This window comes from Burkholderia sp. AW49-1 (genome assembly GCF_053427845.1).
On record NZ_JBSAXF010000013.1, the window covers coordinates 112,292 to 168,363 of the forward strand.

Consider the following 56,072-nt stretch of genomic DNA (forward strand, 5'->3'; position numbering starts at 1 on the left):
CTCCGTTGCGGCCGCCCTGCTGGCGAGTCGCCTCGACAGCCTGCTGACCGGCCCCGTGACGGCACCCGCCGGCGGCGCGACTGCGCAGGTCGGCACGCCGGGCGCCGGCGCGCCGTCGCCGTCTTCGGCCGGGGCCCCGCCGGCGCCGCCGCCGGCATCCGCGCAGACGGCGTTGTCCGATGTCGCGCTCGTGCTCGACGCGATCTCGCGCTCGGGCGGCGTCGCGACGCCCGTGGTCGCCGGGCGCACGCCGCTGCTGGCCGATCCTGCCGTGTTGCTGAGCACGGCGGCGGCCGTGCCGCCGGACGAGCAGGAGGCCGCCGGTCCGGCGGCGTCCGCCGCCGCGTTTTCCACCGCAACGCCGGCCTCCGACGTCGTGGCTGTGCGCGATGCGGCGGCCGCGCCGCCCGTCGCGGCGCTGCGTGCGGCGCTCGCGCAGGCCGTGAGCGAAAGCGGCCTCTTTTACGAATCCCATCTCGCGCAGTGGCTGGCCGGCCAGCGCCCGCTCGCCGCGCTGATGCGCGAACCGCAGGCGCGCCTCACGGCCGCGCCGGTGCAGCCCGCCCCGGATGCCGCGCAGCGCGATGCGCCCGACGTGCTCGACGAACTGCTCGCACAGCGCCTGCCGCTGCCGACGGCGGCGCGAACGGCCACGCAGCCGGGCGCGCCCGCGTCGGGCGGTGCAATGCCGCGCGAGCTTGCCCAGAACGCGGCTGCCGCCGCTCGGCAAGGTGCGGCGTCGGCGACGGCCGCGACGACCAACTCGCTCGGCGACCGCCCCGACACACGCTGGACGCCCGCGCGCGCCGACCTGGCCGCCGCGTCCGCCGATCCGCAGGCGCAGGCACCGGCCCCCGTGCATCCGGCCGCCGTGCCGATCGTGCGGCAGCAACTCGATGCGCTCGCGACCGATCAGTTCCGCTGGGCGGGCGAGGCATGGCCCGGCGCGCGGCTCGACTGGACGATCGAGCCCGACGATCCGGGCGGCCACGCGTCGCGCGGCGGCGACGACGCAGGCGACGGGATCGCATGGCGCACGCGGCTGACGCTCACGTTGCCGTCGCTCGGCACGGTCGACGCGGAGCTGGTGCTGAACGGCGCGCAGCTCGTCGCGCGACTGCGCGCGAATTCGGCCGGCGCCGACCGGCTCACGCGGAACGAGGCCGCCCTGCGGCAGCGGTTCGAGGGATCGGGGCTGCAGCTCGGCGGACTGTCGATCCGTGCGGTCGGTGATGAACCGGACGGCTTCGACCCGCTCGTCGTGCAGGCGGCCGCCGCCGCGTATGCGCGCAGCGCGGCCGGCGGCACACCGGGCGCCGACGACGAGGTGCCGCGATGAGCATGACCTCCCGCAAGCGCGCGGCGGCGCTCGTCTACGATCCGAAGGGGGGCGATGCCGCGCCGCGCGTGGTCGCGAAGGGGTACGGCCTGCTCGCCGAAATGATCGTCGCTCGTGCGCGGGATGCCGGGCTGTACGTGCATACCGCGCCGGAGATGGTGTCGCTTCTGATGCAGGTCGATCTCGACGACCGGATTCCGCCGCAGCTTTACCAGGCCGTCGCGGATCTGCTGGCGTGGCTGTACGCGCTCGATCGGACCGAGCCCGGGCCGGGCGACGCCGCGCCGCATTTTCCGCTACCGCCGCTGCGCCGCTGAGCGTTCGCCGCGCCGTTTTTCTTGCGAAATCCTGTCCCGGACTTTCGCGATCATTTCACCGGCATTTCTCTTTTATTGACCCAGATCGGCGTGCAATATGCGAGCTTCGTCGGTTATCGCCGGATTGTCTCGTCGGCCCGACGTGCGCCGGCGGATTGAGCGGCCGCGTCATTTGTGTAATGATATCCATTCTCATTTTCATGTTATCCGGGCGGCGCACGTTTTCCGTGCGCCGCCCGTTGCTTTGAACGAATGGACACTCTCGCGTGAACGCGCCCGAAACGATCGCCCCGCCGCAGGCGGGCAGGCCCACCGCGGGCGTCACGGTGCTGCACCCGGCGGCGCGGCCCCTGAGCGACGCCGAACTGGCGGCGCGCCGCCAGCGCTCGCGGCGCGCGACCTTCATCAAATGGCTGCGCAAGGTGCATGGCTGGGTCGGGCTCTGGGGCGCGGTGCTCGGGCTGCTGTTCGGCGTGACGGGCGTGCTGCTCAACCACCGTGCGCCGCCGCTGAAGATCCCGACCGGCGAACCGCAGGTCGAGCAGATGCAGATTGCGTTGCCGGACCCGGCGCCGAAGTCGCCGGCCGCGATGACGAAGTGGCTGCAGCACGAACTGCACTTCGACGGCCGGCCGGGCCGCGTGCGCAAGGAGCCTGCGCAGCCGGTCGCCTGGGGCGACAAGCGCGTGATGCAGCCGGAGCACTGGCAGATGGGCCTGTTCGGTCCGCACCAGAACCTGCAGGCCGAATACTGGGTCGGCAACGGCTACATATCGGTGAAGCGCACCGGCAATACGTTTCTGACGACGCTGAACAATCTGCATCGCGGCGTCGGCATGAATCTCGGCTGGGTGCTGCTGATGGACACGATCGCGGGTTCGCTGATCCTGTTGTCGCTGACGGGCGTGCTGCTGTGGACGGAGCTGAACAAGCGCCGCACCGTCGGCGTCGTGCTGGTGGCCGGCTCCGTCGCCGCGGCGCTCGCCGCGGGTCTCGCCTGACGTCACCCTCGACGCGCACCGGTTTCCCGCCGGCGCACGACGGCGCCGGCGGCGCGCCCCTGCGCCCCCGGGGCGACCGGCCTCAGAGGCCGCAGCTCGCGCCGCTGTTTGCCGCGATCTCGCGTGCGGCCTTCGCGCCCTCGACTTGCAGGATCGTCGGCAGCGATACGTTGTTCTTCGCGGCCGTGATCTCGGCGAGGATCGAGATCGCGATTTCCGGCGGCGTGCGGCTGCCGATGTAGATGCCGGCCGGTCCGTGCAGCCGAGCCAGTTCCGCCTCGCTCAGGTCGAATTCGAGCAGCCGCTCGCGCCGGGCGGCGTTGTTGCGTCGCGAGCCGAGCGCGCCCACGTAGAACGCGGGCGTCTTCAGCGCCTCCATCAGTGCGAGATCGTCGAGCTTCGGGTCGTGCGTGAGCGCGATCACGGCCGAACGCGCATCGAGTTTCATGTCGAGCACCGTGTCGTCGGGCATCGTGTGCACGACGCGCGTGCCCGTCACGTCCCACGCATTCGTGTACTCCTCGCGCGGATCGCAGACCGTCACCTGATAATCGAGTCCGACCGCGATCTGGCACAAATAGCGCGACAACTGCCCCGCGCCGATCACGAGCATCCGGTAGCGCGGCCCGTGGATCGTCACGAGCCGCTCGCCGTCGAACGCGAGCCCGTCGGTTGCTTGCGCGGGCGACAGCGACGCGCGGCCGGTCGCGAGCGTCATCGTGCGTGTGACGAGGCGGCCGGCCTCGACTTCCGCGCACAGCGCGGCGATCCCGCTGTCGCGCGTGAGCGGCTCCAGCACGAGCTGGATCGTGCCGCCGCAGGGCAGCCCGAATCGGTGCGCTTCCTCGGCCGTCACGCCGTACTTGACGGCTTCCGGGCGTGCATCGGCCGCGATCCCGCTTGCGTGCACGCGGGCGATCAGGTCGTCCTCGATGCAGCCGCCGGACACGGAGCCGACCACGAGGCCGTCCTCGCGCACCGCGAGCATCGCGCCTTCGGGGCGGGGCGACGAGCCCCACGTCTTCACGACCGTCACGAGCAGCACGCGGCGCCCTTCGTCGAGCCAGCGCGCGCTGGATTTCAGTACATCGAGATCGACGCTTTCCATCATCCTGTTCCTGTTGCCGGACGGCCCGCCGGGCCGGGCCGTCGTTCGATGGCCGGATTATGAACCGCCCGGCGCGCGCGTGCTGGCAGCGTGCAAATCGTGCGGGCAAATCCGGACGATCGGGCAAGAAATCGAGACGATCGGGCAGCGATCGCGCGCGTGCGGGGCGCGGCGGCGCGCGTCGTGCGTCGTGCGCCGCGCGCCGCGCGGGGGGCGCCGATGGCCGGACGGTTCGGGCGGGGAGGGGGCGCGCACGGGGCCGGTGATGGCCCGGCGTGGCGTCGTGCCGCTGCGCGCGGCGTGCGCGCGCAGCGACGGCGGTCAATGCGTGTCGTGCTGACCGTGCGCGAGCTTCGAGTGATGCCGCGAGTACAGGAAGTAGATCACGAGGCCGATCACGAGCCAGATGCCGAACGCGGCCCACGTGACGGGCTGCAGGTTCAGCATCAGGAACAGGCACGCGCCGACCGCGAGGATCGGCACTACCGGCACGCCCGGACAGCGGAACGCGCGCGGCAGTTCCGGGTGCGTGCGGCGCAGCACCAGCACCGCGATCGACACCATCGAGAACGCGGCGAGCGTGCCGATGTTGATCAGCTCGGCGAGCACGTTGAGCGGCACGAGCGCGGCGATCAGCCCGAAGAACAGGCCGACGAGCCAGGTCGTCAGGAACGGCGTCGCGTAGCGCGGATGCACGCGCGACAGCGCCGCCGGCAGCAGCCCGTCGCGCGACATCGCGAAGATGATCCGCGTCTGGCCGTAGCTCATCACGAGGATCACGGTCAGCATGCCGAGCACCGCGCCGAGATCGATGAAGCCCGCGACCCACTTCTCGCCGGCGATCTGCAGCGCATACGAGATCGGGTGCGACACGTTCGCATACTGCGCCGAAGGCACGATGCCGGTCGCGACCGCCGCGACCGTCACGTACAGCACCGCGCACACCGCGAGCGACGCGATGATGCCGATCGGCAGGTCGCGTTTCGGATTCTTCACTTCCTCGGCCGCCGACGACACCGCGTCGAAGCCGATGAACGCGAAGAACATCACGGCCGCAGCGCCGAACACGCCATTCCAGCCGTGCGGCATGAACGGCTTCCAGTTCGCGGGCGTGACGTGGAAGATGCCGACCGCGATCACGAGCAGCACGACCGACACCTTGATGAACACCATGATGTTGTTGATGCGGGTCGACTCGCGGATGCCGATCGACAGCAGCGTCGTGATCACCAGCATCACGAGGAATGCCGGCAGGTTGAACCACGTGACGACGCCCGGAATCGCGCCGGGCGCGGCCGTCAGCACGGTCGGCAGCGTGAGCCCGAAGCCCTGCAGCAGCGACTGCAGGTAGCCGGACCAGCCGACCGACACGGCCGACGCCGCGAGGCCGTATTCGAGCATCAGATCCCAGCCGATGATCCAGGCGACCAGCTCGCCGAGCGTCGCGTACGAGTATGTGTAGATCGATCCCGCGACCGGAATCGTCGACGCGAATTCGGCGTACGACAGCGCAGCGAGACCGCACGCGATCGCGGCGATCACGAACGACAGCATCAGCGCGGGGCCGGCCTGCACGGCGCCCGTGCCGGTCAGCACGAAGATGCCGGTGCCGATGATCGCGCCGATGCCGAGGAAGGTGAGGTCGATTGCGCCGAGCGCTTTCTTGAGCCCGGCGCCGTGCGCGCCGGCGATCATGCGATCGACGTTTTTCTTGCGGAAGAGGGACATTGCGGATGGTCTCCAGCGCGCGCGAGCGCGGCGGCGCCGAGTGAGTGAAAACCCGCAATTTTAGCCGATTTGGCGTGGAAGACCCGCTGCGACGCAGCAGTGCGCTCGAGAATCGTCCGATAAAACAAGTGCTTGTGTGCGGCGTTCGGCGCGCCGGGGCCGGCGCGGACGATGAGTCAGGCGCCTGACGCGGGCGCCATGTCGACGAGCCGGTTGCTCATCACGTAGAACGTCAGTTCCGCATTGTTCGACAGCCGCATCTTTTCGAGCAGCCGCGACCGGTACACGCTGACCGTCTTCACCGACAGCGACAGCGTGTTCGCGATGTCGGTGAGGCGCTTGCCCGACGCGAGCATGCAGAGCGTCTGGTATTCGCGGTCGGACAGCTTCTCGTGCGGCAGCGGTTCGTTCTCGAACGACACGTATTCGGCAAGCGCCTCGGCCATCGCCGGGCTCACGTACTTGCGGCCGGCCGCGACCTGCTGGATCGCGCCGATCATCTGCGCGGCGTTCACCGTCTTCGACAGGTAACCGGCCGCGCCGGCCTTCAGCGCGCGCACCGCGTACTGGTCCTCGCGGTACATCGAGAACATCAGCACCGGCGCGCTCGGCAGCTTGCGCTTGATGCGCTTGAGCACCTCGATGCCGTTCGTGTCCGGCAACGAGATGTCGAGCAGGATCACGTCGAAGGCCTGGCGGTCGACGGCGGCCACCGCATCGCTGCCGGTCTCGGCTTCGATCACGTTACGTGCGATGCCGCGGTCGATCAGCAGGTGGCGGATCCCTTGACGGACGATCGCGTGATCGTCCACGAGCAGGATGTTCAGGCTCATGACGGCCTCATGAAAGCGACGCGCGGCGCGCGGCGGCCGGCACCGCGAACAGCGAGTCCCACGCGAAGCGCGCGGTCACGCGCGTGCCGCGGCCCGCTTCCGGTGCGCTCGCGTCGAAGCTGCCGCCGAACGCCTCGCAGCGTGCGCGCATCCCGGCGAGGCCGTAGCCGGCGCGCCGGCCATGAGCAAAACCGGTCCCATCGTCGGTGACGATCAGGGACATATGTGAGTCGTCGGTGTGGATCTGCACGTCGACGGACGTCGCGCGCGCATGCTTCGCGACGTTCGACAGCGCTTCCTGCGCGACGCGGAAGATCGCGAGCGCGCCGGGGCCGCCGAGTTGCGTGAGCCGTGCGTCGGCCGCGCAGACGAAGCTCGTGCGCAGGCCGGTGCGGGCCGTGTGGCTGTCGACCCACGACGACAGGGCACCGACGACGCCGCCGTCGAGTGCCGGCGTGTCGCGCTCGTCGATCAGCCGGCGGTTGGCGTCGGTGGCGGAATCGAGCGCCTGCTGCGCCAGCTCGAGCGCGCGCAGGCAGCCGTCCGGTGCGTTGGCCGGCAGCCACGTTTGAACGTTTGCGAGCGCGAAACGTGCGGCGGTGAGTTCGGCGCCGAGTCCGTCATGCAGCTCGCCGGCGAGATGGCGGCGGGCCGCCTCGTCGGCAACCATCAGCTGGAGGGACAGCGCCGCGATCCGGGCGGCGGACGTGTCGCGTTGGGGCAGGGCTTCGGCCGCGGGCGCGGCCGCGTCGCAGCCGTGCACGAGCGGTTGCGACGGGAACGGGGCGTGAGCGCCCGTGGGCGCGTTGAGCGACGTATCCATGACTCTCCCTGCTGTCAGAAAGCGGTTCAGACACCGGCTGGCTGCGTGGATCGGCTGCCGTTTCGATGACGGCACCCGCCAGAGAATCGCCCCGTGCCGAGGTAACAAAAGTTACATCTTGTAACGTTTGAGTCCGACCCTCAAATGGTCGCCCGATCGGCGACCACGCGGGGCGAATAATATCTCAAAAATTTGGAAAACGTCATGCTGGGCGGACATTTAAGGGTAAATGTGAATAATCCGAGTGAAGCTGTTGTAGGAAAAACACTGACGCGAAAGCACTCGGATCGCCCGTATCCAAATGTAACGATTTGACATGAAATGATCGTGGCTTGTTACGAATTCGCCAAGTAGGGACGAAAAAAAACCGGAGCTTTTGCTCCGGTTCTTGACGTGGCACAAATTCGGGGTTCGATCAGTCCACGAATGCGCGTTCGATCACGTAGTGACCCGGCGCGCTGTTCTTGCCTTCGACCAGGCCGGCTTGCTTCAGCAGGTCCGTCGTGTCCTTCAGCATCGCGGTGCTGCCGCACAGCATCACGCGGTCGTTTTCCGGCGAGAACGCCGGCACGCCGAGGTCCGTGAACAGCTTGCCCGTCGCGATCAGGTCGGTGATCCGGCCCTCGTTGTCGAACGCCTCGCGCGTGACCGTCGGGTAGTAGACGAGCTTTTCCTTGATGATGTCGCCGAGGTACTCGTGGCCCGGCAGGTCGTGCTTGATGTAGTCCATGTACGCCAGCTCGCCCTTCAGGCGGCAGGTGTGCGTCAGGATGACCTTGTCGAAGCGTTCGTAGATGTCCGGGTCGCGGATGATCGACATGAACGGTGCGAGGCCCGTGCCGGTCGACAGCATCCACAGCGTCTTGCCGGGCAGCAGGTTGTCGGCGACGAGCGTGCCGGTCGGCTTCTTGCCGATCAGCACCGAGTCGCCCACCTTCAGGTGCTGCAGGCGCGACGTCAGCGGGCCGTTCTGGACCTTGATGCTGAAGAATTCGAGGTGCTCTTCGTAGTTCGGGCTGACGATCGAGTAGGCGCGCGCGAGCGGCTTGCCGTCGACCTCGAGGCCGACCATCGTGAATTCGCCGTTGTTGAAGCGCAGGCTCGGCTCACGGGTGCAGGTGAAGCTGAAAAGCGTGTCGGTCCAGTGATGGACGGATTGGACGGTGGCGGTGTCGTATTTGCTCATGGCTTTGAAAACGGACGCGCGTAGCGGACGCGTGTAACGGGCCCAAAAACGGGCAAAAAAACCGAGTGCGTCGGCCCGATCGCGGATCGGCCGGCCGGCGCGTCGGACACGCGCCTTCTCGATGACAGACGTTTGAGGAACTCGTTATTTTACCCTGCTTGGGGCAGATGCGGGCTTGACCCGCGCGGCTGCGCGGATTTGGCGCAACGAAATATTTCAACGAGCTTTCATCGATCGGCCGCGAGCTTCGCGCCCAGGCCGACGAGCGCGGCGCCGCACAGCGCGTCGAGCGGACGCCGCACGCGGCGATAGCCGCGCTGCGCGCGCGGGCTCGCGAACAGGAACGCAACACACGTATACCAGCCGGCCGACAGCACGCCGATCGTCATCAGCACCGCGCCGTTGAACCACAGCGGCACGTGCGCGGGCAGCATCGCCGCGAACACGCTGGTCCAGAACGCGCAGGATTTCGGGTTGGTCAGGCATGTCAACAGCCCGCCGCGATACGCACGCAGGTAGTCGCGCGCATGCGGCGCGGCCAGCGGCGTGTGCGCGTCCGGCACGTCGGCCGGTGCCGGGTCGCGGCGCACGCCGGCGCGCAGCAGCTTGATGCCGAAGTAGACGAGATAGACGGCGCCGCCGATCCGGATCGTCTCGTACAGCCATTCGACCTGATGCAGCACGGCCGCGAGACCGAGCATCGCGAGCGTCGCCCACGCGACCGATGCGGTGCCGACGCCGAGCGCCGACGCGGCGCCGAGGCTGCGCCGACCCGCGAGCGACAGCTGCGAAATCATGAAGAAGTTCGGGCCGGGCGTGATCGCCGCGACGAGGTAGACGACGGCGATTTGCAGCAGGATCGGAAGGTAACTCATGGCGGGCGCGGCGGCGGAGCGGGCAAAACGTTACTGTAGCGCAGCGCGCTACCGCATCACTGCGGATCGAGGCGCAGCCGTGCGATATACGGCAGGTGATCCGACAGCCACGCGGTTTCGCCGGACGGCGCCTGCCATTCGAGCGGCGTCAGCCCGCGCACGAACATCTTGTCGAGCGCGAGCGCCGGGGAGAACGCGGGGAACGTGCGGCCCGACTGGCCGAGCAGCGTCGCGACCTCGGACAGCCCGATCTCGCCGAACAGCGCGACCGAATCGTTGCGCCAGTCGTTGAAGTCGCCGGCGAGCACGAGCGGGTCGTCGCCGGCGTTGCGCACGATCCAGTGCGCGATCCAGTGCATCTGGCGCAGCCGCGCCGCGCGTGTGAGCGCGAGGTGCGCGCACAGCAGCGTGACGGGCCGTGCGCCCGCGAGCGTCGCACGCGCGACCAGCAGCCCTCGCCGCTCGAAGCGGTGCGCGGAGATGTCCCAGCGGCCGCCGAGGTCGAGCGGATGCGGCGACAGGATCGCGTTGCCGTGCCGCCACGACGGCTTGAACACGTTCGGTCCGAGCGCGATCTGCCAGTCGAGCGCCTGCGCGATCTCGGTGGCCTGGCAATGCCACACGTCGTCGACCGCGTCGTCCATCGGCGCGCCGAAGCCGGGGGCGAGCATCGGGCGCGGCATGCGGCGCGCCATCGCTTCCTGCAGGAAATACACGTCGGCGTGCGTCGACTGCATCCAGTTGCGCATCGCGTTCCATGCGGTGAAGCCGAGCGGCGAGCGGCCCTTGTGCAGGTTCCAGCTGACCGCGGTGATTTCGTCGGGCGCGGCGTGCGGCTCGGCGAACGGCAAGGACAGGGCGTCGGCGGACATGGCGTTCAGTCCTTCGCGACGTGCGCGCGCACGCGGTAGACGAGATGCGGGCGCTGCTCGACGAGCGTCCAGTCGGTCCATGCGTCGCCGCCGACCGACAGGCCCGGATGGCTCGCGACGATCTGCCGCGGCGACGCGGGCAGGCACGGATCGCTGCGCGTCGCGTTTTCGTCGTCGAGGGTTTCCTGCACGTCGAGTGCGAGCGACACCGTGCGCGCGGCGTCGTCGACGGTGAGCGGCGCGACCGTCACCGAGCGCGAGCGCTCGGTCGGCACGACGCGCGCGGCATTGCCGCAGCCGACCGGCACGGCGGACGGATAACGATGGGTGTCGGTACGGGTTTGGCCTACGGTGGTGCGTTGCTGGAACGTGTCGATCGTCTGACCGTCGCGCACCACCTGGATCTCCCACGCGACGACGGCCGGTGCGGGGCTCTGCGCATGGGCCGCGAGCGCGGCGCTCGCGAGCAGGACGGCCAGGCCGTGTTTCAGCATGAAACTTCTCCGGAAACGCGGGGTAGCGAGGAACGGACGGACATCTTACGCCCGATCGATCTGGACGGTGGTGTGACAGGACGCATCGCCGCAGGTTCGCCGCACGATCCGGTCCTGATCGAAAGGTAGGGCCGCGACACGGGTTTTCAAGCGAAAAAGCGCGCGAACTCCGCGACGCTCGCGCGCTCGGTGACGAGGCGGTTCTCGATCGCGTCCGGGTCCGCATGGCCGAGCGACATCCCGCAGACGAGCTGCTCGTTGGCCGGCATGCCGAGATGCTCGGCGACGATCCGGTGGAACGGCACGAACGCGGCCTGCGGGCAGGTGTCGAGGCCGCGTGCGCGCGCGGCCGTCATCACGCCCTGCAGGAACATGCCGCAGTCGAGCCACGCACCGTGCGTCATCACGCGGTCGAGCGTGAAGAACAGCGCGACCGGTGCATCGAAGAAGCGGAAGTTGCGCGCATGCTGCGCGTGCATGCGGGCTTTTTCGTCGTGGCCGATGTTCAACAGACCATACAGGTCCCAGCCGACCTTGCGGCGCCGGTCGATATACGGCGACACCCATTCGCGCGGATAGTAGTCGTACTCGGCGACGTATTTTTCGTCGCGGGCCGGGTCGTCGTACGCGGCGGTGAGCGCCGCGGCGAGCGCGTCGCGGGTCGCGCCGGTCGCGACGTACACGCGCCACGGCTGGATGTTGGTGCCCGACGGAGCGCGGCTCGCGGCTTCGAGGATTGCCTCGAGCGTGTCGCGCGGCACGGGCGTCGGCAGGAACGCGCGAATCGCGCGGCGCGACTTGAGCGCGGCGTCGACGGCGCGGATCGCGTCGGTGTCGACGCGCGGGACGGCAGCGGGGACGGACATCGGCATACCTTCGAAACGAAGCGCACGGTGCCGTGCGGGCATCGTGGCGAGGCCGGCGCGGCGGCCGGTGAACCATCGATCATACGCCGCGCGGCGCGGCGCTGCAGTGCGCGCGCGGTGTTAGCAGCAGACCGGGGCGGCTGCTTGCTTGCACGCCGATGCGGGATCGCTACACTGAAATCGTAAGGGTCCGATGATCGTGTGACGGTAGCGGTGGCGAGGTTGGTATGACGACGGCGATGGTGAAACAGGAACTGGCGGTGGCGTCCTTCAGCACGGTGTACGACCTCGAGCAGGTCGAGACGGCGTTGAACGACCTGAACGAGAGCGCGAGCGACGCACTGCGCGCCACCTACGAGCGCATGCTCAAGACCGGCAATCTGCGCTTTTGCGTGAAGCCGAACCGGATGCCGTCGTTCGATGAACTCGGCGACGCGTTGCCCAATTTCACCGAGCCGCTCGACGACGTGCGCAAGCAGGTCGCGCTGTGCCTCGAGACGGACGACCGGCTCGAACTGATGCCGATCCTGCTGCTCGGGCCGCCCGGCATCGGCAAGACGCATTTCGCGAAGGCGCTCGCGCAACTGCTCGGCACCGCATATCACTACGTGCCGATGAGTTCCCTGACGGCCGGCTGGATCCTGTCGGGCGCGTCGTCGCAATGGAAGAATGCGAAGCCCGGCAAGGTGTTCGATGCGCTCGTCAACGGCAGCTATGCGAACCCGGTGATCGCGGTCGACGAGATCGACAAGGCCGGCAGCGACGCGCAATACGATCCGCTCGGCGCGCTGTACGCATTGCTCGAGCACGACACCGCGCGCGCGTTCGTCGACGAATTCGCCGAAGTGCCGATCGATGCGGGCAACGTGATCTGGGTCGCGACCGCCAACGATGCGCAAGCGATTCCGGAGCCGTTGCTGAACCGCATGAACGTGTACGAGATCGCGCCGCCGGATGCGGCCGGCGCGCGGCGGATCGCGCAGACGATCTACGGCGAGATCCGCACGTCGCACGCGTGGGGGCGGCGTTTTCCCGATACGCTCGACGGCGACGCGCTCGACGTGCTGGCCGCGACGCCGCCGCGCACGATGCGCCGTGCGCTGCTGCATGCATTCGGCGCCGCGCGGCTCGACGGCCGCGACGTGATCGCACCGGCCGACATCCGCGCCGACGAGGGGGCGGCGAAGCGCCGGCCGATCGGATTCTGAGGCGGCGGCGCGCGCGTCGCCGCGACCTGGACGCATCGCGCCGTGCGTCGCTGCGCGGCGCGTGCGGGCCGATACGGATGCGTTCGGCAAGCGAATGAACCGGGACGTACAATTCTCTTCTCTCCCCTCGATGCGTAAGCGACGCGAAACGCCATGGAGCAGATGGACTGTGTGGTGATCGGCGCGGGTGTCGTCGGTCTTGCGATTGCGCGGGAACTGGCCGCGCGCGGGCGCGAAACCATCGTGCTCGAGGCGGCCGACGCGATCGGCACGGGCACGAGCTCGCGCAACAGCGAGGTGATTCATGCGGGGCTCTACTACCCGCGCGGTTCGCTGAAGGCGATGTCGTGCGTGCACGGGCGCGACCTGTTGTACGAGTTCTGCGAGACCCGTCACGTGCCGCACCGGCGCGTGGGCAAGCTGCTCGTCGCGACGAGCGCCGCGCAGGTGAAGCAGTTGAAGGCGATCGGCGCGCGCGCGGCGGAAAACGGCGTGCTCGACCTGATGCCGCTCACGCGTGCCGAGGCGCAGACGCTCGAGCCCGCGCTCGAATGCGCGGAGGCACTGTTCTCGCCGAGCACAGGTATCGTCGACAGTCACCAGTTGATGCTCGCGCTGCTCGGCGACGCCGAGCGCGACGGCGCGATGTGCGCGCTGAAATCCCCGGTGGAGTCGATCGACGTGCTGCGCGGCGGCCGCTTCGTGGTGCGCACCGGCGGCGACGCGCCGACCGAAATCGAGGCCGCGTGCGTGATCAACAGCGCGGGCCTCGGCGCGCAGGCGCTCGCGCGCCGCACGCGCGGGCTCGACCCGCGCTGGGTACCGCCGCTCTATCTCGCGCGCGGCAACTACTTCGGCCTGTCCGGGCGCGCGCCGTTCTCGCACCTCGTCTATCCGATGCCCGACCGCGCGGGGCTCGGCGTGCATCTGACACTGGATCTGGCAGGGCAGGCGCGCTTCGGCCCGGACGTCGAGTGGGTCGATGCGTTGCGCTACGAAGTCGATCCGGCGCGCGCACCGGCGTTCTACGCGTCGATCCGCACATACTGGCCGGGGCTACCCGACGACGCACTGCAGCCGGCCTACGCGGGGATCCGGCCGAAGCTCGCGGGGCCCGGCGAGCCGCCGGCAGACTTCATCGTGCAGGGCGCGGCGCAGCACGGCGTGCGCGGGCTCGTGAACCTGTTCGGCATCGAATCGCCGGGGCTGACCGCGTCGCTCGCGCTCGCGCAGCGCGTCGGCGACATGACGTCACATGCGTGACGCACGCGGCCCGCATTCGTGCGGGCCGGCCGTGTGAAATCCCTTATTTCCGGCATTTCGGCGCGCACATTCATTCGCTTGAGCGTTATTCTGTCGAACGGCCGTCGCCAGAACGGCTTTCAAACCGATAACGTTGGAGCGAGTCCCCCATGAAAACATCCCGTCGGAGTTTCCTGATTACGAGCATTGGTGCCGTGTCCGCGCTGGCGCTGTCGCGCGAAGCGCTGGCCGACGCGCCGATGCTGTCGGAAACGGATCCGGCCGCGGTGGCGCTCGGCTACAAGGCCGATGCCACGAAGGTCGACAAGACGAAGTATCCGAAATACGCAGCTGGCCAGGATTGCGCGGCCTGCATGCTGTATCAGGGCAAGAAGGGCTCGGCTTCGGGCCCGTGCGGCGCATTCCCCGGCAAGCAGGTATCGGCGAAGGGCTGGTGCAGCGCATTCACGAAGATGGGCTGACGTCCGCGGCGGCATCGTGCGATGCCGCAATGTGGCGAAAACCGCAAAACGCCCGCCATCGGACGATGGCGGGCGTTTTTTATGCTTGAAAACGGTTCCGTCGCTTTCTACACTCGCTGCAAACCAGCGCGCCGCGGCCCCCCGTGCGCCGCGCCACCCGATGGCGAATTCACGAGGACGAGGCTCGCATGGCGACGATTGCGAATTCAACGAAAACGGTCCGGCCCGAGCGTGCGCTGAACCGGCGGGCCGTTGCGGCGGCCGTGATCGGCAACGCGCTCGAGTGGTACGACTTCACGGTGTTCGGCTTCATGACCGTCGTGATCGCCGAACTGTTCTTTCCGACGACCAGCGAATACTCGTCGCTGCTGCTGACCACCGCGACGTTCGGCGTCGCGTTCTTCATGCGTCCGATCGGCGGCATCGTGTTCGGCCTGTACGCCGACCGCGCGGGCCGCAAGGCCGCGTTGTCGCTCGTGATCCTGCTGATGACGGCCGGCATCTTCCTGCTCGCGATCGCACCGCCCTATGCGGCGATCGGCATCGGCGGTCCGATCCTGATCGTGCTCGGCCGCCTGCTGCAGGGCTTCTCGGCGGGCGGCGAATTCGGCAGCGCGACCGCGCTCTTGATCGAAGCCGCGCCGTTCTCGAAACGCGGTTTCTACGGCAGCTGGCAGATGGCGAGCCAGGCGGCCGCGCTGCTGATCGGCGCGCTCGTCGGCGCGGCCGTCACGCGCGGGCTGTCGCACGACGCGCTGCGCAGCTGGGGCTGGCGCGTGCCTTTCATCCTCGGGCTCATGATCGGCCCGATCGGCTTCTACATCCGCCGTCATCTCGCGGATTCCGAAGCATTCCTGCACGCGCAGCAAAGCGCCCGCCGCGCGACGCTCGGCGAAGTGTTCACGCGCCATCCGCGCGAGGTGCTGTGCGGGCTCGGCTCGGTGATCGCGCTGACGGTGACGATCTACGTGCTGATCAGCTATCTGCCGACCTTCGCGGTGAAGCAGCTGAAGCTGCCGTATGCGGAATCGTTCTATGCGGTGATCGTCGGCAACCTGTTGCTGATGGTGCTGTCGCCGGTCGCGGGCGCGTGGTCGGACCGCATCGGCCGCAAGGGGCTGTCGCTGTGGTCCCTCGTGCTGACGCTCGCGTTGATGTATCCGTTGTTCGCGTGGCTCGACGCGGCGCCGAGCATCGGGCGGCTGATCGCGGTGCAGGCCGTGCTGTCGGTGACGCTCGCCGGCTACTACGGGCCGTTCGGCGCGATGATCGCCGAACTGTTCCCGGCCAACGTGCGCTCGACGGGGCTGTCGATCGCGTACAACGTCGCGGTGATGCTGTTCGGCGGTTTCGGGCAGTTCATCGTCACGTGGCTGATCAAGGTGACGGGCACGCCGCTCGCACCGACCTATTACGTGATGGCGGGGCTCGCGCTGTCGATCGTCGCGGTCGCGTTCGTGCCCGCGCGCAGCGCGGATCTCGACGCGCCGGCCTGACGGCCGCATTGCAGCGCGACCGTCATTTCGAAATCCGCAACGATGCGGGCCTTGGCCCCGAAATCGGCGCGGCGATCGTTCGCGCGCGCGTACGAATTGTTTAGTTGTCGAAGGAAACACGCGCGGGATGAACGAATTCGCCGCTCGCGCGCGCAGACGCACTTTTTGCATGCGCGAGACATCCGCAAAAACCCGCGCAAATGCGTCTAGAAGAGTTTTTTCTCCAGCTTGTTGCAAAATCGCTAGCTCAAGTAATATCCGCGTACCCGGCCCCAGGGGGGACCGGTTCCGATCTGGAGACCTGGAGGAAACATGGAATACAACCGTCTGTTGCACACCCTGCGTGTTACCGCCATTGCAGGCGTGGCAGCGGCATCGCTCGGCGTCGCGGGTTCTGCATTCGCACAGATCCCGAACAAAACGCTCGTCTACTGCTCAGAAGGCAGCCCGGCGGGTTTCGATTCCGCGCAATTCACGACCGGCGTCGATTTCACCGCCGCCACGTTCACCGTCTACAACCGCCTCGTCGAATTCGAGCGCGGCGGCACCAAGGTCGAGCCGGGCCTCGCCGAGAAGTGGGACGTCTCGTCCGACGGCAAGGTGTACACGTTCCACCTGCGCCATGGCGTGAAGTTCCACACGACCGACTTCTTCAAGCCGACGCGTGAGTTCAACGCGGACGACGTCGTGTTCTCGTTCGAGCGCATGCTCGATCCGAACCAGGCGTTCCGCAAGGCCTACCCGGTGTCGTTCCCGTACTTCACCGACATGGGCCTCGACAAGCTGATCACGAAGGTCGAGAAGGTCGATCCGTACACCGTAAAGTTCACCTTGGCCGAGCCGAACGCGCCGTTCATCCAGAACATGGCGATGGAATTCGCGTCGATCCTGTCGGCCGAATACGGCGATCAGCTGATGAAGGCAGGCAAGGCCGCCGACATCAACCAGAAGCCGGTCGGCACGGGCCCGTTCATCTTCCGCAGCTACACGAAGGACGCGACGATCCGTTTCGACGGGAATCCTGATTACTGGAAGAAGGGCGCTGTGAAGCTGTCGAAGCTGATCTTCTCGATCACGCCCGACCCGGGCGTGCGCGTGCAGAAGATCAAGCGCAACGAATGCCAGGTGATGAGCTATCCGCGTCCGGCCGACATCGCGACGCTGAAGGCCGACTCGGGCATCGACATGCCGTCGCAGCCGGGCTTCAACCTCGGCTACCTCGCGTACAACGTCGAGCACAAGCCGGTCGACAAGCTCGAAGTGCGTCAGGCGCTCGACATGGCGATCAACAAGAAGGCGATCCTCGAATCCGTCTATCAGGGCGCGGGCCAGGCCGCCAGCGCACCGATGCCGCCGACCCAATGGTCGTACGACAAGAACCTGAAGATGGCGCCGAACGACACCGCGAAGGCGAAGGCGCTGCTCGCGAAGGCCGGCTATCCGAACGGTTTCGACATCACGCTGTGGGCGATGCCGGTGCAGCGCGCGTACAACCCGAACGCCCGCCTGATGGCCGAGATGATCCAGGCCGACTGGGCAAAGATCGGCGTGAAGGCGAAGATCGTCACGTACGAGTGGGGCGAGTACATCAAGCGCGCACACACGGGCGAGCAGGACACCATGCTGATCGGCTGGACGGGCGACAACGGCGACCCCGACAACTGGCTCGGCACGCTGCTCGGCTGCGAGGCGATCAAGGGCAACAACTTCTCGCACTGGTGCTACAAGCCGTTCGACGAGCTGATCCAGAAGGGTCGCACGACGACCGGCCAGGACGCGCGCACGAAGATCTACATGCAGGCCCAGCAGATCTTCGCGCAGCAGCTGCCGTTCTCGCCGATCGCGAACTCGACGGTCTACCAGCCGGTGCGCAAGAACGTGGTCGACATGCGCATCGAGCCGCTCGGCTATGCGCGTTTCGACGGTGTCAGCGTGAAGTAACCGGGCTGGCCTAAGCTGTCGTCATCAAGAAGACCGGCTTGAAATCATCCGGCGGCGAGGGGCCAAAAGCCCCTCGTCGCCGGTCGCACATTTCCCACAAGAAAATACGAGACGCATCATGTTCACATTCGTGTTGCGCCGCGTGGGGATGGTGATCCCGACCTTCATCGGCATCACCATCCTGGCGTTTGCGCTGATTCACCTGATACCGGGCGACCCCATCGAAGTGATGATGGGCGAGCGCGGCGTCGATCCCGCGATGCATGCGGAGGCGATGAAACGCCTCGGGCTCGACCAGCCGCTGCCCCTGCAGTACGTCCACTACATCGGCCGGGCGCTGCATGGCGACCTCGGCACGTCGATCATCACCAACACCAGCGTCGCGGGCGAATTCTTCGCGCGCTTCCCGGCGACCGTCGAGCTGTCGCTGTGCGCGCTCGTGTTCGCACTCGCCGTCGGGCTGCCGGCCGGCGTGATCGCCGCGCTGCGGCGCGGCTCGGTCGTCGATCACGGCGTGATGGGCACCGCGCTCACCGGCTATTCGATGCCGATCTTCTGGTGGGGGCTGATCCTCATCATGGTGTTTTCGTCATACCTCGGCTGGACGCCCGTATCCGGGCGCATCGCGGTCGAATACGACTTCCCGCATCCGACCGGCTTCATGCTGATCGACGCGCTGCTCGCGCCGGACGAAGGTTCGTTCAAGTCGGCGGTCAGCCACCTGATCCTGCCCGCGATCGTGCTCGGCACGATCCCGCTCGCGGTGATCGCGCGGATGACGCGCTCGTCGATGCTCGAAGTGCTGCGCGAGGACTACATCCGCACCGCCCGTGCGAAGGGGCTGTCGCCCGCGCGCGTGGTCGTCGTGCATGCGCTGCGCAATGCGCTGATTCCCGTCGTCACCGTGATCGGCCTGCAGATCGGCACGCTGCTTGCCGGCGCCGTGCTGACCGAGACGCTCTTTTCGTGGCCCGGTGTCGGCAAATGGCTGATCGATGCGATCGGCCGTCGCGACTATCCGGTCGTCCAGGGCGGCATCCTGCTGATCGCGACGCTCGTGATCGTCGTGAACCTGGTCGTCGACCTGCTGTACGGCGTGCTGAATCCGCGCATCCGCCACACGAGGTAATTCCATGAGCAATCTGCAAAATACCCTGCCGAGCGAATCCGCGCCGGCCGGCGGCCGTGCGCTCGCGCTGCGCGAGTTCTGGGCCAACTTCTCGCGCAATCGTGGCGCCGTCGGCGCCGGCATCGTCGTGCTGGTGCTGATCCTGGTCGCGCTCCTCGCGCCGCTGATCGCGCCGCACAGCCCGGTCGAGCAATACCGCGACTACGTGAAGATCCCGCCCGCATGGCTCGCGGGCGGCAACTGGCAGTTCATCCTCGGCACCGACGAAGCGGGCCGCGACATCCTTTCGCGCCTGATGTTCGGCGCGCGCATGTCGTTCTGGATCGGCTTCGTGTCGGTCGTGCTCGCGCTGATCCCGGGCATCGTGCTCGGGCTGGTCGCCGCGTTCTTCCAGAAATGGGCCGACACGCCGGTGATGCGCATCATGGACGTGCTGCTCGCGCTGCCGTCGCTGCTGCTCGCGGTCGCGGTCGTCGCGATCATCGGCCCGGGCCTCACCAACACGATGTTCGCGATCGCGATCGTCGCGCTGCCGGCCTACGTGCGTCTCACGCGTGCGTCGGCGCTCGGCGAACTGCAGAAGGAGTACGTGACGGCGTCGCGCGTGGCCGGTGCCGGCACGCTGCGCCTGATGTTCTCCCAGGTGCTGCCGAACTGCACGGCGCCGCTGATCGTGCAGGCGACGCTCGGCTTCTCGTCGGCCATTCTCGACGCGGCGGCGCTCGGCTTCCTCGGCCTCGGCGTGCAGCCGCCGACCGCGGAATGGGGCGCGATGCTCGCGTCCGCGCGCGACTACATCGACAACGCATGGTGGATCGTGACGATGCCCGGCCTGTCGATCCTGATTTCGGTGCTCGCGATCAACCTGCTCGGCGACGGGCTGCGCGACGCGCTCGATCCCAAACTGAAGCGGATGGCCTGACATGACCCAGAATCTTCTGACCATCCGCAATCTCGCGGTGAACTTCAACGGCCTGCCCGCTGTCGACCGGATCAACCTGTCGATCGCGCCGGGCGAGGTGGTGGGCGTCGTCGGCGAATCGGGCTCGGGCAAGAGCGTGACGATGATGGCGCTGATGGGCCTGATCGACGCGCCCGGCAAGGTGACGGCCGACGAGGTCACGTTCAACGGCGTGGATCTGCTGAAGGCGTCGCCGAAGGCGCGCCGCAAGATCGTCGGCAAGGACATCGCGATGGTGTTCCAGGACGCGCTGACGAGCCTGAATCCGAGCTACACGGTCGGCTACCAGATCAAGGAGGTGCTGAAGCTGCACGAAGGCCTGCGCGGCGACGCGCTGCACCGGCGCGCGCTCGAACTGCTCGACCAGGTCGGCATTCCCGACGCGAAGAACCGCATCACGGCGTTCCCGCACCAGATGTCGGGCGGGATGAACCAGCGCGTGATGATCGCGATGGCGGTCGCGTGCAACCCGAAGCTGCTGATCGCCGACGAGCCGACCACCGCGCTCGACGTGACGATCCAGGCGCAGATCATGGATCTGCTCGTGAAGCTGCAGAAGGAGCGCGGGATGGCGCTCGTGCTGATCTCGCACGACCTGGCCGTGGTGTCGGAGGTCGCGCAGCGCGTCGCGGTGATGTATGCGGGCGAGGTCATCGAGACCAATCGCGTGCCGGATATCTTCCGCGCGCCGCATCATCCGTACACCGAAGCGCTGCTCGCGGCGATTCCCGAGCACAATCAGGGGGCGCGTCGCCTTGCCGCATTGCCGGGCATGGTGCCCGGCCGCGATGATCGCCCGTCCGGGTGCCTGTTCGCGCCGCGCTGCAAGTACGTCGTCGACGATTGCCGCAAGGCGCGCCCGGCGCTCGATACGCTGGTGCCGGCCAACGATGCGATGCGCGCGCGTTGTATCAAGCCGCTCAATGTTTCCAACCTCGACCTGACGGGAGGCGCACGATGAATGCTGTCCAAGAAACGCCTCGCGTGCCGCACGACGAGGAAGCGGTGCTGGTCGCCGACCAGCTCGCGAAGCACTACACGGTCAAGCGCGGGATGTTCGGGCAGGGCACGGTGAAGGCGCTGAACGGCGTGTCGTTCACGCTGAAGCGCGGCAAGACGCTCGCCGTCGTCGGCGAATCGGGCTGCGGGAAATCGACGCTCGCGCGCCAGCTCACGATGATCGAGACGCCCACCTCGGGCCACCTGACGATCGACGGCAAGGACGTGGCCGGCGCGAGCCGCGAGACGGTCGCCGACCTGCGCCGCCGCGTGCAGATGGTGTTCCAGAATCCGTTCGCGTCGCTGAACCCGCGCAAGACGGTCGAGCAGACGCTCTCGGAACCGCTCGAGATCAATGCGAACCTGACGGCCGCCGAGCGCGCGGCGCGCATCGCGCAGATCATGCGCACGGTCGGCCTGCGGCCCGAGCATGCGAAGCGCTATCCGCACATGTTCTCGGGCGGCCAGCGCCAGCGGGTCGCGATCGCGCGCGCGATGATCCTCGATCCGCGGATCGTCGTCGCCGACGAGCCGGTGTCCGCGCTCGACGTGTCGATCCAGGCGCAGATCCTGAACCTGTTCATGGATCTGCAGGAGCAGTTCAAGACGAGCTACGTGTTCATCTCGCACAACCTGTCGGTGGTCGAGCACGTCGCCGACGACGTGATGGTGATGTACTTCGGCAGCGTCGCCGAGCTCGGCGACAAGGCGACGATCTACGCGCGGCCGCGCCATCCGTACACGCGCGCGCTGATGTCGGCGACGCCGGCGATCTTCGAGGAAGACCGCCGCGTGCAGATCAAGCTGCAGGGCGAGCTGCCGTCGCCGCTCAATCCGCCGTCGGGCTGCGCGTTTCACCAGCGCTGCCCGTACGCGGTCGAGCGTTGCCGTGTCGAGGAACCGCAGCTGCGCGACGTCGACGGACGCCGCGTGGCCTGCCATCGCGCCGAGGAGGTGGGGGAGGCGAATGCCTGATGGTTTGGCGGCGCGCGCGTCCGGCGTGCGCCGTTGGGGGGCCGGCAGCGCGCGCGTGATGCGCGCGTGCCGCAACGCACGGCGCTGGAGCGTGCGCACGGTCACGGGCGCGGCGCTGGCCGGCGCGTGCGTGGCGGCCGGCCTCGTCGTTCCCGTCGAGTCGGTGCGCGCCGAAGGGCGCGTGCCGGCGAGTTCGCCGATCCGTCCGTCGCAGGTTCCGCCGCCCGGCATGAGCCTGCCGGGCTTCCATGCGCCGTCCGTGTCGAACGGCACGGTCGCGCGCGGCACGGTGCGCGTGCAGCCCGCACGCATGCCGTTTTATGTCGCCACCCGGGGCAAGGTCACGCTGTACGTGCTCGGCACGCTGCATACGGGCGACCCGTCCGACTATCCGCCCGCTCAGCCGTTCCGGCCGCGCATTCTCGGCGCGCTCGCGGCGTCGCCGACGCTCGCGCTCGAGCTGTCGCCGGACGATCTGCTCGAATCGCAGGACGACGTGTCGAAGTACGGCGTGTGCCGCTACCCGTGCCTGCAGCGCCTGTTGCCGGAGCCGCTGTGGCAGCGCCTCGCGGGGCGCCTGCGCGGCAATCCGGCTGCGCTCGCGGAGATCCGCCGGATGCGGCCGTGGCTCGCGGCGCTGGTCGTCGAAACCTACGACTCGCTGTCGGCTGGCCTGCAGACGGAATACGGCACCGAGGCGCAACTTCAGAACGTATTCCTGAAGAAGAAGGGTGGCCGCGTGATCGGGCTCGAGACACTCGCCGAGCAGATGCGCGCGTTCACCGGGCTGACGCTCGCCGAGCAGCGCGAGATGCTCGCGCAGGACATGGTGCAGACGCCGGCGCAGAACGCCGACGACATCAAGGCGCTGCACCGGCTGTGGCAAATTGGCGACGCCGATGCGATCGCGGCGTGGGCGGTCGCGAAGAGCGAGCGGCTGGCCCGTTCGAAGGCGCTGTCGGCGTCGATCGACAACAAGATCCTGTACGAACGCAACCGGCGCTTCGTTGCACGGATGACGGCAATCGCTGCGCCGAACCGGCCGGTATTCGTCGCCATCGGCGCGCTGCATCTGGGCGGCCCGCGCGGCGTGCTCGAATTGTTGCGCCAGCAAGGGTATCAGGTCGACGCGAACTGATCGCGCCGGGCGCCGCGCACCGATCCTCCCCTGTTTGATCGGCGATACGCACGCGCTGCGAGGCGCCTGTGCGGCCGCGCGATTCGATAAGGAAAACCCTTGAATCCTCAGGAAATAGCGTTTAAAACGATTGACATCCGGTTCTGCCGATCTCTATTCTTCATCCCACAAGTTGAAAAATTGAAAAGAATAGAAAAAGTTCTACGGGGTAGCAGAAAACAAAGCGCGGGGTTAGCGTAGCCGGCACGTGATGATCGTGCCGGCCGCGGAGTGTCTGCATGCACGGCGGGGCCAAACATCGTCGGGACAACAAATGCATGCGACAGACTTGCGGATAAGCGACGTTCCGTCGTCCGACCGGGGGAAGCAGCAATCGGGCGGCGGCGGACGTTTTTTAATCCGGAGCATTATTCCGGTCACCGTCGACAGACGGTTTCGGGGGGCGAATCGACAGACGGCGAAGTCCGCGGCGATTGCGCCAACAGAAAAGCGCCACGAGGGCGCTTTTTTTCTTTGGTGCGGCGGTTTTCGTCGGGCGGCGGCGCGGCTTGCGCGCCGGTCAGGCGCCTTCGTCGGCTTCCAGCGCGCCCGGGGCGACGACGTCGATGCCGGCCGCTTCGAGCGCCGCGCGGATCCGCTTCGCGAACGCGAGCGCATGCGGGCCGTCGCCGTGCAGGCAGACGGTCTGCGCATTGAGCGGCACCCACTCGCCGCTCACCGACTGCACCTGCCGATCGCGCACCATGTCGAGCGTGCGCGCGAGCACCGCTTCCTCGTCATCGATCAGCGCGCCGGGCTGACTGCGCGGCACGAGCGAGCCGTCCGCGCGATAGCCGCGATCGGCGAACACTTCCTCCACCGCGGCGAGCCCCGCGTGGCGCGCGGCCGCGACGAACACGCTGTTCGCGAGCCCGAACACGGCAAGCGACGGATCGAAGTCGTGGATCGCGGACACCACCGCGTCGGCGATCATCGGATCGCGCGCGGCCTGGTTGTACAGCGCGCCGTGCGGCTTCACGTGCGCGATGCGGCCGCCCTCGGCCTGCGCGATCGCCGATAGCGCACCGAGCTGGTACAGCACGCCGGCATAGATGTCGCCGGCCGGCAGCTGCATTTCCTTGCGGCCGAAATTCTCCGGGTCGTGAAAGCTCGGGTGCGCGCCGATCGACACGCCTTTCTGCACGGCCCAGCGCACGCAGTCGCGCATCGCATTGGCGCCGCCTGCATGCCAGCCGCACGCGATGTTCGCCGACGTGACGAGGTCGAGCAGCGCCTCGTCCGATCCGCATCCTTCGCCGAGATCGGCATTCAGATCGATTTCCATGATGTTCCTCGTCCACTGATGGCGTGGCGCGTCCTTCGTCCTGCTTCCGCCATTGTCACGCCGCGCGCGATTGCGCGCGGCGGCGGGTCTCCTCGCGCATCTCGATCGCGACGTCGATCTGACGCAGATAGGCACGTTCTGCGGTCAGCGCGGCGCGCGCGGCGTCGGGTGTCGTGCGCACGAAGCGGATCGGCAGGTTGAGCCGCGCCTGTGCAAGTTTCCAGAGATCCGCGCGGATCACCGTGCCGATCTTCGGATAGCCGCCGGTGGTCTGCGCGTCGTGCATCAGCACGATCGGCTGGCCGTTCGGCGGCACCTGGATCGTGCCGGGCAGCACCGCGTGCGACAGCAGCTCGACCGGCCGCTCGCGCACCAGCTCGGCGCCGGCGAGACGATAGCCCATCCGGTTGCTGTTCGCGGTGACGAGCCATTCCTCGTCCCAGAACGCCTGCTGCGAATCGGCCGCGAACGACGCGTAGTCGGGGCCCGGCAGCACGCGCACGGGCATCGCCCACGGCGCATGCGCGGGCCGGTGGCGGCGCGGCGGTTCGTCGACGCGCACGAACGCGCACCACGCGGGCGCTTTCACGCCGAATTCGGGCGCATCGGCCGCGAGGCAGCCGGCGCCGGCCGGCGGCACACCGACCGGAAGCCGATCGCCGTCGCGCAGCGCGCGGCCGCCGAGGCCGCCGAAGCGCGATGCGAGATCGGTGCTGCGCGAGCCGAGCATCGGCAGCACGTCGATGCCGCCGGCGATGCACAGATAGCCGCGCATCCCGCGTTTCGCGGCCGGCAGCACGAGCGTCTGCCCTGCATCGACCGGCAGGCTCCACCAGGAATACACGGGCTTGCCGTCGAGCGTCGCGCCGAATTCGGTGCCGGTGATCGCGATGCGCGTCGCGCGCGTGAAGCGGAACGCGGCCGGGCCGATCGTGATTTCGACGGCTGCCGCGTCGGGGCGATTGCCGACCAGCCGGTTGCCGACTTCGAGCGCGAGGCCGTCGAGCGCGCCGCCCTGCGCGACGCCGAGATGGCGCATGCCGCGGCGGCCGAGATCCTGCACGGTCGACAACGGGCCGGCGCGGACCACCTCGATCGTGCCCGGTGCGGTGTTCTGGGTCATGTCGCGTCGACTCCGGCAATGGTGAAGCGCACGCGGTCGCCGGGCAGCAGCAGCGCCGGCTGCGGCCGCGCCGGGTCGAACAGCACGTGCGACGTGCGGCCGATCAGCTGCCAGCCGCCGGGTGACGTGGCCGGGTAGATGCCCGTCTGCGCCCCGCCGATGCCGACCGAGCCGGCCGGCACTTCCAGGCGCGGCGCCGCGCGGCGCGGCGTGTGCAGCGACGCATCGAGGCCGCCGAGATAGGCGAAGCCCGGCTGGAAGCCGACGAAGAACACGACGTATTCGCCGGCCGCGTGACGCGCGACGACTTCGTCGGCCGGCAGCCCGGTGTGCGCGGCGACGGCCGCCAGATCGGGGCCGGCCGCACCGCCGTATTCGACCGGGATTTCGATTTCCCGGCCGTCCGCGTGCTCGATGTCGGCGGTTTCCCACGCGTCGCGCAGCGCGGGCTTGAGCGACTCGGCCGTCGCGGCGAGCGCGTCGAACACGATCGTCAGGTTGTTCATGCCCGGCACGACGTCGATCACGTCGGGCCACGCGCGCGCGACCTCGGCGACGGCCCAGACGCGGCGCTGGCAATCGAGCGTGGCGGGCGGCGGCACTTCGCAGACGAGGGCGGCGTCGCCGAGCGGATAAATGCGGGGTTGCGTCATCGGACTGGCACGGTTCGGACGGCAATGTTAGCGCACATTGTCAATAAAATATCGACAACTTCCCAATAAGCGTTTTCGCCTAGCCCGTATGTCCGGGCTTCTGGCGTACACTCGGCACACCCTGTCATCCGGCTTGCGCCGCCTTTCCATGAAGCGTCCTGCGACCAAGATCGTGTCATCCGAACACCTCGTTTCCGATTCGAGCGCGGAGCTGTCGGAACTCGAATACGGGCTCATCATGGCCGGCAATGCGTTTAATCGCTGGATGGTGCGCTGCATGTCGGCCGCGGGCGCGAAGGACATGACGGCGGTCGAGGTGTCGCTGCTGCATCACGTCAGCCATCGCGAACGCAAGAAGAAGCTCGCCGACATCTGCTTCGTGCTCAATATCGAGGATACGCACGTCGCGACCTATGCGCTGAAAAAACTGATCGCGCGCGGCTATGTGAAGAGCGAGAAGAGCGGCAAGGAAGTGTTCTTCTTCGCGACCGACGCGGGCCGCGAGCTGTGCATGAAGTATCGGGAGGTGCGCGAGCATTGCCTGATCGAGACGCTGAAGGACAGCGGCCTCACCAACGAGCAGATCGGCGACGCGGCGCAGCTGCTGCGCCACGCATCGGGCCTCTACGACACGGCCGCGCGCGCGGCGGCGTCGCTGTAAACGATTGCGGACGGGACGGTCGACGCGGTGACGCGCGGCATGCCGCAGCCTTCGCGTCGCGCGCCCCGTCATCCGGCGGCCGGGTAAAGCGCGCCGTCGGTCACGATCCAGCGCATCGCGAGATCGTGCGCTTCGGCCGGCAGCGCGTCCAGGCGGCACGCTTCATACGCGATGCCGACCGTCACCGGCAGCGTCTCGCCCGGCCACACCGCGAGCGTGCGGTCGTAATAGCCGCCGCCATAGCCGAGCCGGTAGCGCTGCAGATCGAATCCCACACACGGAATCAGCAACAGATCGGGCACGACGACGACCCCCGACGCCGGCTCCGGAATCCGGTGATGCCCTTCGCGCATCGGCGTGTGCGCATCCCACGCATGGAACGCGAGCGGCGTGTGCTTCTCGCCGATCACCGGCAGCGCGGCGCGGCGCCCCGGGCCTGCCGCGGACCACGCGAGCACCGCGTCGCGCGCGTCGAATTCGCCCGGCAGCGGCCAGTAGAAGCCGACCGTGCGCGGCGCGAGCCGCTCGAGCAACAGGCGCAGCCGCGCGTCGAGCGCGGCGTTCGCGGCGGGCTGCGACGCGGCGTCGCGACGCGCGCCGGACAGCGTTTTGCGCAGTGCAACCTTCGGGTTCGGCACAGGGTTGCATGCTATGCTTTCGCTCACTTCGTGCTCCATTCAAAACGATGTCGAACAGCCTTTTCCGAGTATATCGCGCGGTCGCGCTCGCGCTTTCGGCCGCCGCGCTCGTCGCGGGCACGGCCGCGTGCGCCGCACCGAACGACGACACGCTCGCCGGGGACGACCAGATCTTCGTGCAGCTGCGCGAAGCCGCGCGCCGCAACGACGCCGCGAAGGCCGCGCAGCTCGCGGCGATGATTCCGAACTATCCGGTTCCGTCCTACGTCGAGTATTTCCAGATCAAGCCGCAACTGTTCGATTCGACGGGCCGCGCACGTGTCGACGCACCCGACGCCCCCGTGCAGTCGTTCCTGCAGCGCTACGACGGCCAGGCGATCGCCGACCGCCTGCGCAACGACTACCTGCTCGTGCTCGGCGCGCGCCACGACTGGCGCGGCTTCGACGAGCAGTACAAGCGCTTCGTGCTCGACGACGACACGCAGGTCAAGTGCTACGCGCTCGAATCGCGCGCGGCGCGCGGCGAGAACGTCGCCGAGGCGGCGCGCGCGCTGCTCGTCGAGCCGAAATACTACGGCGACGCCTGTGTCGACCTGATTACGGCGCTCACCGTCAACCAGCAGTTCACGAGCGACGACGTGTGGCAGCAGGCACGCCTCGCGTACGAGCAGAACTACACGACGCTCGGCGGGAAGATCGTCGACGCGCTCGGCCCGCGGCCGGTCGGCTTCGATCAGGCGACCAGCGCGCCGCCGCTGTACCTCGCGCGCGGCGTCGGCCCCGACGCGGTATCGCATCAGCTCGCGCTGATCGCGCTCGGCCGCATGGCGCGCAACGACCCGGACGCTGCGGCCGGGATGCTGACGTCCATCGCCGGCTCGCTGACGAAGCAGGAGCAGGCGATCGCATGGGGCGCGATCGGCTACCAGGGGGCGATCAAGCGCTCGGCGCTCGCATCGGTCTGGTATGCGAAATCCGCGAACGCGCCGCTGTCGAACCCCGGTTACGAATGGCGCACGCGCGCCGCGTTGCTCGTCGGCAACTGGCCGATGGTGCGCTGGTCGATCGAACAGATGCCGCCGTCGCTGCGCAGCGATCCGGCGTGGATCTACTGGCATGCACGCGCGCTCAAGCAGAGCGGCGACACGCTGCAGGCGAACCAGGAATTCGAGCAGGTCGCGGGCCAGTTCAACTTCTACGGGCAGCTCGCCGGAGAGGAGCTCGGCCAGCGCACGTCGGTCCCGCCGCGCACGAATGTGAGCGACGCCGACGTCGACGCGATGAGCAAGATCCCCGGATTCGCGCTCGCGCAACGCTTCTATGGGCTGAACCTGCGCCTCGAGGGCAACCGCGAATGGAACTGGCCGCTGCGCGGGATGACCGATCGCCAGCTGCTCGCGGCCGCCGAATACGGCAAGCGCATCGACCTGCTCGACCGCACGGTCAACACGGCCGACCGCACGAAGGCCGAGCACGACTTCACGCTGCGCTACCCGTCGCCGTACCGCGACATCGTCGAGCGCTACGCGCAGTCGACCGGCCTGGACATCGAATGGGCGTACGGGCTGATTCGCCAGGAGTCGCGCTTCATCACGAACGCGCGTTCGTCGGTCGGCGCGGGCGGGCTGATGCAGTTGATGCCGGCCACCGCGCAGCTCGTCGCGAAGAAGCTCGGGATGGGCACGATCACGCGTGCGCAGATGCACGACATCAATACGAACATCCAGCTCGGCACCTGGTACCTGTCGGACATCTACAACAACTTCGACAGCTCGCCGGTGCTGGCGACGGCCGGCTACAACGCGGGCCCGGGCCGGCCGCGCCAGTGGCGCCAGGTGTTGACGCAGCCGGTCGAAGGCGCGATCTTCGCGGAGACGATTCCGTTCAACGAGACGCGCGACTACGTGAAGAACGTGCTGTCGAATACCGTCTACTACGCGGCGCTCTTCGAGGGCAAACCGCAGTCGTTGAAGAAACGCCTGGGCATGATCTCGCCCTGATCCGCAATCTTTCCACTGCCGCGCGAGACGCGGCAGTGTTCAAGGAGTCGTTCACGCTAACGACGGGCTCGTTCCGCTGACTGGAAGAGTCGTTTGTGGGGCCAGCGCAAGCCCGTTATTCGCGTGAACAGCCCTGTAGAGGTCTCGAACATGGATCGCCAGACCATCGCGCTGCTGGGTGGCACCGGCTTCATCGGCAGCCGGCTCGTCAATGCGTTGATCGACGCCGGCAAGCGGGTGCGGATCGGCACGCGGCGGCGCGAGCATGCACGCCACCTGCAGATGCTGCCGGTCGAGATCGTCGAGCTCGACGCGCTCGATCCGCGCACGCTGGCGCGGTTCGTCGCCGGCGCGCATGCGGCCGTCAACCTCGTCGGCGTGCTGCACGGCGGCCGCGGCACGCCGTACGGGCCCGGGTTCGAGCGCGCGCACGTCGCGCTGCCGGCCGCGCTGGCCGCCGCGTGCGTCGAAGTCGGCGTGCGGCGCCTGCTGCACATGAGCGCGCTCGGCGCCGATTCGCACGGCCCGAGCATGTACCAGCGCTCGAAGGGCGACGGCGAGGCCGCGCTGCATGCGGTCGCGGCGACCGACTCGCTCGCGTTGACGATCTTCCGCCCGTCAGTCGTGTTCGGCCCCGGCGACGCGTTCCTGAACACGTTCGCGAACCTGCAGCGCACGCTGCCGGTGCTGCCGCTCGCGATGCCCGATGCGCGCTTCCAGCCGGTGTTCGTCGGCGACGTCGTGCGCGCGTTCGTCAACACGCTCGATCTCGCGGCCGCGCACGGCAAGACCTACGAACTCGGCGGCCCCACCGTCTACACGCTCGAGCAATTGGTGCGTTATTGCGGCACGCTGGTCGGCCGGCAGGCACGCATCGTGCGCCTGCCCGACGCGCTCGCGCGGCTGCAGGCGAGCGTGTTCGAATGCCTGCCCGGCGAGCCGATGATCACGCGCGACAATCTCGCGTCGATGTCGGTGCCGAACGTGCTGTCCGGGCCGCTCGCGCCCGAACTCGGGATCTCGCCCGCGAGTCTCGAGAGCATCGCACCCGCGTATCTCGGCCATGCCGCGCGGCGCTCCCGCTTCGACTGGTTCCGCTCGCGCCGCTAGGCATCGCGGGCCGTCGCTTCCGTCATTCACTTTCGCGCTTTTCGGAACCCCGCCATGAAACTCGTCATTGGAGACAAGAATTACTCGTCGTGGTCGATGCGGCCGTGGCTGCTGCTCGCGCATTTCGGCATCCCGTTCGACGAGATCGCGATCGAGCTGCGCCGCGACGACACGGCCGCGCGCATCCGCGAGTATTCGCCGACCGGCAAGGTGCCGTGCCTGATCGACGACCATGGCATCGCGATCTGGGATTCGCTCGCGATCGCCGAGACGCTCGCCGAGCGCTATCCGCAGTTCCCGATGTGGCCGGCCGATCCGCTCGATCGCGTGCATGCGCGCTGCATCTCGGCGGAGATGCACTCGGGCTTCGCCGCGCTGCGCACGCAGATGGGGATGAACGTGCGCGCGTCGATGCCGGGACGCGGCGCGACGCCCGATGCGCTCGCCGACGTCGCGCGCATCGACGAGATGTGGAGCGCATGCATCGAGGCATCGGGCGGACCGTTCCTGTTCGGTGAATTCGGGATCGCCGATGCGATGTATGCGCCCGTCGTGATGCGTTTCAACACGTATGCGCCGGCGTTGTCGCCCGAGGCCGCCGGGTATGCCGCGCGCGTGACGGCGCTGCCGGCGGTGCAGCGCTGGATCGATGCCGCGCGCCGCGAAACCAACGTGATCGCCGAATACGAACCGACGCCATGAACATCTACGCAGTAGGCGGAGCGATCCGCGACGAATTGCTCGGCGTGCCGGTGCAGGACCGCGACTACGTGGTGGTGGGCGCGACGCCCGAGCAGATGGCCGCGCAGGGCTTCCGGCCGGTCGGCAAGGATTTTCCCGTGTTCCTGCATCCGGACACGCAGGAGGAATACGCGCTCGCGCGCACCGAACGCAAGACGGCGGCCGGCTATCACGGCTTCCAGTTCTACTACGCGCCGGACGTGACGCTCGACGAGGATCTCGCGCGGCGCGACCTGACGATCAACGCGATGGCGCGTGAAGTGAGCCCGGAGGGCGCGCTGATCGGCCCGGTGATCGATCCGTTCGACGGACAGGCCGACCTGCGTGCACGTGTGTTCCGGCACGTGGGCAACGCGTTCGTCGAGGATCCGGTGCGGATCCTGCGGATCGCGCGCTTTGCCGCGCGCTTCGCGGATTTCACGGTCGCGGACGACACGCTCGCGCTGATGCGGCGGATGGTCGACGCGGGCGAAGCGGACGCGCTGGTGCCCGAGCGCGTGTGGCAGGAGATCGCGCGCGGGCTGATGGAGGCGAAGCCGTCGCGGATGTTCGCGGTGCTGCGCGAGTGCGGCGCGCTCGCGCGCATCCTGCCCGAGGTCGACGCGTTGTGGGGCGTGCCGCAGCGCGCGGACTACCACCCGGAAGTCGACGCGGGCGTGCACGTGATGATGGTCGTCGACTATGCGGCGAAGCAGGGCTACTCGCTGCCGGTGCGCTTCGCGGCGCTCACGCACGATCTCGGCAAGGCGACGACGCCCGCCGACGTGCTGCCGCGCCATGTCGGGCACGAAGGCCGCGGCGTCGATCTCATCAAGCCGCTGTGCGAGCGGCTGCGCGTGCCGAACGAGTGCCGCGATCTCGCGCTGGTGGTCGCGCGCGAGCACGGCAACCTGCATCGCGTGATGGAAATGGGCGCGGCCGCGCTGGTGCGGCTCTTCGAGCGCAGCGACGCGCTGCGCAAGCCCGCACGCTTCGCCGAGATGCTGCAGGCGTGCGAATCGGATGCGCGCGGCCGGCTCGGGCTCGACACGCAGCCGTATCCGCAGGCCGAGCGGCTGCGCGTGGCGCTGGTGGCGGCGCGCAGCGTCGACGCGGGCGCGATCGCGCGCGGCGTCGCCAACGACGCGATGCAGATCAAGGATGCCGTGCATCGCGCGCGCATCGAGGCCGTCAAGCAGGCGCTGGCGATCGAGGAATAGTGCTGCGGAAGCGCCGGGTGGCGTGGTGCGCCGCCCGGCCGCCAGCCGTCATTTCTTCGTGCGGGCGGTGGCGCGGCGGGCCGGCGTGGCGGCAGCCTGACGTTTGGCAGCGGCCGAGCGCGGCTTTCTGGCTGCCGGCCTGGTCATCGCACGGGCGGGCGTGTCGTCCGGCGCGGCCGCGTTCGAATCCGCATCGCGCTCGCGCTTCGGTGCGGCTTTACGGCGGCTCACGCGCGGTTCTCCCGGCGCCGCGCCGGCATCGCGTGCGAGCAGTCTGATCTTCATCGCCTCGGATCCCAGCTCGGCGCCGTTGTCGTCGAACAGCGGCAGCGTGCCGACCGCGATCATTTCGGCGGGCCCGTCGCCAACGTTCGCGACGCGGTGGCGCTTCCGCGCGTCGAAGTGCAGCGAGTCGCCGGCAGACAGCGGGTAATCCTTCTTGCCGATCGTGTAGCAGAGCCGGCCGGTCAGCACGTACACGAACTCGTCACCGCCGTGCGCGACCCATTCCGAACGGTAGCCCTCCATCATCCGGACCTTGAGCGCGTTGATCTGACTGCCGTCGAAGGTGGTGGACAGCCGCTCGTACCACTGCGACGCGGCATCGACCGCGTACGGTTCGCGGCGCCCCGCGTGCGAGTCGGGCTGCGCCTGGCGCGGCTGGTCGATCAGCGTGCCGAGCGGCACGTTCAGCGCCTTCGCGACGTTGACGAGCGACGAGAGCGAAATGCCGGTGAGGTGGCGCTCGACCTGCGACAGGAACCCGACCGACAGGTTCGCTTCGGTCGCGACTTCCAGCAGCGTCTTCTTCGCTTCCCGGCGCAGGCGGCGAATGCGCTGGCCGATACGCATGATGTCTGAATCCATGAATCTCTTTCGTGGCAACGAGTCGCAAGGCGAGCGGAGGGGCGGTGCCGTCGCCGGGATGCGGCATTCCGCGAATCGCACGAAGCACGGCCGTCGGGACGACGATGCCGGCGCATTGTACCGCGCACGGCGGCGCCCGGCCGCCCCGCGCCAGGCAGGGCCGCGTGGGGCCGCGCCGCCGCCGCCGCGCGCGGTGCCGGTAATTTTAGCCCTACGAAAATTTTGGCTTGACCTCGATTTCAGCGTGCTCTAGATTCTGTCGCTCGCATCAAACAAAGTTAAGTGAGACAAAAATTTCCCCGAAAATCCGTCGATGGAACGCGCCACGGCGCGGCTGCTCGCCGGGCCGCGCGTCGTCCCCGCGCGGGCGGCGCGGCGCGCCAGGCACGCGCCGGCGCGTGACGCCGACGGCGGACGACAACAATCAATAGCGGGTATCCGATGATCGATCGACTGAAATACAGCTTCTCCGGCCTTCCCTCGTACGACGCGTCCGTCGCCGACACGCAGGCCGGTCTGTCGCGACTGCTCGACGCCGCCCGGCTCGACGCGGTCGTGGTCACGTCGCAGGACGAATACATCACCGAATACCTGCCGCGCAGCAACAACCCGCGCTACGCGCTGTCGGGCTTCGACGGCTCGGCCGGCTGCGGGATCTTCCTGAGCGCGGCGACCGCGCAGGCGCTCGGCGTGCCGCCGTTCGTGCTGTTCGTCGACGGCCGCTATCACCTGCAGGCCGAACAGCAGTGCGACCCGGCGCGCGTGCGCATCGAAAAGCTCGGGATGAACGTGACGATCTGGCAGGCGCTGGCCGACTGGCTGCTCGCGCACGCGAGCCGGCTCGCGCGGGTCGGCTACGACGCGCTGCGGATCAGCGTCGCGCAGCGCGACCGGCTGGTCGAGCGCACGCAGGCGGCGTCGCTCGACTGGACGAGCCTCGTCGAGCGCGAGATCGACCGCGCGATCGCGCTGCCGGGCTGGGTGGTCGAGCGGCCGATCTTCGAGCTGCCGGACGCGATGACCGGCGCGAGCGTCGCGCACAACCTCGACGCGCTGAACCGGCGGCTCGCCGCGCACACCGGTGCGGCGCCCGGCAAGACCGCATTCTTCACGTGCGCGTCCGACGATCTCGCGTACCTGCTGAACAGCCGCGGCTATCACATCCCGAATGCGTCGTCGCACCTGGGCTTCCTGTTCGCGGTCGGCGAGCAGGTCGTGCTGTTCCTGCCGGAAGGCTGCGACCGCTGCCCGGTCGAACTGGCGTCGTATCCGGCGCTGCACGTGATCCGGCGCGACTTCGCCGAACTCGAGCGCTTCCTCGCGCAATTCGCGGTCGACCACGTGTGCTACGGCTTCGAATCGGTCAACTGCGCGCTCGTCGAGTCGGTGCGCCGCGTGTGGCCGCACGCGCGCCACGCCGATTTCAACCCGGTGGAGGCGCTGCGGGCCGGCAAGACGCCGGCCGTGCTCGACCGGTTCCGCGACGCGTTCGCGCGCAGTTCGGCGGCGATCGCCGAAACGATGCGCTGGGCGAAGGCCGGCGAGCCGGGGCGGCGCCATACCGAGTACGACCTGGCCCGCACGATCAACGACGCGTACGGCGCCCGTTCGGCGGTCGCGCTGACGTTCCCGTCGATCGCGGCGAATGGCGCGAACAGCGCGTTCGCGCATTACACGGCGGCGAGCGCCGACGTCGAGCTGACCGAAGGCGAGCTCGTGCTGCTCGACAGCGGCGCTTACTACGACGCCGGTTTCGCGACGGACTGCACGCGCGTCGTGCTGCGTCGCACGCGGCCGGAGACGGTCGCGCAGCCGTGGCAGCGCGAGATCTACACGGTCGCGCTGAAGGCGTGCATCAAGGGGCTCGTCACGCGTTTCCCGAAGACGGCGACGGGCGGCGACGTCGATGCGACGGTGCGCCAGGTGTGCCGCGACCACGGCTACGATTTCGGCCACGGCACCGGGCACGGCGTCGGGATCCACGTGCACGAGGGCGGCGTGCGGTTCGCGCCGGGCGCGAAGTACGGGCTGGTGCCGAACGCGGTGATTTCGGTCGAGCCGGGCATCTACGTGCCGGGCAAGGGTGGCGTGCGGATCGAGAACATCGTGATCGTGCGCGCGGACGACGACGCGTCGGACACCGTGGCGTTCGAGAACATCGTCACGGTCGGCTACGACTGGGACCTGATCGACGTCGAATTGCTGAACGACGACGAGCGCGCGTATCTGCGCGACTACGAACGGCTTTGCGTGGAACGCGGCACGCAGGTCACCGCGTGTCCGCTGCTGTAAGACGGGGAAGGGGCGCGCGGCCGAGGCAGGGCCGCGCGGTGCGCAGCCGGCGCGTCGATGCGCCGGCGTGATCGGTACGTCAGTGGAATCGGGGCAGTCGGTGCAGTCGGTACGGTCGGGGCATCAGCGCATCAGCGCCGACACACGCCCGTCCGGGCCATAGACCCCGGCCGGCGCGGGCGCCGAGCGCAGCACCGCGAGCGCTCGCTCGTTGTAGTCCATCCGGATCCGGATCAGCATCCCGTTGGTCGCATTGGCCTGGCGCGCGCGTTCGGCGGCCTGCAGCAACAACTGCCAGCGGCCGGCGAGGCGGGCATCGCGCTCGGCGGCCTGGTCCATCCCTTTCTTGCCGGCCGGAAAGCCGAGCGCGGACAACTGCGTGTCGCGCGTGCGCTCGAGCTGCGCGAGCCGGTCGATCAACGCGCTTTTCTTCTCGACGATGCCGGGCAGCACGTCGAGCGGCTCCGGCGTCGTCAGTGCCTTTTCCTCGTAGGCGAGCAGGGACGCGAACGCTTCGACCGTCGCGTGTTCGTCGTTGACCGTGGCCAGCAGCTCTTCTCTCATCGCGTCATGCTCGTCGCGCCGGCACGCGTGTCCGCATGCCGGCAAACCAGGGGACCGGTCCGGGCGTGACGGGCCCCGGGCCGGCTCAGTTGCCCTGCGAGCGCTGCTGTTGCAGCAGGTCGCGGGCGGTATTCAGTACGCCGTCGGCGATCTTGTTCACGTCGATCGTCAACGTGCCGTTGTTCAGCGCGTCCTTGATCGACTGGACGAGGGCCGTGTCGATGTCGGCGCTGCCGGAGGCCGACAGCGAACGCAGCTGGCCGGACAGACCCGACAGGTTCACGGTCGTGTCGCCGCCGGTCGATCCTGCGTCGGCCGCTTGCGCGGACGACGACGAAGCCGCGCCGGATTGCGCGCGGGTCGCGCCGTTGCCGGTCGACGCGAGTGGGCTCGGGTTCGGAGTGGAATCGATCTTCACGATGGGTTTCCTGTACGGTATGACCCAGATAACGGCCGGGTCGGCCCGAACTTTAGCATCGTGAGCCCGACATTCTCCGAATAGACAATTCTTTGCAATCTTGCGGCGGGATCCGTCCCTATAGCGGAATTTCCACGGTCCCGGCGTCCTTGACGATCGCCGTGACGATCTGCCCCGCCGCCATCCTGACCCGCACCGACTGGCCCGGCGCCGCATTCGCGAGCGCGCTGCCCTCGGCCGAGATCGTGAAGCCGGGCCCGGCCGCGACGACCCGCACCGTCTGGCCGGCCGACACCGACGCGGCGCTCTTCAGCATGTCCTGGCGCAGCGGCAGCCCGGCCGAGATCCGGGCCAGCGCGGTCGCGCCGACCGCCTGCGCGGGATCGGTGATCACCGCCAGCGGCAGCACCGTCAGGTCGCCGTCGCGCGCGACGAGGTCGGCCGCAGTGAGCGGCTCGCCGGGCGCGATCTGCCGCGCGGCGACGTAATAGGTGGCCTGCACGGCGACCTTCGCCTGCAGATAGACGGTCCACGGCCGCTCGCCGGCGCAGCGCACGCCGACCGTCGTGCGGCCCCACAGGCGCGCGCCGGTCGGCAGGAACGGCTCGAGCGTCGTGCAGGCGGCGAGCCCGCGCGGAAATGCGGTCGCGACGGTCGCGGTGGTCTTGCCCGGCAGGCCCGCGACCTGCTGCTGCAGGAATGCGAGGGCTGTGCGCCGGATCGTGTCTGGGTCCTGCTGGCCGGCCGGCGTGGCCGGCTGGAGCGTGGCGGCGGCCTGGGCCGGGTTGGCGGCAGCGGCCGGCGCGCGCGGCGCCGGCGCGGCTGAAGCGGCCCGGGCCGCGGCCATGCGCGCGGCGATGGCCGGTCGTGCGGAATTCGCGGAATTCGATGCGGGCTCGGCCGTACCGGCGACGACGGTCGCGACGGCACCCGGATCGGCGGCGCGCCGTGCGCCATCGCCCGCGTTCGTGCGCGCGGCGGCGTAGACGGGGCGCGGCGCGGGCGCCGGCACGGCGGCCGGCGGCGGGACGCTCGTCACGACCATCGAGCCGGCCGGCAGCGCCGCAGAGCCGGCCGAGGCCGCGCCGGTCATGCCGGCGCCACCACCCGCGCCAACGGCACCGCCCGCCATCGCCATGCCCGTACCCGAAGCCGTGCCCGCATTCCCGCCGAACTGCCCGCCGCTCGCCGCGTTCGCATGCGCGAGCGCGGTTTCGGCCGTCTCGCCGCGTCCGGGAATCACGATCATCCCGTCGTCCGCGTGCGCAAGCGGCACCGCGAGCCACAGCGCCGCGGCGAGCGCGAACGCCCGCGCCATGCGCGTGCCGCGTCCGTCGTTTCCGCGAAGTGCGCCTGTCATCGCCGTGTCCTCGAAGCCGTTGATCCGATTCGCATTCTAGGGAGCCCGGCCGTCGCGCAAACGATGAATAGAGGGGGCCTTTGCCGCGTTATTCGTCCGATTGCCGGTTGCGCCCGACGCCTACCATCGCTGTCATGGAAAAAAGCCCCTTGGGTCGCCATCCGGCGCAAGGGGGCGTGCAGCGCTTCATACGGAGAGACGCACACATGCTGGACAAACTCGATGCCGAATTCGCGTTCGGCCGACAGGCGCTCGACGTGCGCGCCTATCGGCAGGAACTGCTGTCGTCGAACATCGCGAACGCCGACACGCCCGGCTATCAGGCCCGCGACGTCGACTTCGCGTCGACCCTCGCGCGCTCGCTGAAGCAGACCGGCGGCGGCCTCGCGCCGAGCAACGCCGCGCAGCTGCCGATGGCGCAGCCGGCCGGCGTGACGAGCGGGATGACGATGGTGTCGACGGCGCCCGGCCACATGGCCGGCACCGCGAAGCTGATTCCGACGGGCGGCCCGGCCGACGACTACGGTCGCGCGCAGTACCGGATGCCGCTGCAGCCGTCGCTCGACGGCAACACGGTCGATCTCGACGTCGAGCGCGTGCAGTTCGCGAACAATGCGCTGCACTACGAAACCGGGATGACCGTGATGACCCAGCAGATCAAGGCGATGATCGCCGCGATCTCGACGAACTCGTAAGCGCGCGCCGCTTTCGCCCCGAACAAGGAGCCCTCATGCCCTCGTTGATGAACATCTTCGGCGTCGCCGGTTCGGCGCTGTCCGCGCAATCGCAGCGCCTGAACGTCACCGCGTCGAACCTCGCGAACGCCGACAGCGCGACCGGCCCCGACGGCAAGCCGTACAAGGCCAAGCAGGTCGTGTTCGCGACCGATCCGATCGGCGGCGCGCGCACCGCGTCCGGCCAGGGCGTCGGCGGCGTGCGCGTGACCAGGGTGGTCGACGATCCGTCGCCGATGAAGTCGACCTACGACCCGGCGAACCCGGCCGCCGACGCGAATGGCTACGTGCAGATGCCGAACGTCGATCCGGTGCAGGAGATGGTGAACATGATCTCGGCGTCGCGCTCGTACCAGGCCAACGTCGAGACGCTGAACACCGCGAAGACGCTGATGCTCAAGACGCTGACGATCGGCACGTAAGCCGCGCGCCGGGCGTCCTTCCCCACCGAGACCCAGACCCGACAGTTCCGACACAAGGCCACCCAGGATGACTTCCACCAGCACGACGATCGGCAGCAACGGCACCAACGTGTCGACCCTGCCGACCGACACGATGAACACCAACAACGTGTCGACGAACGGCACATCGGCGAGCGACCTGCAGGCGACGTTCCTGAAGCTGCTCGTCACGCAGCTGCAGAACCAGGATCCGACGAGCCCGGTCGACAGCTCGCAGATGACGTCGCAGCTCGCGCAGATCAACACGGTGAGCGGCATCGCGCAGCTGAACACGTCGCTCACGTCGCTGTCGACGCAGCTCGCGGCCGGCCAGCAGACGCAGGCCGCGCTGCTGATCGGCACGAACGTGCTCGCGCCGGGCAACAGCGTCGCGGTGAAGAGCGGCGCTGCGTCGCCGTTCGGCGTGTCGCTCGCGAACGACGTGTCGAACCTGACGATCACCGTGAAGAACAGCTCGGGCGTCGTCGTCAACACGATCAACGCAGGCAAGCAGTCGGCCGGCACGGTGCCGTTCAACTGGACGCCGACCGATGCGGCCGGCAACGCGCTGCCGGACGGCAAGTACACCGTGAGCGCGCAATACACGGGCTCGGACGGCAAGACATATGCGCCGACCGTGCTCGCGGCCGCGCAGGTGCAGAGCGTGATCAAGCAGGCCGACGGCACGGCGGGGCTCGTGCTGTCGAACGGCACGACGGTGGGCTTGACCCAGGTCGCGTCGATCTTCCCGAACACCGCGTCGTCGTCGTCCGGCGGCACGACCACCACCAACTGATCCAGATTTCTCGAAAACGGAGACCGAAATGGGTTATCAACAGGGTCTGAGCGGCCTCGCCGGCGCATCGAACGCGCTCGACGTGATCGGCAACAACATCGCGAACGCGAACACGGTCGGCTTCAAGTCGAGCACCGCGCAGTTCTCCGACATGTACGCGAACTCGGTCGCGACGTCGGTCAACACGCAAATCGGGATCGGTACGACGCTCGCCTCGGTGCAGCAGCAGTTCGGCCAGGGCACGATCAACACGACGAACTCGTCGCTCGACGTCGCGATCAACGGCAACGGCTTCTTCCAGATGTCGAACAACGGCGTGACGACGTACTCGCGCGACGGCACGTTCCAGCGCGACAAGAACGGCTTCATCGTCGACTCGCAAGGCCGTAACCTGATGGGTTACGCGGCCAACACGGGCGGCGTGATCAACACCGCGCAGACCGTGCCGCTGCAGGCGCCGACCAGCAACATCGCGCCGACCGCGACGACCAAGATCACCGGCCAGTTCAACCTGAACTCGCAGGACACGGTGCCGACCAAGACGCCGTTCAGCGCGACCGACACCACGACGTACAACTACTCGACGTCGATCCAGGTGTACGACTCGCTCGGCGGCTCGCAAGCGGTCAACATGTATTTCGTGAAGTCGGCGGCAGGCACGTGGGAAGCCTACGCGGGCGTGCAGGGCGGCACCACGACGGACCTCGGCACGGTCACGTTCAACTCGTCAGGCGCGATCCAGAGCACGACGACGGGCACGCCGGCCGCGCCGACCGCATCGCTCGGCCAGTTCCAGTTCACCGTCCCGAACACCGACGGCTCGGCGACGCCGCAGCAGCTCACGCTCGACCTGACCGGCACCACGCAGTACGGCGGCAAGGACGGCGTGAACAACCTCGCGCAGGACGGCTATGCGAGCGGCACGCTGACGACCTTCTCGATCGGCGCCGACGGCAAGCTGACCGGCAACTACTCGAACGGCCAGACGTCGGTGCTCGGCCAGATCGTGCTCGCGAACTTCAACAACCCGAACGGGCTCGTCAACCTCGGCGGCAACCAGTACGCCGAATCGTCCGCGTCGGGCGTGCCGCAGATTTCGTCGCCGGGCAGCACGAACCACGGTTCGCTGCAGGGCAGCGCGCTCGAGAACTCGAACGTCGATCTCACGTCGCAGCTCGTCAACCTGATCACCGCGCAGCGCAACTACCAGGCGAACGCGCAGACGATCAAGACGCAGCAGACCGTCGACCAGACGCTCATCAACCTGTAATGCGCGGATAACCGGCAGCCATGGACCGACTGATCTACACGGCGATGACGGGCGCGTCGCAGTCGCTCGACCAGCAGGCGATCGTCGCGAACAACCTCGCGAACGCGTCGACGACGGGCTTTCGCGCGCAGCTCGCGACCTATCGCGCGGTGCCGATGAACTTCGGCGACGGCAGCAACATCGACCCGACGACGACGCGCACCTACGTGCTCGCATCGACGCCCGGCGCGGATTACGCACCGGGCCCGATCACGCGCACCGGCAACCCGCTCGACGTCGCCGTGCAGGGCGCCGGCTGGCTGTCGGTGCAGGCCGCCGACGGCAGCGAGGCCTACACGCGTGCCGGCAACCTGCACGTCGACGAAAACGGCCAGCTCGTCAACGCGAGCAACCTGCCGGTGATCGGCAACGGCGGCCCGATCTCGGTGCCGCCGAACGCGGAAGTGACGATCGGCAAGGACGGCACGGTGTCGGCGTTGATGCCGGGCGATCCGCCGACGGCGGTCGCGATCGTCGACCAGATGAAGCTCGTGAACCCGGACCCCGCCACGCTCACGCGCGGCAACGACGGGCTGTTCCGCACCGCCGACGGCAATCCGGCCGATACCGATCCGAACGTGGTCGTCACGCCGAATTCGCTCGAAGGCAGCAACGTGAACCCGGTGACCGCGATGGTCGCGATGATCGACAACGCACGGGCGTTCCAGCTGCAGTCCAAGCTGATCCAGACGGCCGACCAGAACGAGCAGTCGGCGAACCAGCTGCTCAACTTCAGCTGAGCGGCACGGCCCTCGCTACCAGGAGAAGATTCAACATGAACCGATCGCTCTACATCGCCGCCACCGGCATGAATGCGCAGCAGGCGCAGATGGACGTGATCTCGAACAACCTCGCGAACACCAGCACCAACGGCTTCAAGGCGTCGCGCGCGGTGTTCGAGGATCTGCTGTACCAGACCATCCGCCAGCCGGGCGCGAACTCGACGCAGCAGACCGAACTGCCGTCGGGCCTGCAGCTCGGCACCGGCGTGCAGCAGGTCGCGACCGAGCGCCTGTATACGCAGGGCGGCCTCACGCAGACCGGCAACTCGAAGGACGTCGCGATCAACGGCGCGGGCTTCTTCCAGGTGCTGATGCCGGACGGCACGAACGCATACACGCGCGACGGCTCGTTCCAGACCAACGCGCAGGGCCAGCTCGTCACGTCGAGCGGCTACCAGATCCTGCCGGCGATCACCGTGCCGCAGAACGCGCAGTCGCTCACGATCGGCAAGGACGGCGTCGTGTCGGTCACGCAGCCGGGCTCGAGCAACGCGGTGCAGATCGGCTCGCTGCAGATCGCGACCTTCATCAACCCGGCCGGCCTCGAGGCGAAGGGCGAGAACCTGTTCGCCGAGACCACGTCGTCGGGTGCGCCGAACGTGTCGCAGCCGGGCCTGAACGGCGCGGGCGTGCTCAATCAGGGCTATGTCGAGGCGTCCAACGTGAACGTCGTGCAGGAGCTCGTCAACATGATTCAGACGCAGCGTGCGTACGAGATCAACAGCAAGGCCGTGACGACGTCCGACCAGATGCTGCAGACCGTCACGCAGATGAAGAGCTAACCGGAACGTCCCGTCGTCGCCATGAAGCAGGTTCGCCTCCTCCCGTCAGCCTCCGTCCGCGCCGCGTGCGCGGTCGCGGTGGCCGCGCTCGCCGGTTGCGCGCAGATTCCGCGCGACCCGATCATCCAGCAGCCGATGACGGCGCAGCCGCCGGCGCCGATGTCGATGCAGGCGCCCGGTTCGATCTACAACCCGGGCTACGCGGGCCGGCCGCTGTTCGAGGATCAGCGGCCGCGCAACGTCGGCGACATCCTGACGATCGTGATCGCGGAGAACATCAACGCGACCAAGTCGTCGGGCGCGAACACCAACCGCGCGGGCGACACCAGCTTCAACGTGCCGACGGCCGGCTTCCTTGGCGGGCTGTTCGCGAAGGCGAACCTGTCGGCGGCCGGCAACAACAAGTTCGCGGCGACCGGCGGCGCCAGCGCGGCGAACACGTTCAACGGCACGATCACGGTGACCGTCACCAACGTGTTGCCGAACGGCAATCTCGTCGTCAGCGGCGAGAAGCAGATGCTGATCAACCAGGGCAACGAGTTCGTGCGCTTCTCCGGGGTCGTCAACCCGAACACGATCTCGGGCGCGAACTCGGTCTACTCGACGCAGGTGGCCGACGCGCGGATCGAATACTCGGCGAAGGGCTACATCAACGAAGCCGAGACGATGGGCTGGCTGCAGCGCTTCTTCCTCAACATCGCACCGTGGTGACGACGATGCAGCAGCCTCTTTTCCACCGCCTGTCGTCCCGTGTGTCGCGCGTGCCTGCCGTCGCGCGGCTCGCCGCCGCGTTCGTGCTGGCGGCATGCGTGCTCGGCGCGGCGCCCGCGCACGCGGAGCGCCTCAAGGACCTCGCGCAGATCCAGGGCGTGCGCGACAACCCGCTGATCGGCTATGGCCTCGTCGTCGGTCTCGACGGCACGGGCGACCAGACGATGCAGACGCCGTTCACGACGCAGACGCTCGCGAACATGCTCGCGAACCTCGGCATCTCGATCAACAACGGCTCGGCGAACGGCGGCACGTCGTCGCTGAACAACATGCAGCTGAAGAACGTCGCGGCCGTGATGGTGACCGCGACGCTGCCGCCGTTCGCGCGGCCGGGCGAGGCGCTCGACGTGACGGTCTCGTCGCTCGGCAACGCGAAGAGCCTGCGCGGCGGCACGCTGCTGCTCACGCCGCTGAAGGGCGCGGACGGCCAGGTGTACGCGCTCGCGCAGGGCAACATGGCGGTCGGCGGCGCGGGGGCGAGCGCGAACGGCAGCCGCGTGCAGGTGAACCAGCTCGCGGCCGGCCGGATCGTCGGCGGCGCGATCGTCGAGCGCTCGGTGCCGAACGCGATCGCGCAGATGAACGGCGTGCTGCAGCTGCAGCTGAACGACATGGACTACGGCACCGCGCAGCGGATCGTGTCCGCGGTCAATTCGAGCTTCGGCCCGGGCACCGCGACGGCGCTCGACGGCCGCACGATCCAGCTCGCCGCGCCGGCGGATTCCGCGCAGCAGGTCGCGTTCATGGCGCGCCTGCAGAACCTCGACGTGAGCCCGGACAAGGCCGCCGCAAAGGTGATCCTGAACGCGCGCACCGGCTCGATCGTGATGAACCAGATGGTCACGCTGCAAAGCTGCGCGGTCGCGCACGGCAACCTGTCGGTGGTCGTCAACACGCAGCCCGTGGTGTCGCAGCCGGGGCCGTTCTCGAACGGGCAGACGGTGGTCGCGCAGCAATCGCAGATCCAGCTGAAGCAGGACAACGGCGCGCTGAAGATGGTGACGGCCGGCGCGAACCTCGCCGACGTCGTGAAGGCGCTGAACACGCTCGGCGCGACGCCGGCGGACCTGATGTCGATCCTGCAGGCGATGAAGGCGGCCGGTGCGCTGCGCGCCGATCTGGAGGTGATCTAAATGGCAGCCACTCTCCCGAACGCGAACGACCTGACGCAGCGCTTCGCCCTCGACGTGCAGGGCTTCGACGCGCTGCGCGCGCAGGCGAAGCAGTCGCCGCAGGCCGGCGCGAAGGCGGTCGCCGGCCAGTTCGACGCGATGTTCACGCAGATGATGCTCAAGAGCATGCGCGACGCGTCGCCCGACGGCGGGCTGCTCGATTCGCACACGTCGAAGATGTACACGTCGATGCTCGACCAGCAGCTCGCGCAGCAGATGTCGAAGCGCGGGATCGGTGTGGCCGACGCGCTGATGAAGCAGCTGCTGCGCAACGCGGGGCAGGGCACGGGCGGCGACACGGCGGCCGACGCCGGCGCGGCCGGGCTCGGCGCGGTGGGCCTGGGTGCAGCCGGCTCGGGCACGTCGGGCAACGAAGGCAGCCTCGCCGCGATGAACGCGATGGCAAGGGCCTACGCGAACGCGGCGAACAACGGCGGGCTCGCCGGCGCGCGCGGCTACACGGCCGGCAGCGCGCTGACGCCGCCGCTGAAGGGCGCGAGCGGCGCGCAGGACGCCGACGCGTTCGTCGACCGCCTCGCCGGCCCGGCGCAGGCGGCGAGCGCGACCACCGGCATCCCGGCGCGCTTCATCGTCGGCCAGGCCGCGCTCGAATCGGGCTGGGGCAAGCGCGAGATTCGCGCGAGCGACGGCTCGACGAGCTACAACGTGTTCGGCATCAAGGCGAACAAGGGCTGGACGGGCCGCACGGTGTCGGCGCTGACGACCGAATACGTGAACGGCGCGCCGCGCCGCGTCGTCGCGAAGTTCCGCGCGTACGATTCGTACGAGCACGCGATGACCGATTATGCGAACCTGCTGAAGAACAACCCGCGCTACGCGGGCGTGCTGAGCGCGAGCCGCAGCGTCGAGGGCTTCGCGCACGGGCTGCAGAAGGCCGGCTACGCGACCGACCCGAACTACGCGAAGAAGCTGATCTCGATCATGCAGCAGATCGGCTGACGGGGCAGGGGCCGGAACGGCCCCGCCTGCCGCCCATTCTTGCAGTCTTACGGACCGCGCCCGGCACCCCGCCGCGCGCGGTTTCAACGTTTGCGCGAAAAAAACTGGCAATTCGATCTAAACTTTCGGTGAGCACTGCCGCTAAGTGTGTGAGACCTGCAACCGGGCCATGTTCTGGCCCGGTTTTACTGCGCACCGGTCGCCCGGGCGCCCATGACAAGAAAACCGGCTAGCCATGAATATCGAAACGTCGACCGATCCGAGCCTGGATGCGGGCCATTCCGGGCCCGACTACGCCCGCCGCAATCCGCTGGAGATCGGCGTGCAGCTGCGCAACCTCGTGAACCGCGGCGACTTCCTGACCGTCCAGTACCCGGGCGGCCAGCTCGTCACGCGCCTGCTCGAGGTCGACGTCGGCGCGCGTACGTTCACGTTCGACTGGGGCGCGCTGTCCGAGCAGAACGCCGGCATCCTCGGCGCGTCGCATTGCACGTTCGCGGCGGCGCCCGAAGGCGTGCGCGTCGAATTCAGCACGAGCACACCGCGCGAGACGCGTTACGAGGGGCTGCCTGCGTTCGTCGCCGATTTTCCCGACGTGCTGATGTGCATCCAGCGCCGCGAGTACTTCCGCGTCGATGCGCCGATCGTCGATCCGTTCCTGTGCCGCGGCAAGCTGCCGGACGGCGAGAGCTTCGTGTTCGAGGTGCATAACCTGTCGCTCGGCGGCGTCGGGCTGCGCACGGCCGACGAGCGTGTCGAGGCGCTCGAGGTCGGCACGCTGCTGCCGGACGTCGAGCTTGAGCTGACCGGCCACGGCAAGCTGTCGCTCGACCTGCGGCTCGTGTCGCAGCGTTCGACCCAGATGCCGAACGGTTCGCGGCGCTTCCAGCTCGGGTTTCGCTTCATGTCGCTGCCGGGCAGCGCGGAGAACACGCTGCAGCGCCTGATCACGCAGCTCGAGATGAAGCGCCGCTCGCTCGCGCGGGCCTGACGTACGCCCCTCTCGCGGCCCCGCCCGGGGCCGCTTTCGCACCGGTGCCGGCAGCGCCCGCCGGGGCGCTCGACAGACGACGCGCACGCACGCGTCGCATGCGCATTTTTCCCTCAATTTTTCCGATCCGCGGCCGTTATACCGGGAGTCACGCAACCCGGCGGCCGCAGCGCGGCCGGCTCATCAGGATCGCGCATGTCCAACACACTCATGAACCTCGGTGTCAGCGGCCTCAATGCCGCGCTCTGGGGCCTCACGACGACCGGTCAGAACATCAGCAACGCTGCCACGCCCGGCTATTCGGTCGAACGCCCGGTCTACGCGGAGGCGAGCGGCCAGTACACGTCGAGCGGCTACATGCCGCAGGGCGTGAACACCGTCACGGTGCAGCGGCAGTACAGCCAGTACCTGAGCGACCAGCTGAACAGCGCGCAGTCGCAGGGCGGCGCGCTATCGACGTGGTATTCGCTCGTCGCGCAGCTGAACAATTACGTCGGCAGCCCGACGGCCGGGATCTCGACCGCGATCACCGGCTACTTCACCGGTTTGCAGAACGTGGCGAACAGCGCCGCCGATCCGTCGGTGCGGCAGACCGCCATCAGCAACGCGCAGATTCTCGCGAACCAGCTCAACGCGGCCGGCCAGCAGTACGACGCGCTGCGCCAGAGCGTGAATACGCAGCTCACCAGCACGGTGTCGCAGATCAACACGTACACCGCGCAGATCGCGAAACTGAACCAGCAAATCTCGGCGGCGAGCAGCCAGGGGCAGCCGCCGAACCAGCTGATGGACCAGCGCGACCTCGCTGTGTCGAACCTGTCGAGCCTCGCGGGCGTGCAGGTGGTGCGCAACGACAGCGGCTACAGCGTGTTCCTCGCGGGCGGTCAGCCGCTCGTCCTCGCCGACAAGAGCTATCAGCTCGCGGCCGTCACGTCGCCGTCCGATCCGAGCGAGCTGACCGTCGTGTCGCAGGGGATCGCCGGCGCGAACCCGCCGGGCCCGAATCAGGCGCTGCCGGATGCGTCGCTGTCGGGCGGCACGCTCGGTGGCCTGCTCGCGTTCCGCAGCCAGACGCTCAACCCCGCGCAGGCGCAACTCGGCGCGGTCGCGGCCAGCTTCGCCGCGCAAGTCAACGCACAGAACGCGCTCGGCATCGACCTGTCCGGCAAGCCGGGCGGCAACCTGTTCACGGTGGCGGCCCCGTCCGTCTATTCGAACCAGGGCAATACCGGCAACGCGTCGCTGTCCGTCTCGTTCGCCAACGCGTCGCAGCCGACGACGAGCGACTACACGCTGTCGTACGACGGCACGAACTACACGCTGACCGACCGTGCGAGCGGCGCGGTGGTCGACCAGAAGGCAGGGCCGATGCCGCTTTCGCTCGGCGGGCTGAACTTCTCGTTCTCGTCCGGCGCGATGAATGCCGGCGACCAGTTCACCGTGCTGCCGACGCGCGGCGCACTGACGGGTTTCGGCCTCGCGACGACGAGCGGCTCGGCGATCGCGGCCGCGTCGCCGGCCATCACGTCGGCGTCGAGCACCAACATCGGCACCGGCAAGATCGCGCTGAGCGGGGTGAGCGCCGGCTACCAGGTGCCGTCGACCAAGCTGACCTACGACGCGGCGACGAAATCGCTGTCGGGCTTCCCGGTCGGCACCACGGTGACGATCCCGGGCACGCCGCCGACTTCCGTGACGATCAACAATCCGACCGATTCCGTGCCGTACGACCCGTCGACCGGTGCGGCGATGACGATGTCGGGGACGGCCGCCGGGGCGTTGAACGGCGTGACCGTCACGCTGTCGGGCACGCCGTCGGACGGCGATTCGTTCACGATCGGGCCGTACGCGGGCGGCACGAGCGACGGCAGCAACGCACTCGCGCTGTCGCAGCTCGTCAACGCGAAGACGCTCGGCGGCGGCACGACGACGCTCACGGGCGCGTATGCGAACTACGTGAACAACATCGGCAACACCGCGAGCCAGCTCAAGTCGTCGAGCACCGCACAGACGGCGCTGGTCGGCCAGATCACGTCCGCGCAGCAGTCGGTGTCGGGCGTGAACCAGAACGAGGAAGCCGCGAACCTGATGCAGTACCAGCAGCTCTACCAGGCGAACGCGAAAGTGATCCAGACGGCGTCTTCGCTGTTCCAGACCGTGCTGGGCCTGTTCAGCTGACCGGATTCGAGAGGATAGAAACGATGCGGATTTCCACGACCCAGTTCTACCAGCTGAACGTCGGCCAGATGAACGATCAGCAGGCCCAGCTCGCGCAGCTCTACCAGCAGATCTCGAGCGGCGTGAGCCTGACGACGCCGGCCGACAACCCGGTGGGCGCGGCACAGGCCGTGCAGTTGTCGATGACGTCGGCCACGCTGTCGCAGTACGCGGCGAACCAGAGCACGGCGCTCGCGTCGCTGCAGGCCGAGGACCAGACGCTGCAGAGCGTCGGCACCGTGCTCGGCAGCGTTCAGTCGGTGATCGTGCGCGCCGGCGACGGTTCGCTCGCCGACAGCGACCGTGCGGCGCTTGCGACGCAGCTCGAGGGCTATCGCGACCAGTTGATGTCGCTCGCGAACGCGACGGACGGCGCGGGCAACTACCTGTTCGCCGGCTTCAAGAATGCGGCGGCGCCGTTCACGAAGAACGCGGCCGGCGGCATCAGCTACGTCGGCGATACGGGCACGCGCACGGTACAGATCGACGATTCGCGCAGCGTGCCGCAGGGCGATTCGGGCCTCTCGGTGTTCATGTCGGTGCAGGCGCTGGGCAGCTCGCCGGTCCAGGCGGCCGGCGCGAGCAACACGGGCACGGCCACCATCGGCAACGTCACGGTGACGGACCCGTCGGCCGCGACGAACGGCCACCAGTTCACGATCACCTTCGGCGGCACGGCGGCCGCGCCGACCTACACGGTGACCGACAATACGGCGTCGCCGCCGACGACCACGCCCGCGCAGGCCTACACGTCGGGCACCGCGATCGCGCTCGGCAGCGGGATGAAGGTGGCCGTGTCGGGCACGCCGGCGGTCAACGACACCTTTTCGGTCACGCCCGCGCCGCAGGCAAGCGGGGTCGACGTGTTCTCGACGCTCGATTCGATGATCACGGCGTTGAAGACGCCCGTCACCGGCAACCAGACGGCGAGCGCCGCGCTGTCGAACGCGATGGGCACGGCCGCGACGAAGATCAACAACTCGATGCGCAACGTCACGACGGTGCTGGCGTCGGTCGGCGGCCGCGAGCAGGAAGTCAAGGCGATGCAGGTCGTCAACCAGACCGCGGCGTTGCAGACGACCAGCAACCTGTCGGACCTGACCAGCACCAACATGGTGACGACGATCAGCCAGTACCTGCAGGTGCAGAACGCGCTGAGCGGCGCGCAGAAGGCGTATGCGCAGCTGCAGAACATGTCGCTGTTCCAGTACATCAATCCGTGATCCCCACGACGTCCGTCACGATGTGAGCGCCCGCTTACACCGTGGCGGGCGCAGGCCGGCCGCCGTCGGCCTTCATCGGCGCGATCGTGCCGTCCGGCACCCCGCCCGGCGGGCACGACCACGGCGCCGCACCGCGCCACCGCCGCGCCGGCGGTTCGCGCTTGCCAGCCCCATTTCCGCTCCGTAAACTCGCGCCAGATTCCAGACCGGCGCACCGTCCGCAGCCGGCGTTCGACAGGAGCCCTTTTCCCCATGTCCGATTCCTACTTCCCGCGCTGGCGGGTGCAACCGACCGGCGCCGCCTCGCGCGTGGTCGGCCCCGACGAACGCCTCGCGTGGCCGCAGATGGTCGCGATGGGCGTGCAGCACGTCGTCGCGATGTTCGGGTCGACCGTGCTCGCGCCGCTGCTGATGGGCTTCGACCCGAACCTGTGCATCTTCATGTCGGGCATCGGCACGCTGCTGTTCTTCGTGCTGGTCGGCGGCCGCGTGCCGAGCTACCTCGGTTCGAGCTTCGCGTTCATCGGCCTCGTGATCGCCGTGACGGGCTACGGCGGCAGCGGGCCGAACCCGAACATCCCCGTCGCGCTCGGCGGGATCGTCGCATGCGGCGTCGTGTACGTCGCGCTCGGCGCGCTGGTGCAGGCGATCGGCACGCGCTGGATCGAGACGCTGATGCCGCCCGTCGTCACCGGCGCGGTGGTCGCGGTGATCGGGCTGAACCTGGCGCCGATCGCGGTCAAGGGCGTGTCGGCATCGACCTTCGACTCGGTGATGGCGCTCGTCACGGTGCTGTGCGTCGGCGGCGTCGCGGTGTTCGCGCGCGGGATGATGCAGCGCCTGCTGATCCTCGTCGGGCTGGTGATCGCGTACGTGATCTATGCGATCGCGACCAACGGGATGGGCCTCGGCAAGCCGGTCGATTTCTCGATCGTCGCGCGCGCCGCGTGGTTCGGCGTACCGAGCTTCCGTGCGCCGGTCTTCGATCCGCACGCGATGCTGATGCTCGCGCCGATCGCGGTGATCCTGGTCGCGGAGAACCTCGGCCACATCAAGGCGGTGAGCGCGATGACGGGCACCAACCTCGACCGCTACGTCGGTCGCGCGTTCATCGGCGACGGGCTCGCGACGATCGTGTCGGGCAGCGTCGGCGGCACGGGCGTGACCACCTACGCGGAGAACATCGGCGTGATGGCCGTCACGCGGATCTATTCGACGCTGGTGTTCGCGATCGCCGCGCTGATCGCGATCGGGCTGGGCTTCTCGCCGAAGTTCGGCGCGGTGATCCAGACGATTCCGGGCCCGGTGCTCGGCGGCGTGTCGATCGTCGTGTTCGGGCTGATCGCGGTGACGGGCGCGCGGATCTGGGTCGTCAACAAGGTCGACTTCTCCGACAACCGCAACCTGATCGTCGCGGCCGTCACACTGGTGCTCGGCGCCGGCGACTTCTCGCTGAAGTTCGGCGGCTTCGGGCTCGGCGGGATCGGCACCGCCACGTTCGGCGCGATCATCCTGTACGCGATCCTGCGCAAGGAAAAGGAACCGGGCCCGGTGGTCTGACCTTGGCAGCGGGCGGTGCAATGCCGCCCGCCGGCACGTCGTTACGCGCCGATATTCGACTGCGCTTGCAGCCACGCGCAGAACTGCGCGACGAGCGGATCGCCGGCCGGCGCGCCCGGCGCGATCCACCAGTAGCTGCGCGTCGCGATGCGCGGCCCGGGCAGCGGCATCACGAGGCGGCCGCTCGCGAGCTCGTCGTCGATCAGCGGCAGCGGGCCGAGCGCGACGCCCAGCCCGTCGACGGCCGCCTGCAGCGCCAGGTAGAAGTGATCGAACGACTGCCGCTTGCGCCCCTTCATCGTCACGCCGGCCGCCGCGAACCAGTCGCGCCAGCCTTCCGGCCGCGTATCCGAATGCAGCAGCACGTGCCGCGCGAGATCGTCCGCCCGGGCGATCGGCGCGCGCTTGAGCAGCGCGGGGCTGCAGACCGGAATCACGCTTTCGTCGAGGAAGTGGCCGCTCGTGCACTTCGGCCAGTGGCCGGGGCCGCGGCGGATCGCGACGTCGAAACCGTCGAGCATGTCGAGCGGCGCATTCGACGTGGACAGCTTCAGCTCGACGTTCGGCACGTCGCGCTGGAACCGCGACAGGCGCGGCAGCAGCCATTTCATCGCGAAGGTCGGCAGCGCATTGATGCGCAGCACGCGCGCGGCACCGGTGTTGCGCAGCTGCTCGGTGGCGAGCGCGATGCTGTCGAACGCGGCACGGACGGTATCCAGATAGCGGCGGCCTTCGTCGGTGAGCTTCACGCGCTTGCCGTAGCGGTGGAACACCGGCTTGCCGAGCCACGCCTCGAACCCGGCGATCTGCCGGCTGATGGCACCGTGAGTCACATGCAGCTCGTCGCCGGCGGCGCTGAAGCTTTCGTGTCGTGCCGCTGCTTCAAAGGCCCGAAGCGCGGAAAAGGGCGGGAGGTCGCGTGCCATGCTTGTGATTCTAGATCACAAGGGCGTGCCGATAAAATCGTTTTGCCGGGGTGCGCAACGGCGGTAATCTCGGGACACCGTTTGATGAGGAGCCCCATGCATTCCGTTTCTCCGCCGCCCGCGGCATCCCCGCGCCGGATCGGCCTCGCCGAGCTGTTCACCGGCTTCCTGTCGCTCGGCCTGATGTCGTTCGGCGGCGCGCTGCCGTTCGCGCGGCGCACGATCGTCGACGAGCGCAAATGGCTCACCGCCGACGAATTCACCGACCTGCTCGGGCTGTGCCAGTTCCTGCCGGGCGGCAACGTGATCAACCTGTCGGTCGCCGTCGGCATGCGCTTTCGGGGCGTCGCGGGCGCGTTCGCCGGCATTCTCGGGCTGATCGCGGGCCCGACGCTCGTGGTCGTCGCGCTCGGCGTGCTGTATGCGAAGACGCAGGGCGATCCGCGCGTGCAGCACCTGTTCGGCGGGCTTGCCGCCGCGGCCGCGGGCCTGCTCGTCGCGATGGCCGTGAAGGTCGTGAAACCGCTGCGGCACGCACCGCGCACCGCGGCCGGCATCGCGGCGCTCGCGTTCGTCGCGATCGCGGTGCTGCGCGTTCCGCTCCTGACCACGATGCTGGTGCTGACGCCCCTGAGCATCTGGCTCGCGTCGCGGCGCCGCGATACGCCTGCACCGCAGCACGCCGCCGCGCGCGACGGAGGCCGGTCATGAACGACACGCTGATCGCGATCGCGACGATCTTCAGCCAGCTTTCGTTGCTCGCATTCGGCGGCGGCAACACGATCTTGCCGGAGATGCAGCGGCAGGTCGTCGACGTGCACCACTGGATGAGCGCGCACGAGTTCACGGCGCTGTTCGCGCTCGCGCAGGCGGCGCCGGGGCCGAACATGATGATCGTGTCGCTGGTCGGCTGGCACGTGGCCGGCTGGGCCGGGCTGCTGGTCGCGTCGATCGCGAAGTTCGGGCCGTCGTCGCTCGTCACGGTGCTGGCGCTGCACGCGTGGGAGCGCTTTCGCGACCGGCCATGGCGCCGCTACGTGCAGCAGGGGCTGATGCCGGTCACGGCCGGGCTCGTCGCGGCCAGCGCGGTGCTGATCTCGGAAGCGTCGAACCGCACCGCGATCCAGTGGGGCATCACCGCCGCATGCGCCGTGCTCGCGTGGCGCACGCGCATCCATCCGCTCTGGCTGCTGGCGGTGGGCGCGCTGATCGGGCTCACCGGCATCGGCCAGTGAGCGAAGGACAAGCCATCTCCCCGTCCCGCATACTGGCGCGAATATTCACGGGAGGATCGATGGATCTCGACGGCGCCAGCCGCAATCTCACTGTCGCCGCGTTGCTCACGCTGTCCGGCGGCTACCTCGACGCGTACACGTACGTCGGTCACGGCCACGTGTTCGCGAACACGATGACCGGCAACGTCGCGCTGCTCGGTATCAACCTGTCGGCCGGCGAATGGGCGGCCGCGCTGCATCACGTGCCGCCGCTCGGCGGCTTCGTGGTCGCGGTGTTCGTCGCGCACCTGCTCGGTCTCGCCGCGCGGCGCGGCTGGATGCGCCACACCGCGTTCGCGAGCCTGATCGTCGAGATCGCGTTTCTCGGCATTGCCGCGAGCGGGCTCGTCGGCGCATCGAGCGCGTGGCTGATTCCCGGCATCTCGTTCGTTGCGACGCTGCAGACGCTGTCGTTCACCCATCTCGAGGAACTGTCGTACACGTCGGTGATGACGACCGGCAACCTGCGGCGCGCCGCGCAGAAGCTGTTCGTCGGGCTGATTCCGCGCTACGACGCGGGCGCGCTGCACGACTCGGCGCTGCTCGCGACGATCAGCTTCTGCTTCCTGGGCGGCGCCGTGGCCGGCGGCTTCGTGACGCGGCTCGTGCCGGAGGTCGCGCTGTGGGGCGCGGTGCTGCTGCTTGCGGGCGCGTTCGCGGAGATCGTGCGGCGGGCGCGGCGGGCGGGCGATGGGAGTGATCGTGGCGATGGGACGGCCGGCAACGGCAGCACCGGCGGCGACGCCGACGGCCGCAACCCCGACGGCGGGGCGCCGCGGCCTGCCTGACGTGTGCAGGGCCGCCACCATGCGGCCTGCCGGTGCGCTGCGTGACCGAATCACCGGTTCGTCGCGTCACCGACCCGCGACACGACCCGAACGCCAGCCGGCTGCCCCGGCCGATCCTTACAGCACCCGCCCTCGTTTCGCCATCGCCGCACTCCGCGTCCGTCACGCGAGCGGCAAGCCTGGTGCGGGAACCGTTGTTCCAGGGCGACAATCGCGCGTTACCGCGCATTTCAATTTCTTTCAGGGCGCGCACTGGTCTTATGATTCAGCCCACATCGCGCGCGCCATGAACGTGCGCGATCGCCACCCGGCTGCGCACGCGGCCGGCCATGAATGGAGACACCTACAAAAAGGAAAGCTCATGAAGCAGACCACCCGACTCGCAGCCATCGCAGGGGGCGCGGCGCTGGCCTTCGCCAGCCAGTACGCAGCAGCACAAAGCTCGGTCACGCTCTGGGGCGTCGCCGACGTCAGCGTCCGCTATCTGACCAACGCAAACGCCAAGAACGACGGCCTGCTGTCGATGACCAACGGCGCGATCACCAACAGCCGCTTCGGCATCTATGGCACGGAAGACCTCGGCGGCGGCCTGAAGGCCCTGTTCAACCTCGAAAGCGGCGTGAACCTGCAGAACGGTGCATTCGCCGACAGCGGCCGCCTGTTCAATCGCGCGGCGTACGTCGGCCTGCAGAGCCCGTACGGCACGGTGACCCTCGGCCGCCAGAAGACCCCGCTGTTCGACCTGCTGTCGGACACCTACGATCCGCTGACGGTCGGCAACTACCTCGAAAACGCGTGGCTGCCGGTCGCGCTGGGTGGCGGTCTGTACGCGGACAACCAGATCAAGTACACGGGCAAGTTCGCGGGCCTCACCGCGAAGGCGATGTACTCGACGGGCACGAACTACGAGTCGACCGGCGCGGGCGGCTTCTCGGGCCAGATCCCGGGCTCGCTCGGCAAGGGCAATGCATGGGGCGTGTCGCTGTCGTACGTGATGGGCCCGCTCAGCATCGCGGCCGGCGCGCAGCAGAACAGCGACAACTCCGCACGCAAGCAGACGATCTACCACGCGAACGTCGTGTACGCGTTCAGCAAGGCGAAGGTCTATGCGGGCTACCTGCGCTCGAAGGACGACACCGGTTTCGTCGACAGCCTGCTCGCGCAGCAGTCGATTCCGGTCGCGAAGGGCACGGGCCGGATCGACGACGGTCCGTTCGCGGGCGTGAGCTGGCAGGTCAGCACGCCGCTGACGCTGACCGGCGCGTTCTACTACGACCACATGCGCAACGCGATGACCACGAACGGCACGCTCGCGAGCGGCAACCGCTACGCGATCGTCGGCATCGCCGAATACGCGCTCAGCAAGCGCACGGAAGTCTACGGC

At 68.6% G+C, this 56,072-nt stretch carries 54 protein-coding genes (2 of these 54 running past the window's edge); 36 read left to right on the forward strand and 18 right to left on the reverse strand.

Annotated features, from left to right (window positions below):
• The 3 genes from fliK to ACV22W_RS20605 all read left to right on the forward strand — a co-directional run.
• A protein-coding gene (gene fliK / locus ACV22W_RS20595) for a flagellar hook-length control protein FliK (protein WP_448021363.1) crosses the window boundary here: on the forward strand, window positions 1-1,339 show its 3' portion. Its footprint begins 14 nt before the window's first position; 1,339 of the gene's 1,353 nt are visible here — the last part of the coding sequence; its start codon lies off the left edge, out of view; its stop codon occupies window positions 1,337-1,339.
• Window positions 1,336-1,656, forward strand: coding sequence for an EscU/YscU/HrcU family type III secretion system export apparatus switch protein (locus ACV22W_RS20600; protein ID WP_059703167.1), 321 nt, complete (start codon window positions 1,336-1,338; stop codon window positions 1,654-1,656). Before fliK ends, ACV22W_RS20600 begins: the two co-directional genes overlap by 4 nt.
• 266 nt (window positions 1,657-1,922) lie before the next feature.
• Window positions 1,923-2,657, forward strand: coding sequence for a PepSY-associated TM helix domain-containing protein (locus ACV22W_RS20605; RefSeq protein WP_448021365.1), 735 nt, complete (start codon window positions 1,923-1,925; stop codon window positions 2,655-2,657).
• A gap of 82 nt (window positions 2,658-2,739) precedes the next feature.
• On the opposite strand, the gene ACV22W_RS20610 is transcribed toward ACV22W_RS20605, so the two are convergent.
• The 9 genes from ACV22W_RS20610 to ACV22W_RS20650 form a co-directional block, all read right to left on the reverse strand.
• Window positions 2,740-3,765, reverse strand: coding sequence for an XdhC family protein (locus tag ACV22W_RS20610; RefSeq protein ID WP_448021367.1), 1,026 nt, complete (start codon window positions 3,763-3,765; stop codon window positions 2,740-2,742).
• Between the two features lie 321 nt (window positions 3,766-4,086).
• A complete protein-coding gene (locus ACV22W_RS20615) occupies window positions 4,087-5,493 on the reverse strand; it encodes an amino acid permease (protein ID WP_448021369.1) in 1,407 nt (468 codons plus the stop codon).
• Between the two features lie 176 nt (window positions 5,494-5,669).
• Complete coding sequence (rqpR, locus tag ACV22W_RS20620; protein WP_448021371.1) at window positions 5,670-6,326, reverse strand: response regulator transcription factor RqpR; 657 nt, start codon at window positions 6,324-6,326, stop codon at window positions 5,670-5,672.
• A 7-nt stretch (window positions 6,327-6,333) separates the two neighbouring features.
• Window positions 6,334-7,149, reverse strand: coding sequence for a quorum system sensor histidine kinase RqpS (rqpS, locus tag ACV22W_RS20625; RefSeq protein ID WP_448021372.1), 816 nt, complete (start codon window positions 7,147-7,149; stop codon window positions 6,334-6,336).
• Between the two features lie 415 nt (window positions 7,150-7,564).
• Window positions 7,565-8,335, reverse strand: coding sequence for a ferredoxin--NADP reductase (locus tag ACV22W_RS20630; protein WP_059535031.1), 771 nt, complete (start codon window positions 8,333-8,335; stop codon window positions 7,565-7,567).
• 227 nt (window positions 8,336-8,562) lie between these two features.
• Window positions 8,563-9,210 (reverse strand): LysE family translocator, encoded by a 648-nt coding sequence (locus tag ACV22W_RS20635; protein WP_448021374.1) that lies wholly within the window; start codon window positions 9,208-9,210, stop codon window positions 8,563-8,565.
• Between the two features lie 56 nt (window positions 9,211-9,266).
• Complete coding sequence (locus ACV22W_RS20640; protein ID WP_059448471.1) at window positions 9,267-10,082, reverse strand: endonuclease/exonuclease/phosphatase family protein; 816 nt, start codon at window positions 10,080-10,082, stop codon at window positions 9,267-9,269.
• A 5-nt stretch (window positions 10,083-10,087) separates the two neighbouring features.
• On the reverse strand, window positions 10,088-10,576 hold the full coding sequence (locus ACV22W_RS20645; RefSeq protein ID WP_448021376.1) for a hypothetical protein: 489 nt from the start codon (window positions 10,574-10,576) through the stop codon (window positions 10,088-10,090).
• Between the two features lie 146 nt (window positions 10,577-10,722).
• A complete protein-coding gene (locus tag ACV22W_RS20650) occupies window positions 10,723-11,442 on the reverse strand; it encodes a nitroreductase (RefSeq protein WP_448021378.1) in 720 nt (239 codons plus the stop codon).
• A 227-nt stretch (window positions 11,443-11,669) separates the two neighbouring features.
• Between ACV22W_RS20650 and ACV22W_RS20655 the strand changes: the two genes are divergently transcribed.
• The 10 genes from ACV22W_RS20655 to ACV22W_RS20700 all read left to right on the forward strand — a co-directional run bounded on the left by ACV22W_RS20655 (window position 11,670) and on the right by ACV22W_RS20700 (window position 23,013).
• Window positions 11,670-12,650, forward strand: a complete 981-nt coding sequence (locus tag ACV22W_RS20655; RefSeq protein WP_448021380.1) for an AAA family ATPase — start codon at window positions 11,670-11,672, stop codon at window positions 12,648-12,650.
• Window positions 12,651-12,803: 153 nt separating this feature from the next.
• Window positions 12,804-13,913, forward strand: coding sequence for an NAD(P)/FAD-dependent oxidoreductase (locus tag ACV22W_RS20660; protein WP_448021382.1), 1,110 nt, complete (start codon window positions 12,804-12,806; stop codon window positions 13,911-13,913).
• Between the two features lie 149 nt (window positions 13,914-14,062).
• Window positions 14,063-14,374 carry a high-potential iron-sulfur protein gene (locus ACV22W_RS20665; RefSeq protein ID WP_059535040.1) on the forward strand — a complete coding sequence of 104 codons (312 nt, stop codon included), beginning with the start codon at window positions 14,063-14,065 and terminating at the stop codon, window positions 14,372-14,374.
• A gap of 188 nt (window positions 14,375-14,562) precedes the next feature.
• Window positions 14,563-15,870, forward strand: coding sequence for an MFS transporter (locus tag ACV22W_RS20670; protein ID WP_059703177.1), 1,308 nt, complete (start codon window positions 14,563-14,565; stop codon window positions 15,868-15,870).
• A 312-nt stretch (window positions 15,871-16,182) separates the two neighbouring features.
• Entirely contained in the window at window positions 16,183-17,811 is a 1,629-nt protein-coding gene (locus ACV22W_RS20675) for an ABC transporter substrate-binding protein (RefSeq protein ID WP_059535044.1), read from the forward strand.
• A 118-nt stretch (window positions 17,812-17,929) separates the two neighbouring features.
• Window positions 17,930-18,940 (forward strand): ABC transporter permease subunit, encoded by a 1,011-nt coding sequence (locus ACV22W_RS20680; protein ID WP_059691952.1) that lies wholly within the window; start codon window positions 17,930-17,932, stop codon window positions 18,938-18,940.
• 4 nt (window positions 18,941-18,944) lie between these two features.
• Window positions 18,945-19,862 (forward strand): ABC transporter permease subunit, encoded by a 918-nt coding sequence (locus ACV22W_RS20685; protein WP_059607393.1) that lies wholly within the window; start codon window positions 18,945-18,947, stop codon window positions 19,860-19,862.
• Between the two features lies 1 nt (window position 19,863).
• The gene (locus ACV22W_RS20690) at window positions 19,864-20,862 is read left to right on the forward strand and encodes an ABC transporter ATP-binding protein (protein WP_059535050.1); all 999 of its coding nucleotides are present in this window, start codon (window positions 19,864-19,866) and stop codon (window positions 20,860-20,862) included.
• Window positions 20,859-21,875, forward strand: a complete 1,017-nt coding sequence (locus ACV22W_RS20695; protein WP_059819921.1) for a peptide ABC transporter ATP-binding protein — start codon at window positions 20,859-20,861, stop codon at window positions 21,873-21,875. Before ACV22W_RS20690 ends, ACV22W_RS20695 begins: the two co-directional genes overlap by 4 nt.
• On the forward strand, window positions 21,868-23,013 hold the full coding sequence (locus ACV22W_RS20700; protein ID WP_448021385.1) for a TraB/GumN family protein: 1,146 nt from the start codon (window positions 21,868-21,870) through the stop codon (window positions 23,011-23,013). Before ACV22W_RS20695 ends, ACV22W_RS20700 begins: the two co-directional genes overlap by 8 nt.
• Window positions 23,014-23,572: 559 nt before the next feature.
• On the opposite strand, the gene pxpA is transcribed toward ACV22W_RS20700, so the two are convergent.
• From pxpA to pxpB, 3 genes are read right to left on the reverse strand one after another with little or no spacing between them, the layout of a single operon-like run.
• Entirely contained in the window at window positions 23,573-24,337 is a 765-nt protein-coding gene (pxpA, locus tag ACV22W_RS20705) for a 5-oxoprolinase subunit PxpA (RefSeq protein WP_124626961.1), read from the reverse strand.
• Between the two features lie 55 nt (window positions 24,338-24,392).
• Window positions 24,393-25,460: a 5-oxoprolinase subunit C family protein gene (locus ACV22W_RS20710; protein WP_059691956.1), complete on the reverse strand. Its 1,068-nt coding sequence runs from the start codon at window positions 25,458-25,460 to the stop codon at window positions 24,393-24,395.
• Window positions 25,457-26,113, reverse strand: coding sequence for a 5-oxoprolinase subunit PxpB (pxpB, locus tag ACV22W_RS20715; RefSeq protein ID WP_448021386.1), 657 nt, complete (start codon window positions 26,111-26,113; stop codon window positions 25,457-25,459). Before pxpB ends, ACV22W_RS20710 begins: the two co-directional genes overlap by 4 nt.
• Window positions 26,114-26,261: 148 nt before the next feature.
• Here pxpB and ACV22W_RS20720 point away from each other — a divergent pair, with 148 nt between their 5' ends.
• On the forward strand, window positions 26,262-26,774 hold the full coding sequence (locus tag ACV22W_RS20720; RefSeq protein WP_059535061.1) for a winged helix DNA-binding protein: 513 nt from the start codon (window positions 26,262-26,264) through the stop codon (window positions 26,772-26,774).
• A 68-nt stretch (window positions 26,775-26,842) separates the two neighbouring features.
• On the opposite strand, the gene ACV22W_RS20725 is transcribed toward ACV22W_RS20720, so the two are convergent.
• The gene (locus ACV22W_RS20725) at window positions 26,843-27,451 is read right to left on the reverse strand and encodes a 5-formyltetrahydrofolate cyclo-ligase (protein WP_448021388.1); all 609 of its coding nucleotides are present in this window, start codon (window positions 27,449-27,451) and stop codon (window positions 26,843-26,845) included.
• Window positions 27,452-27,459: 8 nt separating this feature from the next.
• Here ACV22W_RS20725 and ACV22W_RS20730 point away from each other — a divergent pair, with 8 nt between their 5' ends.
• The 4 genes from ACV22W_RS20730 (at window position 27,460) to ACV22W_RS20745 (ending at window position 32,462) form a co-directional block, all read left to right on the forward strand.
• Window positions 27,460-29,412, forward strand: a complete 1,953-nt coding sequence (locus tag ACV22W_RS20730) for a transglycosylase SLT domain-containing protein (protein WP_448021390.1) — start codon at window positions 27,460-27,462, stop codon at window positions 29,410-29,412.
• Between the two features lie 150 nt (window positions 29,413-29,562).
• On the forward strand, window positions 29,563-30,522 hold the full coding sequence (locus ACV22W_RS20735; protein WP_448021392.1) for a complex I NDUFA9 subunit family protein: 960 nt from the start codon (window positions 29,563-29,565) through the stop codon (window positions 30,520-30,522).
• A 54-nt stretch (window positions 30,523-30,576) separates the two neighbouring features.
• On the forward strand, window positions 30,577-31,224 hold the full coding sequence (locus ACV22W_RS20740) for a glutathione S-transferase family protein (RefSeq protein WP_448021394.1): 648 nt from the start codon (window positions 30,577-30,579) through the stop codon (window positions 31,222-31,224).
• Window positions 31,221-32,462 (forward strand): multifunctional CCA addition/repair protein, encoded by a 1,242-nt coding sequence (locus tag ACV22W_RS20745; protein ID WP_448021396.1) that lies wholly within the window; start codon window positions 31,221-31,223, stop codon window positions 32,460-32,462. The genes ACV22W_RS20740 and ACV22W_RS20745 overlap by 4 nt, the downstream gene beginning before the upstream one ends.
• A gap of 48 nt (window positions 32,463-32,510) precedes the next feature.
• Here the strand turns inward: ACV22W_RS20745 and ACV22W_RS20750 are convergent, their stop codons facing one another.
• Complete coding sequence (locus ACV22W_RS20750) at window positions 32,511-33,329, reverse strand: helix-turn-helix domain-containing protein (protein WP_448021397.1); 819 nt, start codon at window positions 33,327-33,329, stop codon at window positions 32,511-32,513.
• 441 nt (window positions 33,330-33,770) lie between these two features.
• On the opposite strand from ACV22W_RS20750, the gene ACV22W_RS20755 reads away from it, so the two are divergent.
• Window positions 33,771-35,621, forward strand: coding sequence for a M24 family metallopeptidase (locus ACV22W_RS20755; protein WP_448021398.1), 1,851 nt, complete (start codon window positions 33,771-33,773; stop codon window positions 35,619-35,621).
• A 123-nt stretch (window positions 35,622-35,744) separates the two neighbouring features.
• Here ACV22W_RS20755 and ACV22W_RS20760 read toward each other — a convergent pair whose 3' ends face one another.
• From ACV22W_RS20760 to flgA, 3 genes are all read right to left on the reverse strand, one after another.
• Window positions 35,745-36,185, reverse strand: coding sequence for a flagella synthesis protein FlgN (locus tag ACV22W_RS20760; protein ID WP_448021400.1), 441 nt, complete (start codon window positions 36,183-36,185; stop codon window positions 35,745-35,747).
• 85 nt (window positions 36,186-36,270) lie between these two features.
• Window positions 36,271-36,603, reverse strand: a complete 333-nt coding sequence (gene flgM, locus ACV22W_RS20765; RefSeq protein ID WP_059448495.1) for a flagellar biosynthesis anti-sigma factor FlgM — start codon at window positions 36,601-36,603, stop codon at window positions 36,271-36,273.
• A gap of 118 nt (window positions 36,604-36,721) precedes the next feature.
• Window positions 36,722-37,963 (reverse strand): flagellar basal body P-ring formation chaperone FlgA, encoded by a 1,242-nt coding sequence (flgA, locus tag ACV22W_RS20770; protein ID WP_448021402.1) that lies wholly within the window; start codon window positions 37,961-37,963, stop codon window positions 36,722-36,724.
• 206 nt (window positions 37,964-38,169) lie between these two features.
• On the opposite strand from flgA, the gene flgB reads away from it, so the two are divergent.
• From flgB to ACV22W_RS20835, 13 genes are all read left to right on the forward strand, one after another.
• On the forward strand, window positions 38,170-38,658 hold the full coding sequence (gene flgB, locus ACV22W_RS20775; protein WP_059448497.1) for a flagellar basal body rod protein FlgB: 489 nt from the start codon (window positions 38,170-38,172) through the stop codon (window positions 38,656-38,658).
• 35 nt (window positions 38,659-38,693) lie between these two features.
• Entirely contained in the window at window positions 38,694-39,119 is a 426-nt protein-coding gene (gene flgC / locus ACV22W_RS20780; RefSeq protein ID WP_059535085.1) for a flagellar basal body rod protein FlgC, read from the forward strand.
• 67 nt (window positions 39,120-39,186) lie between these two features.
• On the forward strand, window positions 39,187-39,933 hold the full coding sequence (locus tag ACV22W_RS20785) for a flagellar hook assembly protein FlgD (protein ID WP_448021403.1): 747 nt from the start codon (window positions 39,187-39,189) through the stop codon (window positions 39,931-39,933).
• 28 nt (window positions 39,934-39,961) lie between these two features.
• Complete coding sequence (gene flgE, locus ACV22W_RS20790; RefSeq protein WP_448021405.1) at window positions 39,962-41,203, forward strand: flagellar hook protein FlgE; 1,242 nt, start codon at window positions 39,962-39,964, stop codon at window positions 41,201-41,203.
• 20 nt (window positions 41,204-41,223) lie between these two features.
• Window positions 41,224-41,982 (forward strand): flagellar basal-body rod protein FlgF, encoded by a 759-nt coding sequence (flgF, locus tag ACV22W_RS20795; RefSeq protein ID WP_059691964.1) that lies wholly within the window; start codon window positions 41,224-41,226, stop codon window positions 41,980-41,982.
• A gap of 35 nt (window positions 41,983-42,017) precedes the next feature.
• A complete protein-coding gene (gene flgG, locus ACV22W_RS20800) occupies window positions 42,018-42,806 on the forward strand; it encodes a flagellar basal-body rod protein FlgG (RefSeq protein WP_014895799.1) in 789 nt (262 codons plus the stop codon).
• Between the two features lie 21 nt (window positions 42,807-42,827).
• Window positions 42,828-43,517, forward strand: coding sequence for a flagellar basal body L-ring protein FlgH (flgH, locus tag ACV22W_RS20805; protein ID WP_448021407.1), 690 nt, complete (start codon window positions 42,828-42,830; stop codon window positions 43,515-43,517).
• Between the two features lie 5 nt (window positions 43,518-43,522).
• On the forward strand, window positions 43,523-44,710 hold the full coding sequence (locus tag ACV22W_RS20810; protein WP_448021409.1) for a flagellar basal body P-ring protein FlgI: 1,188 nt from the start codon (window positions 43,523-43,525) through the stop codon (window positions 44,708-44,710).
• Window positions 44,711-45,709: a flagellar assembly peptidoglycan hydrolase FlgJ gene (gene flgJ / locus ACV22W_RS20815; RefSeq protein ID WP_448021411.1), complete on the forward strand. Its 999-nt coding sequence runs from the start codon at window positions 44,711-44,713 to the stop codon at window positions 45,707-45,709. It abuts the gene before it with no gap.
• A gap of 235 nt (window positions 45,710-45,944) precedes the next feature.
• Window positions 45,945-46,700 (forward strand): flagellar brake protein, encoded by a 756-nt coding sequence (locus ACV22W_RS20820; protein ID WP_448021413.1) that lies wholly within the window; start codon window positions 45,945-45,947, stop codon window positions 46,698-46,700.
• Between the two features lie 195 nt (window positions 46,701-46,895).
• Window positions 46,896-48,878 (forward strand): flagellar hook-associated protein FlgK, encoded by a 1,983-nt coding sequence (gene flgK / locus ACV22W_RS20825; RefSeq protein WP_448021415.1) that lies wholly within the window; start codon window positions 46,896-46,898, stop codon window positions 48,876-48,878.
• Between the two features lie 23 nt (window positions 48,879-48,901).
• Complete coding sequence (gene flgL / locus ACV22W_RS20830) at window positions 48,902-50,140, forward strand: flagellar hook-associated protein FlgL (protein ID WP_448021416.1); 1,239 nt, start codon at window positions 48,902-48,904, stop codon at window positions 50,138-50,140.
• Window positions 50,141-50,392: 252 nt separating this feature from the next.
• Window positions 50,393-51,700 carry a solute carrier family 23 protein gene (locus ACV22W_RS20835; RefSeq protein ID WP_448021418.1) on the forward strand — a complete coding sequence of 436 codons (1,308 nt, stop codon included), beginning with the start codon at window positions 50,393-50,395 and terminating at the stop codon, window positions 51,698-51,700.
• Window positions 51,701-51,741: 41 nt separating this feature from the next.
• Here ACV22W_RS20835 and ACV22W_RS20840 read toward each other — a convergent pair whose 3' ends face one another.
• Window positions 51,742-52,626 carry a transcriptional regulator GcvA gene (locus ACV22W_RS20840; RefSeq protein WP_448021420.1) on the reverse strand — a complete coding sequence of 295 codons (885 nt, stop codon included), beginning with the start codon at window positions 52,624-52,626 and terminating at the stop codon, window positions 51,742-51,744.
• Between the two features lie 96 nt (window positions 52,627-52,722).
• Between ACV22W_RS20840 and ACV22W_RS20845 the strand changes: the two genes are divergently transcribed.
• The 4 genes from ACV22W_RS20845 to ACV22W_RS20860 all read left to right on the forward strand — a co-directional run.
• Window positions 52,723-53,337 carry a chromate transporter gene (locus ACV22W_RS20845; RefSeq protein WP_448021421.1) on the forward strand — a complete coding sequence of 205 codons (615 nt, stop codon included), beginning with the start codon at window positions 52,723-52,725 and terminating at the stop codon, window positions 53,335-53,337.
• Window positions 53,334-53,861, forward strand: a complete 528-nt coding sequence (locus ACV22W_RS20850; protein ID WP_448021423.1) for a chromate transporter — start codon at window positions 53,334-53,336, stop codon at window positions 53,859-53,861. The genes ACV22W_RS20845 and ACV22W_RS20850 overlap by 4 nt, the downstream gene beginning before the upstream one ends.
• A gap of 59 nt (window positions 53,862-53,920) precedes the next feature.
• Complete coding sequence (locus ACV22W_RS20855; protein ID WP_448021425.1) at window positions 53,921-54,688, forward strand: YoaK family protein; 768 nt, start codon at window positions 53,921-53,923, stop codon at window positions 54,686-54,688.
• Window positions 54,689-55,049: 361 nt separating this feature from the next.
• On the forward strand, window positions 55,050-56,072 hold the 5' portion of the coding sequence (locus tag ACV22W_RS20860; RefSeq protein WP_448021426.1) for a porin. The gene runs 99 nt beyond the window's last position; only the first 1,023 of its 1,122 coding nucleotides appear in the window; the start codon lies at window positions 55,050-55,052; its stop codon lies beyond the right edge, outside the window.

Bases quoted from the DNA above. Each gene is read 5' to 3' on its own strand.
- ACV22W_RS20600 (WP_059703167.1), top strand. From the start codon at position 1,336: ATGAGCATGACCTCCCGCAAGCGCGCGGCGGCGCTCGTCTACGATCCG.
- ACV22W_RS20610 (WP_448021367.1), bottom strand. From the start codon at position 3,765: ATGGAAAGCGTCGATCTCGATGTACTGAAATCCAGCGCGCGCTGGCTC.
- ACV22W_RS20615 (WP_448021369.1), bottom strand. From the start codon at position 5,493: ATGTCCCTCTTCCGCAAGAAAAACGTCGATCGCATGATCGCCGGCGCG.
- rqpR (WP_448021371.1), bottom strand. From the start codon at position 6,326: ATGAGCCTGAACATCCTGCTCGTGGACGATCACGCGATCGTCCGTCAA.
- rqpS (WP_448021372.1), bottom strand. From the start codon at position 7,149: ATGGATACGTCGCTCAACGCGCCCACGGGCGCTCACGCCCCGTTCCCG.
- ACV22W_RS20630 (WP_059535031.1), bottom strand. From the start codon at position 8,335: ATGAGCAAATACGACACCGCCACCGTCCAATCCGTCCATCACTGGACC.
- ACV22W_RS20635 (WP_448021374.1), bottom strand. From the start codon at position 9,210: ATGAGTTACCTTCCGATCCTGCTGCAAATCGCCGTCGTCTACCTCGTC.
- ACV22W_RS20640 (WP_059448471.1), bottom strand. From the start codon at position 10,082: ATGTCCGCCGACGCCCTGTCCTTGCCGTTCGCCGAGCCGCACGCCGCG.
- ACV22W_RS20645 (WP_448021376.1), bottom strand. From the start codon at position 10,576: ATGCTGAAACACGGCCTGGCCGTCCTGCTCGCGAGCGCCGCGCTCGCG.
- ACV22W_RS20650 (WP_448021378.1), bottom strand. From the start codon at position 11,442: ATGTCCGTCCCCGCTGCCGTCCCGCGCGTCGACACCGACGCGATCCGC.
- ACV22W_RS20655 (WP_448021380.1), top strand. From the start codon at position 11,670: ATGACGACGGCGATGGTGAAACAGGAACTGGCGGTGGCGTCCTTCAGC.
- ACV22W_RS20660 (WP_448021382.1), top strand. From the start codon at position 12,804: ATGGAGCAGATGGACTGTGTGGTGATCGGCGCGGGTGTCGTCGGTCTT.
- ACV22W_RS20665 (WP_059535040.1), top strand. From the start codon at position 14,063: ATGAAAACATCCCGTCGGAGTTTCCTGATTACGAGCATTGGTGCCGTG.
- ACV22W_RS20670 (WP_059703177.1), top strand. From the start codon at position 14,563: ATGGCGACGATTGCGAATTCAACGAAAACGGTCCGGCCCGAGCGTGCG.
- ACV22W_RS20675 (WP_059535044.1), top strand. From the start codon at position 16,183: ATGGAATACAACCGTCTGTTGCACACCCTGCGTGTTACCGCCATTGCA.
- ACV22W_RS20680 (WP_059691952.1), top strand. From the start codon at position 17,930: ATGTTCACATTCGTGTTGCGCCGCGTGGGGATGGTGATCCCGACCTTC.
- ACV22W_RS20685 (WP_059607393.1), top strand. From the start codon at position 18,945: ATGAGCAATCTGCAAAATACCCTGCCGAGCGAATCCGCGCCGGCCGGC.
- ACV22W_RS20690 (WP_059535050.1), top strand. From the start codon at position 19,864: ATGACCCAGAATCTTCTGACCATCCGCAATCTCGCGGTGAACTTCAAC.
- ACV22W_RS20695 (WP_059819921.1), top strand. From the start codon at position 20,859: ATGAATGCTGTCCAAGAAACGCCTCGCGTGCCGCACGACGAGGAAGCG.
- ACV22W_RS20700 (WP_448021385.1), top strand. From the start codon at position 21,868: ATGCCTGATGGTTTGGCGGCGCGCGCGTCCGGCGTGCGCCGTTGGGGG.
- pxpA (WP_124626961.1), bottom strand. From the start codon at position 24,337: ATGGAAATCGATCTGAATGCCGATCTCGGCGAAGGATGCGGATCGGAC.
- ACV22W_RS20710 (WP_059691956.1), bottom strand. From the start codon at position 25,460: ATGACCCAGAACACCGCACCGGGCACGATCGAGGTGGTCCGCGCCGGC.
- pxpB (WP_448021386.1), bottom strand. From the start codon at position 26,113: ATGACGCAACCCCGCATTTATCCGCTCGGCGACGCCGCCCTCGTCTGC.
- ACV22W_RS20720 (WP_059535061.1), top strand. From the start codon at position 26,262: ATGAAGCGTCCTGCGACCAAGATCGTGTCATCCGAACACCTCGTTTCC.
- ACV22W_RS20725 (WP_448021388.1), bottom strand. From the start codon at position 27,451: ATGGAGCACGAAGTGAGCGAAAGCATAGCATGCAACCCTGTGCCGAAC.
- ACV22W_RS20730 (WP_448021390.1), top strand. From the start codon at position 27,460: ATGTCGAACAGCCTTTTCCGAGTATATCGCGCGGTCGCGCTCGCGCTT.
- ACV22W_RS20735 (WP_448021392.1), top strand. From the start codon at position 29,563: ATGGATCGCCAGACCATCGCGCTGCTGGGTGGCACCGGCTTCATCGGC.
- ACV22W_RS20740 (WP_448021394.1), top strand. From the start codon at position 30,577: ATGAAACTCGTCATTGGAGACAAGAATTACTCGTCGTGGTCGATGCGG.
- ACV22W_RS20745 (WP_448021396.1), top strand. From the start codon at position 31,221: ATGAACATCTACGCAGTAGGCGGAGCGATCCGCGACGAATTGCTCGGC.
- ACV22W_RS20750 (WP_448021397.1), bottom strand. From the start codon at position 33,329: ATGGATTCAGACATCATGCGTATCGGCCAGCGCATTCGCCGCCTGCGC.
- ACV22W_RS20755 (WP_448021398.1), top strand. From the start codon at position 33,771: ATGATCGATCGACTGAAATACAGCTTCTCCGGCCTTCCCTCGTACGAC.
- ACV22W_RS20760 (WP_448021400.1), bottom strand. From the start codon at position 36,185: ATGAGAGAAGAGCTGCTGGCCACGGTCAACGACGAACACGCGACGGTC.
- flgA (WP_448021402.1), bottom strand. From the start codon at position 37,963: ATGACAGGCGCACTTCGCGGAAACGACGGACGCGGCACGCGCATGGCG.
- flgB (WP_059448497.1), top strand. From the start codon at position 38,170: ATGCTGGACAAACTCGATGCCGAATTCGCGTTCGGCCGACAGGCGCTC.
- flgC (WP_059535085.1), top strand. From the start codon at position 38,694: ATGCCCTCGTTGATGAACATCTTCGGCGTCGCCGGTTCGGCGCTGTCC.
- ACV22W_RS20785 (WP_448021403.1), top strand. From the start codon at position 39,187: ATGACTTCCACCAGCACGACGATCGGCAGCAACGGCACCAACGTGTCG.
- flgE (WP_448021405.1), top strand. From the start codon at position 39,962: ATGGGTTATCAACAGGGTCTGAGCGGCCTCGCCGGCGCATCGAACGCG.
- flgF (WP_059691964.1), top strand. From the start codon at position 41,224: ATGGACCGACTGATCTACACGGCGATGACGGGCGCGTCGCAGTCGCTC.
- flgG (WP_014895799.1), top strand. From the start codon at position 42,018: ATGAACCGATCGCTCTACATCGCCGCCACCGGCATGAATGCGCAGCAG.
- flgH (WP_448021407.1), top strand. From the start codon at position 42,828: ATGAAGCAGGTTCGCCTCCTCCCGTCAGCCTCCGTCCGCGCCGCGTGC.
- ACV22W_RS20810 (WP_448021409.1), top strand. From the start codon at position 43,523: ATGCAGCAGCCTCTTTTCCACCGCCTGTCGTCCCGTGTGTCGCGCGTG.
- flgJ (WP_448021411.1), top strand. From the start codon at position 44,711: ATGGCAGCCACTCTCCCGAACGCGAACGACCTGACGCAGCGCTTCGCC.
- ACV22W_RS20820 (WP_448021413.1), top strand. From the start codon at position 45,945: ATGAATATCGAAACGTCGACCGATCCGAGCCTGGATGCGGGCCATTCC.
- flgK (WP_448021415.1), top strand. From the start codon at position 46,896: ATGTCCAACACACTCATGAACCTCGGTGTCAGCGGCCTCAATGCCGCG.
- flgL (WP_448021416.1), top strand. From the start codon at position 48,902: ATGCGGATTTCCACGACCCAGTTCTACCAGCTGAACGTCGGCCAGATG.
- ACV22W_RS20835 (WP_448021418.1), top strand. From the start codon at position 50,393: ATGTCCGATTCCTACTTCCCGCGCTGGCGGGTGCAACCGACCGGCGCC.
- ACV22W_RS20840 (WP_448021420.1), bottom strand. From the start codon at position 52,626: ATGGCACGCGACCTCCCGCCCTTTTCCGCGCTTCGGGCCTTTGAAGCA.
- ACV22W_RS20845 (WP_448021421.1), top strand. From the start codon at position 52,723: ATGCATTCCGTTTCTCCGCCGCCCGCGGCATCCCCGCGCCGGATCGGC.
- ACV22W_RS20850 (WP_448021423.1), top strand. From the start codon at position 53,334: ATGAACGACACGCTGATCGCGATCGCGACGATCTTCAGCCAGCTTTCG.
- ACV22W_RS20855 (WP_448021425.1), top strand. From the start codon at position 53,921: ATGGATCTCGACGGCGCCAGCCGCAATCTCACTGTCGCCGCGTTGCTC.